The 57,671-nt window shown below is 70.3% G+C and carries 43 protein-coding genes, 2 tRNA genes, 7 pseudogenes and 1 other annotated feature (2 of these 53 only partly in view); of the genes and pseudogenes, 16 read left to right on the top strand and 36 right to left on the bottom strand.

The window, feature by feature from the left end; translation table 11 throughout:
* Together arsB and Z164_RS0106610 are read left to right on the top strand one after the other, a co-directional pair.
* Positions 1-640 carry the 3' portion of an ACR3 family arsenite efflux transporter gene (gene arsB, locus Z164_RS0106615; RefSeq protein ID WP_024889930.1) on the top strand. 395 nt of this gene lie to the left of the window's left edge, so 640 of the gene's 1,035 nt are visible here — the last part of the coding sequence; the start codon falls outside the window, past its left edge; its stop codon occupies positions 638-640.
* A 157-nt stretch (positions 641-797) separates the two neighbouring features.
* The gene (locus tag Z164_RS0106610; RefSeq protein WP_236621760.1) at positions 798-1,415 is read left to right on the top strand and encodes an SEC-C domain-containing protein; all 618 of its coding nucleotides are present in this window, start codon (positions 798-800) and stop codon (positions 1,413-1,415) included.
* Between the two features lie 263 nt (positions 1,416-1,678).
* Here Z164_RS0106610 and Z164_RS0106605 read toward each other — a convergent pair.
* From Z164_RS0106605 to Z164_RS0106580, 7 genes and pseudogenes are all read right to left on the bottom strand, one after another.
* Positions 1,679-2,835 (bottom strand): IS3-like element ISStma5 family transposase gene (locus Z164_RS0106605; RefSeq protein WP_152540874.1). Its coding sequence is split into 2 segments (ribosomal slippage): positions 1,679-2,595 and positions 2,595-2,835, totalling 1,158 coding nucleotides; the frame shifts between segments, so codons are not numbered across the junction.
* Positions 2,836-2,839: 4 nt separating this feature from the next.
* Positions 2,840-3,058: pseudogene (locus Z164_RS22760) on the bottom strand (cation efflux transmembrane domain-containing protein); the annotation flags it as partial.
* Between the two features lie 42 nt (positions 3,059-3,100).
* A complete protein-coding gene (locus Z164_RS0106595) occupies positions 3,101-6,283 on the bottom strand; it encodes an efflux RND transporter permease subunit (protein ID WP_024889926.1) in 3,183 nt (1,060 codons plus the stop codon).
* Between the two features lie 10 nt (positions 6,284-6,293).
* Positions 6,294-7,259, bottom strand: a complete 966-nt coding sequence (locus Z164_RS20150; protein WP_081770103.1) for an efflux RND transporter periplasmic adaptor subunit — start codon at positions 7,257-7,259, stop codon at positions 6,294-6,296.
* Positions 7,256-8,533 (bottom strand): TolC family protein, encoded by a 1,278-nt coding sequence (locus tag Z164_RS20145; protein ID WP_043689475.1) that lies wholly within the window; start codon positions 8,531-8,533, stop codon positions 7,256-7,258. Before Z164_RS20145 ends, Z164_RS20150 begins: the two co-directional genes overlap by 4 nt.
* Before the next feature lie 53 nt (positions 8,534-8,586).
* On the bottom strand, positions 8,587-8,946 hold the full coding sequence (locus Z164_RS20140) for a DUF2946 family protein (RefSeq protein WP_028917135.1): 360 nt from the start codon (positions 8,944-8,946) through the stop codon (positions 8,587-8,589).
* The gene (locus Z164_RS0106580) at positions 8,943-9,560 is read right to left on the bottom strand and encodes a cation efflux transmembrane domain-containing protein (RefSeq protein WP_024867892.1); all 618 of its coding nucleotides are present in this window, start codon (positions 9,558-9,560) and stop codon (positions 8,943-8,945) included. Before Z164_RS0106580 ends, Z164_RS20140 begins: the two co-directional genes overlap by 4 nt.
* 90 nt (positions 9,561-9,650) lie before the next feature.
* Between Z164_RS0106580 and Z164_RS0106575 the strand changes: the two genes are divergently transcribed.
* Positions 9,651-10,082, top strand: a complete 432-nt coding sequence (locus Z164_RS0106575; protein WP_024867893.1) for a MerR family transcriptional regulator — start codon at positions 9,651-9,653, stop codon at positions 10,080-10,082.
* A 97-nt stretch (positions 10,083-10,179) separates the two neighbouring features.
* Here the strand turns inward: Z164_RS0106575 and Z164_RS21800 are convergent, their stop codons facing one another.
* From Z164_RS21800 to Z164_RS0106515, 13 genes and pseudogenes are all read right to left on the bottom strand, one after another.
* Positions 10,180-10,635, bottom strand: coding sequence for an H-NS histone family protein (locus tag Z164_RS21800; protein WP_081770102.1), 456 nt, complete (start codon positions 10,633-10,635; stop codon positions 10,180-10,182).
* A gap of 39 nt (positions 10,636-10,674) precedes the next feature.
* Positions 10,675-10,791, bottom strand: a pseudogene (locus tag Z164_RS23685) (SOS response-associated peptidase family protein); the annotation flags it as partial.
* A 6-nt stretch (positions 10,792-10,797) separates the two neighbouring features.
* A pseudogene (locus Z164_RS23535) lies at positions 10,798-11,070 on the bottom strand (type I restriction-modification system subunit M N-terminal domain-containing protein); the annotation flags it as partial.
* A gap of 376 nt (positions 11,071-11,446) precedes the next feature.
* A tRNA-Arg gene (locus tag Z164_RS0106560) sits at positions 11,447-11,523 on the bottom strand.
* 223 nt (positions 11,524-11,746) lie between these two features.
* A tRNA-Ser gene (locus Z164_RS0106555) sits at positions 11,747-11,839 on the bottom strand.
* Positions 11,840-11,912: 73 nt separating this feature from the next.
* The gene (gene csrA / locus Z164_RS0106550; RefSeq protein ID WP_024889923.1) at positions 11,913-12,107 is read right to left on the bottom strand and encodes a carbon storage regulator CsrA; all 195 of its coding nucleotides are present in this window, start codon (positions 12,105-12,107) and stop codon (positions 11,913-11,915) included.
* A gap of 136 nt (positions 12,108-12,243) precedes the next feature.
* Positions 12,244-14,886, bottom strand: coding sequence for an alanine--tRNA ligase (gene alaS, locus Z164_RS0106545; RefSeq protein ID WP_024889922.1), 2,643 nt, complete (start codon positions 14,884-14,886; stop codon positions 12,244-12,246).
* Positions 14,887-15,356: 470 nt separating this feature from the next.
* Positions 15,357-15,677, bottom strand: a complete 321-nt coding sequence (locus tag Z164_RS0106540; RefSeq protein ID WP_024889921.1) for a regulatory protein RecX — start codon at positions 15,675-15,677, stop codon at positions 15,357-15,359.
* Positions 15,678-15,773: 96 nt separating this feature from the next.
* Entirely contained in the window at positions 15,774-16,808 is a 1,035-nt protein-coding gene (gene recA / locus Z164_RS0106535; protein WP_024889920.1) for a recombinase RecA, read from the bottom strand.
* Positions 16,809-16,993: 185 nt separating this feature from the next.
* Positions 16,994-17,647, bottom strand: coding sequence for a transcriptional repressor LexA (gene lexA, locus Z164_RS0106530; protein ID WP_024889919.1), 654 nt, complete (start codon positions 17,645-17,647; stop codon positions 16,994-16,996).
* 33 nt (positions 17,648-17,680) lie between these two features.
* The gene (gene ubiB / locus Z164_RS0106525; RefSeq protein WP_024889918.1) at positions 17,681-19,363 is read right to left on the bottom strand and encodes a 2-polyprenylphenol 6-hydroxylase; all 1,683 of its coding nucleotides are present in this window, start codon (positions 19,361-19,363) and stop codon (positions 17,681-17,683) included.
* A gap of 37 nt (positions 19,364-19,400) precedes the next feature.
* Positions 19,401-19,892: a CinA family protein gene (locus tag Z164_RS0106520; protein ID WP_024889917.1), complete on the bottom strand. Its 492-nt coding sequence runs from the start codon at positions 19,890-19,892 to the stop codon at positions 19,401-19,403.
* 124 nt (positions 19,893-20,016) lie between these two features.
* Complete coding sequence (locus tag Z164_RS0106515) at positions 20,017-22,620, bottom strand: TonB-dependent receptor (RefSeq protein ID WP_024889916.1); 2,604 nt, start codon at positions 22,618-22,620, stop codon at positions 20,017-20,019.
* Between the two features lie 417 nt (positions 22,621-23,037).
* Between Z164_RS0106515 and Z164_RS20135 the strand changes: the two genes are divergently transcribed.
* From Z164_RS20135 to Z164_RS23255, 3 genes and pseudogenes are all read left to right on the top strand, one after another.
* Positions 23,038-27,510 carry an RHS repeat-associated core domain-containing protein gene (locus Z164_RS20135; protein ID WP_081770101.1) on the top strand — a complete coding sequence of 1,491 codons (4,473 nt, stop codon included), beginning with the start codon at positions 23,038-23,040 and terminating at the stop codon, positions 27,508-27,510.
* A gap of 5 nt (positions 27,511-27,515) precedes the next feature.
* Positions 27,516-27,809, top strand: a complete 294-nt coding sequence (locus tag Z164_RS22355; protein ID WP_152540873.1) for a DUF6968 family protein — start codon at positions 27,516-27,518, stop codon at positions 27,807-27,809.
* Positions 27,810-27,918: 109 nt separating this feature from the next.
* Positions 27,919-28,541: pseudogene (locus Z164_RS23255) on the top strand (DDE-type integrase/transposase/recombinase); the annotation flags it as partial.
* A gap of 70 nt (positions 28,542-28,611) precedes the next feature.
* Here Z164_RS23255 and Z164_RS23250 read toward each other — a convergent pair.
* Together Z164_RS23250 and Z164_RS20125 are read right to left on the bottom strand one after the other, a co-directional pair.
* The gene (locus tag Z164_RS23250; protein WP_081770099.1) at positions 28,612-30,807 is read right to left on the bottom strand and encodes an AAA family ATPase; all 2,196 of its coding nucleotides are present in this window, start codon (positions 30,805-30,807) and stop codon (positions 28,612-28,614) included.
* A gap of 89 nt (positions 30,808-30,896) precedes the next feature.
* Positions 30,897-32,112, bottom strand: a pseudogene (locus Z164_RS20125) (IS3 family transposase).
* Positions 31,718-31,834, bottom strand: a sequence feature (AL1L pseudoknot). Its footprint overlaps the pseudogene before it by 117 nt.
* Before the next feature lie 290 nt (positions 32,113-32,402).
* Here Z164_RS20125 and mutS point away from each other — a divergent pair.
* Positions 32,403-34,943, top strand: coding sequence for a DNA mismatch repair protein MutS (gene mutS / locus Z164_RS0106490; RefSeq protein WP_024889912.1), 2,541 nt, complete (start codon positions 32,403-32,405; stop codon positions 34,941-34,943).
* A gap of 15 nt (positions 34,944-34,958) precedes the next feature.
* Here the strand turns inward: mutS and Z164_RS0106485 are convergent, their stop codons facing one another.
* Complete coding sequence (locus Z164_RS0106485; protein ID WP_024889911.1) at positions 34,959-35,396, bottom strand: hypothetical protein; 438 nt, start codon at positions 35,394-35,396, stop codon at positions 34,959-34,961.
* A 366-nt stretch (positions 35,397-35,762) separates the two neighbouring features.
* Here Z164_RS0106485 and katG point away from each other — a divergent pair, with 366 nt between their 5' ends.
* Positions 35,763-38,054, top strand: coding sequence for a catalase/peroxidase HPI (gene katG / locus Z164_RS0106480; protein WP_024889910.1), 2,292 nt, complete (start codon positions 35,763-35,765; stop codon positions 38,052-38,054).
* 32 nt (positions 38,055-38,086) lie between these two features.
* Here the strand turns inward: katG and Z164_RS23530 are convergent.
* The 3 genes and pseudogenes from Z164_RS23530 to Z164_RS0106465 form a co-directional block, all read right to left on the bottom strand.
* Positions 38,087-38,488 (bottom strand): annotated as a pseudogene (locus Z164_RS23530) (ATP-binding protein); the annotation flags it as partial.
* A gap of 839 nt (positions 38,489-39,327) precedes the next feature.
* The gene (locus Z164_RS0106470; protein WP_024889908.1) at positions 39,328-39,990 is read right to left on the bottom strand and encodes a response regulator transcription factor; all 663 of its coding nucleotides are present in this window, start codon (positions 39,988-39,990) and stop codon (positions 39,328-39,330) included.
* Entirely contained in the window at positions 39,990-40,310 is a 321-nt protein-coding gene (locus tag Z164_RS0106465) for a PepSY domain-containing protein (RefSeq protein WP_043689470.1), read from the bottom strand. Before Z164_RS0106465 ends, Z164_RS0106470 begins: the two co-directional genes overlap by 1 nt.
* 128 nt (positions 40,311-40,438) lie before the next feature.
* On the opposite strand from Z164_RS0106465, the gene Z164_RS21315 reads away from it, so the two are divergent.
* Positions 40,439-40,762 (top strand): PepSY domain-containing protein, encoded by a 324-nt coding sequence (locus tag Z164_RS21315; RefSeq protein ID WP_024889906.1) that lies wholly within the window; start codon positions 40,439-40,441, stop codon positions 40,760-40,762.
* A gap of 207 nt (positions 40,763-40,969) precedes the next feature.
* Here Z164_RS21315 and rplS read toward each other — a convergent pair whose 3' ends face one another.
* Entirely contained in the window at positions 40,970-41,416 is a 447-nt protein-coding gene (rplS, locus tag Z164_RS0106455; protein ID WP_024889905.1) for a 50S ribosomal protein L19, read from the bottom strand.
* 348 nt (positions 41,417-41,764) lie between these two features.
* On the opposite strand from rplS, the gene Z164_RS20115 reads away from it, so the two are divergent.
* The gene (locus Z164_RS20115; RefSeq protein WP_043689468.1) at positions 41,765-42,553 is read left to right on the top strand and encodes a YggS family pyridoxal phosphate-dependent enzyme; all 789 of its coding nucleotides are present in this window, start codon (positions 41,765-41,767) and stop codon (positions 42,551-42,553) included.
* A gap of 45 nt (positions 42,554-42,598) precedes the next feature.
* Here the strand turns inward: Z164_RS20115 and trmD are convergent, their stop codons facing one another.
* From trmD to ffh, 8 genes are all read right to left on the bottom strand, one after another.
* On the bottom strand, positions 42,599-43,381 hold the full coding sequence (gene trmD / locus Z164_RS0106445; RefSeq protein ID WP_024889904.1) for a tRNA (guanosine(37)-N1)-methyltransferase TrmD: 783 nt from the start codon (positions 43,379-43,381) through the stop codon (positions 42,599-42,601).
* 77 nt (positions 43,382-43,458) lie between these two features.
* A complete protein-coding gene (gene rimM / locus Z164_RS0106440; protein ID WP_024889903.1) occupies positions 43,459-43,974 on the bottom strand; it encodes a ribosome maturation factor RimM in 516 nt (171 codons plus the stop codon).
* Positions 43,975-44,015: 41 nt separating this feature from the next.
* A complete protein-coding gene (rpsP, locus tag Z164_RS0106435) occupies positions 44,016-44,273 on the bottom strand; it encodes a 30S ribosomal protein S16 (protein ID WP_024889902.1) in 258 nt (85 codons plus the stop codon).
* 97 nt (positions 44,274-44,370) lie between these two features.
* Entirely contained in the window at positions 44,371-45,420 is a 1,050-nt protein-coding gene (locus Z164_RS0106430) for a M48 family metallopeptidase (RefSeq protein WP_152540872.1), read from the bottom strand.
* Positions 45,417-46,532: a YjgN family protein gene (locus Z164_RS0106425; protein WP_024889900.1), complete on the bottom strand. Its 1,116-nt coding sequence runs from the start codon at positions 46,530-46,532 to the stop codon at positions 45,417-45,419. Before Z164_RS0106425 ends, Z164_RS0106430 begins: the two co-directional genes overlap by 4 nt.
* Before the next feature lie 232 nt (positions 46,533-46,764).
* A complete protein-coding gene (locus Z164_RS0106420; RefSeq protein WP_024889899.1) occupies positions 46,765-47,586 on the bottom strand; it encodes an aminotransferase class IV in 822 nt (273 codons plus the stop codon).
* A complete protein-coding gene (locus Z164_RS0106415; RefSeq protein ID WP_024889898.1) occupies positions 47,583-48,680 on the bottom strand; it encodes an NAD(P)H-dependent flavin oxidoreductase in 1,098 nt (365 codons plus the stop codon). The genes Z164_RS0106420 and Z164_RS0106415 overlap by 4 nt, the downstream gene beginning before the upstream one ends.
* 14 nt (positions 48,681-48,694) lie before the next feature.
* Complete coding sequence (gene ffh / locus Z164_RS0106410; RefSeq protein ID WP_024889897.1) at positions 48,695-50,065, bottom strand: signal recognition particle protein; 1,371 nt, start codon at positions 50,063-50,065, stop codon at positions 48,695-48,697.
* A gap of 93 nt (positions 50,066-50,158) precedes the next feature.
* On the opposite strand from ffh, the gene Z164_RS0106405 reads away from it, so the two are divergent.
* The 6 genes and pseudogenes from Z164_RS0106405 (at position 50,159) to Z164_RS0106380 (ending at position 57,034) form a co-directional block, all read left to right on the top strand.
* Positions 50,159-50,950 (top strand): cytochrome C assembly family protein, encoded by a 792-nt coding sequence (locus Z164_RS0106405; protein WP_024889896.1) that lies wholly within the window; start codon positions 50,159-50,161, stop codon positions 50,948-50,950.
* Between the two features lie 125 nt (positions 50,951-51,075).
* Positions 51,076-51,531, top strand: a complete 456-nt coding sequence (locus Z164_RS0106400; RefSeq protein WP_024889895.1) for a MarR family winged helix-turn-helix transcriptional regulator — start codon at positions 51,076-51,078, stop codon at positions 51,529-51,531.
* Positions 51,528-53,023 (top strand): annotated as a pseudogene (locus Z164_RS20110) (efflux transporter outer membrane subunit). Before Z164_RS0106400 ends, Z164_RS20110 begins: the two are co-directional and overlap by 4 nt.
* On the top strand, positions 53,020-54,219 hold the full coding sequence (locus Z164_RS0106390) for an HlyD/EmrA/EmrK family protein (protein ID WP_024889894.1): 1,200 nt from the start codon (positions 53,020-53,022) through the stop codon (positions 54,217-54,219). Before Z164_RS20110 ends, Z164_RS0106390 begins: the two are co-directional and overlap by 4 nt.
* Before the next feature lie 25 nt (positions 54,220-54,244).
* Complete coding sequence (locus tag Z164_RS0106385; RefSeq protein ID WP_024889893.1) at positions 54,245-55,810, top strand: DHA2 family efflux MFS transporter permease subunit; 1,566 nt, start codon at positions 54,245-54,247, stop codon at positions 55,808-55,810.
* 72 nt (positions 55,811-55,882) lie between these two features.
* Positions 55,883-57,034 (top strand): PLP-dependent cysteine synthase family protein, encoded by a 1,152-nt coding sequence (locus Z164_RS0106380; RefSeq protein WP_024889892.1) that lies wholly within the window; start codon positions 55,883-55,885, stop codon positions 57,032-57,034.
* 24 nt (positions 57,035-57,058) lie between these two features.
* Here the strand turns inward: Z164_RS0106380 and radA are convergent, their stop codons facing one another.
* Positions 57,059-57,671 carry the 3' end of a DNA repair protein RadA gene (gene radA, locus Z164_RS0106375; RefSeq protein ID WP_024889891.1) on the bottom strand. The gene runs 800 nt beyond the window's last position, so 613 of the gene's 1,413 nt are visible here — the last part of the coding sequence; its start codon lies off the right edge, out of view; its stop codon occupies positions 57,059-57,061.

Raw genomic sequence — 57,671 nt, 5'->3', positions numbered from 1 at the left:
GTGGAGCAACCTGTGTCGCGGCGACGCGAACTTCACGCTCAGCCAGGTCGCGCTCAACGACGCCATCATGGTGGTGGCGTTCGCACCGCTGGTCGCCCTGCTGTTGGGACTGTCGTCGATCACCGTGCCCTGGGACACGCTGGCGCTGTCGGTGGGCCTCTACATCCTGTTGCCGGTGGCGGTGGCTATCGTCTTGCGTCGCTGGCTGCTTGTACGCGGCGGCGAGGCCAGGCTGGAACGGGTGCTCGCTCGTTTGGGACCTGTCTCGCTGGTTGCACTGCTGGCGACGCTGGTGCTGCTGTTCGGCTTCCAGGGAAGGCAGATCGTCGAGCAGCCCCTGATCATCGCGATCCTGGCGGTGCCGATCCTGATCCAGGTCTACTTCAACTCCGGGCTAGCCTACCTGCTCAACCGCAGGCTGGGTGTCGCCCATTGCGTGGCCGGACCGTCGGCGCTGATCGGGGCCAGCAATTTCTTCGAGCTGGCGGTCGCTACGGCGGTGGCCCTGTTTGGCGTGCACTCCGGCGCGGCGCTGGCTACCGTGGTCGGCGTGCTGATCGAGGTCCCCGTGATGCTATCAGTGGTCAGGATCGTCAACGGCACACGCCCGTGGTACGAGCGGCAGGTCAAAGCGTCGTAGAGCATGGACTGGACTTCCGTGTCGTTGACCTGATCACGATCAATTGGTTTGAGAGTTCAGAACCCATCGGTTTCGTGATGCCGACCTCTCGGCGCCATCAGAGTACTTCATCATCAGGCCGACCGGTCTCTCTCCGGTGCCATTCGAGGGTCGACGCTTGCACACCACCACCCCGCCGCAGATAACCCGACATATTCGCCAGCTGGTCCAGAGAGTGGTTCCTGGCGGCGTGGCGACCTACATGGTTGTCGAGCCCGAACCTGATGCGCTTGAAAAAGAGTGCTTCCCTAACGTCGAGGCGAAGATCGCGCGGGACGGCGGACGCATGCTCTGCGGTTGGCAGCTATGGGAATGGCCGCATGTGATGGTCGAAGCGGAGTTTCACGCGATCTGGCTGTCCCCTGACGGCCAGATGGTCGATGTCACGCCCAAGCTCCACCATGAAACCAAGGTCCTCTTCGTGTCTGACCCGCGACGCCGCTACACCGGCGCGACGGTCGACAACGTGCGCCTGCCGGTTCGCGATGACCAGTTGATCCGGCACGCCATCGGGGTGTCCGAAGCGATCACGCACGTGCTGAGTCGGGGCGTACCGACGGCCGACGGCCATGTCAGTGTCCCGGCGAACGAGATCGAACCGCTGCAGCAGGCGCAACAGTTCCTGGGACACGCGCTGCTGACCGGGCTGCGCGATCATCAGCCGTGTCTGTGCGGTGGTGGCCGCAAGTACAAGCGCTGCCATGGCCCCGAGCTGGAGCGCGCCTTCGCCCTGTAGCCCTCGCGGCATTCAGCGAAATTGTATACCCCCTCGCCCGCAGGTACCCTGCGTGGTCATGGTCCGCTTGCCCCGCCACCGCTGGTTCCCGCTCCTGCGCGTTTTCGCGCTGGGGCTGGTTGCGCTGGGATTGGTGCTGCAACCGGTCATGACAGCCGCCGGCGAGATGCACGAGCTCGCACACGACCCGTCGGGCATGCACAGCCACGGCCCGCATGCCAACGATATGGGCGCGGAGCTCACCGCGACAGGTGCGCAGGGTTCTACCCCGAAATCACGGACGGTTGTAAAAGGGCTGAGAACTTCTGGTCTTGCCTGGCGACCCTTCGTCGCATCCTCGGGTTGTGGAACCGCTCGATGTATTCGAACACATCCGCCCTCGCGGCATCGAGCGTTGGGTAGGTCATGCGGTAGACCCGCTCGCGCTTGAGCAGGCCGAAGAAGCCTTCGCACGCGGCGTTGTCACCGCAGTGGCCCACCGCGCTCATCGAGCACACCAAGCCGTTGGCCGCCAGGTAACGCTGGTAGTCGCCGCTTCGGAACTGGCTGCCACGGTCGGAGTGCAGGATCAGCGGATGGCTGCCTTGGCGCTGCCAGACCGCCATCTGCACGGCCCTGATCACCATCTGACGATCCTGACGATGATGCATTGACCACCCCACCACCCGCTGGTCAAACAGGTCCAGCACGATGCACAGATACAGCTTGCCTTGCCGGGTCTTGAGCTCGGTGATGTCGGTGACCCACCTGGTCTCCGGCTCCAACGCGGTGAAGTCCCGCTCCAGCAGGTTGCGCACACCCGGCGGCGTCAGCGCCGGCTTGCCGCGCTGGCCTCGCCGCTTCGGTCGCGGCCAACCCTGCAGGCCATCGGTCGCCATCAGACGCGCCACCCGGTTCAGGCTCGCCGTCTCGCCTTCCTCGGCAAGGTCTTCATGCATCCGGCCGGCGCCCAATGTGCCCCGGCTGTCCTCATGCAACTCACGGATCCGGCCGAGCAAGCGCTGGTTGTCGCGCTCCCGGGCACTGGGCAAGCGCTTACTCCAGTCGTAGTAACCGCTGGCCGAGACCCGCAGGCAACGACACATCAGTCGCACTGGAAACTCATCGCGGCAACGTTCGATCACCTGATACCTCAGGATGATCCCTTGGCAAAGAACGTCGCCGCTTCTCGCAAAAAATCCCGCTCCTTCTTCACCCGGGCCAGCTCGCGCTTGAGCCGCGCCAGTTCCTCGTCCCGGGGCGTCCCGGTGCCACCGAAGGCCACCTGGCCCCGGCTCTGGGCCTCCCGCTTCCAGCGGGTCAGCAGCGTGTCCCGGATCCCCAGCTCCCGTGCCACCTGAGCGCAGCTGACGCCCGGCTGGCTCGCCTGCTCAACCGCGCCACGCTTGAACTCTGCACTGAACTTCCTTCGCTTCGACATGAACACTCCTCATGGCCTCGATCGGCCTTCTCGTAAGTGTCCGTGAAAACGGGGGTGAACCCTCGGTGGCCATGTGAGCCGCGTCGGACAGCAGCGCCAAGCTGTTGGTGACGAGGCCACCCACCACCTCGGCGACCAGGAAGGCGGCGGTGAGTCCGAAGGCCCACCACAACGGTTTCTCATGCTGGACTTCGCCCAGCCCGTGATCGTGTCCTGCACCCATGTCTTGTGCTCCTAAGTGGCCGCAGCCTGCATGAAGTTTCGATCAAGCGTTCGCAGCCCGCGGTGAACCCTCCGCCTGCCGATGCAGCCAGCGATACAACGCCGGCAGCACGAGCAGCGTCAGCAATGTCGAGGACACGATGCCGCCGATCACGACCGTCGCCAGCGGGCGCTGCACTTCCGAACCTGCGCCTACGTTGAGCGCCATCGGCAGGAAACCGAGCGAGGCCACCAGCGCCGTCATCAGCACCGGGCGCAAGCGACCCAGCGCCCCATCCACGATCGCATTGTCGAGAGAATCGCCTTGCTCACGGAGCTTTCGGATGAACGCGATCATCACCAGGCCGTTCAGCACGGCAACGCCCGACAACGCGATGAAGCCGACGCCAGCGGAGATCGACAGCGGAATGCCGCGCAATGCCAGTGCGATTACGCCGCCGGTCAACGCCAGCGGCACGCCACTGAACACGATGGCCGCATCCTTCGCCGAACCGAAGGCCATGAACAACAGGCCGAAGATGATCACCAGCGTCACCGGGACCACGATCGCCAGGCGCCGGCTCGCGGAGATCAGTTGCTCGAACGTGCCGCCGTATTCGATCCAGTAGCCAGTGGGTACCCGGACCTTCGCTTCGATCGCCGATTGCAGTTCGTTGACGAAGCCGCCGAGGTCGCGGTCGCGCACATTGGCCGTGACGACCACGCGGCGCTTGCCGTTCTCGCGGTTGATCTGGTTGGGGCCAAGCGTGGACTCGATGCGCGCCACTTCCCGCAACGGCACCGTGCGTGGCGCATCGCCCACCCAGCTTGCCGGCCGGCTCGATTCGTCGGCCTCGCCGTTGCTGCCCAGCGGGATCGGCAGATCGGCGAGTGCGGCCGGGTCCTGGCGCACACCTTCGGGCAGGCGTACGACCAGATCGAAGCGCCGATCGCCGTCGAACAACTGGCCGGCCACCTCGCCGCCTACGGCCGTGGCCACCGTGTCCTGCACGTCGCCTGGGTTGAGCCCGTAACGCACGAGCGCCTGGCGATCCGGCACCACGGTCAGCAGCGGCAAGCCGGCGACTTGTTCGGTCTTGACGTCGGCCGCACCGGGCACGGCCGCCATCACTCGCTGCACCTGCGCCGCCGTGCGGACCAGCTGGTCGAGGTCGTCGCCATAGATCTTGACCGCCACGTCCGCACGCACGCCGGAAATCAGCTCGTTGGTGCGCATCTGGATGGGCTGGGTCAGCTCGTAGTTGTTGCCGGGCAGCCTGGTGATCGCCGCTTCCATCTCCTCCAGCAACTCGTCCTTCGGCTTGCGTGGGTCGGGCCAGTCCTCACGCGGCTTGAGCATCACGAAGGTGTCTGAAATCGACGGCGGCATGGGGTCGCTGGCCACTTCGGCAGTGCCGATCTTGGCGAACACGCGTTCCACTTCCGGGAAGCCTGCCAGCGTCTTCTCCAGTGTTCCCTGCATGGCTACCGACTGGGTCAGGCTGGTGCCGGGAATGCGCAGCGCCTGCACCGTGATGTCGCCTTCGTCCAGGTTCGGAATGAACTCGGTGCCCAGACGGGTAGCAAGCAAGCTGCACAGCACTACCAAGGCGGCAGCGCCAGTTAGCACCCAGCCCCGACGCTTCAACGACCAGGCCAGCATCGGTGCATAGCGGCGTTTGGTCCATGCCATCAGACGGTTTTCCTTCTCCTCGACGCGGCCGCCCAGGAAGGTGGCGACGGCCGCCGGCACGAAGGTGAGCGAGAGCAGCATCGCACCGGTCAGCGCAAGCACCACGGTGATCGCCATCGGGTGGAACATCTTTCCTTCGATGCCGCTCAGCGCAAAGATGGGCAGGTACACGGCGGTGATGATGCCGACGCCGAACAGGCTGGGACGGATGACTTCGGCCGTCGCGACCGCGGTCAGGTCGAAGCGTTCCTCCCGCGTCATGGTGCGGCCGAGGGCGTGCTGCGCCTCGCCGAAGCGGCGCAGGCAGTTCTCGATGATGATCACGGCGCCGTCGACGATGAGTCCGAAATCGAGCGCGCCCAGGCTCATCAGGTTGCCCGACACGCCGCCGCGCACCATGCCGATAACGGTGAACAGCATCGCCAGCGGAATCACCGCCGCCGTGACCAATGAAGCGCGGACGTTCCCCAGCAGCAGGAACAGCACGACGACGACGAGGATCGCGCCCTCGATGAGGTTCTTGGCGACGGTGTGGATCGTGCGGTCGACCAGTGCGGTGCGGTCGTAGACTGGACGGGCCGTGACGCCCTCAGGCAGGCTCGCGTTTGCCGTTTCGAGCTTCGCCGCGGAGGCCTGCGATACCTCCCGGCTGTTGGCGCCCACCAGCATCACAACGGTGCCGATGACCACCTCGCGGCCGTTCTGTGTCGCGGCACCCGTACGCAGTTCCGGTCCTTCGCCCACGAGCGCCACGTCGCGTACCCGGATCGGCACGCCTTCGCGCCGGTCCAGCACGATCTCACGGATGGCATCGAGATCGGCAACCTGGCCCGGTACGCGAACGAGGAACTGCTGGCCGTTGCGCTCGATGTAGCCGGCGCCGACGTTCTGGTTGTTGGCCGCGATCGCCGTGACCACGTCATGCAGGGTGAAGCCCAGCGCCACCAGTTTGGCCGGATCCGGCGTGATGTGGATCTGCCGTTCGAAGCCACCGATGGTGTTGACCTCGGTAACGCCCGGCGTATTGCGCATCTGCGGACGCACCACCCAATCCTGCAGGGTGCGCAGGTCGGTGGCCGTATACGGTGTGCCGTCCCGCTTGCGCGCCGTCGGATCGGCGTCGACGGTGTACATGAAGATCTCGCCCATGCCGGTGGCGATGGGCCCCATGTCCGGGTCCAATCCTTCCGGCAGCTGCGACTTCACCTGCTGCAGGCGTTCGGATACCTGTTGGCGGGCGAAGTAGATGTCGGTGCCGTCCTCGAAGATGACGGTCACCTGCGACAGGCCATAGCGGGACAGCGATCGGGTGTAGTCCAGGCGCGGCAGGCCGGCCAGCGCCGTCTCGATGGGGAAAGTGACGCGCTGCTCGGCCTCCAGCGGCGAGTAGCCCGGCGTCTCGGTATTGATCTGCACCTGGACATTGGTGATGTCCGGCGTGGCATCGATCGGCAGCTTCGTGAAGCTCCACACGCCCAGCCCGACCAGGGCGAGCGTGAGCAGCAACATCAGCCACCGATGCGCGATGGCGAATCGGATGATTTTTTCGAGCATGGCGGCGACCTCAGTGCTCGTGCTCGGCGGTCGATTTCTCGATGTCCGCCTTGACGAGGAAGCTCTGCTCGACCACGACCTGCTCGCCGGCCTTCAGGCCGGACACGATCTCGACGCGCTGTGCGTCGCGGCGCCCGCCCCGCACCGGGCGCGTGACGTAGGTGTCGCCCCGGCGCACGTACACCACATCGTCCTCGCCGGCGGTCTGCAGCGCGCCGAGCGGGACCACGAGGTTAACGGGCTGGTGATCGACCGTCACCCGCGCCTTTACCGCGGAACCCGGCCGCCACAGGCCGTCGAGGTTGCGGATCGTGGCACGCGCCACGGTGCTCTGGCTCGCGGTGGCGGTTCCCGGCAGCACGCGTTCGAGCGTGGTTTCGGCGGTGACGCCATCGCTCATGCGGGTAACCAACACCGGTACGCCGGCGGTGATGTGCTGTGCGTCCGCGCCGAAGATGTGCAGGTCCACCCACAGCTCCGACAGGTCCGCGATCTCGTACAGCGCCGCGCCCTCGCCGGCGACCGTGCCGATCGACGCGTTGCGCGCGAGGACCACGCCGGAAATCGGCGCAGGCACGGTGTAGGTGGTGAGGCTCAGGTTGCTCTCGATCGTGGCCAGCGGCTGCCCGGCCCGCACGCGGTCGCCCACGTTGGCGCGCAGCGTACGGATCGGGCCGGGAAAGCGCGCCATGACCTTGGCGACGCGGCCTTCGACGGGCGTGAGCAATCCCTGGACTTCGTGCTCGTCGGCGATCACCCCGGCGGCAGCCGGTGCAACGCGAATGCCGGCGTCCTGCGCCACCTTCGCGGCGATGGTGGTGCGATCCATCGCCTCTTCGTGACCTTCCTCTTCGTGGCCGCCCGCTTCGGCCTGCGATTCGTCTTCATGGCCGGGCTCACCCGCGGGCTTGGCGCCGCCACAAGCGCCCAACAGGACAGCCAGCGTCAGCGCGCTGATCCGGTGCATCCACTTCATGGGGTGTCTCCTTGCGTCGCCCGTGTCGGTGCCGCCACGAAAGGCGCTCCGGTCAGGCGTTGGATTTCGATAAGGGCGCGCTGGGCTTCAAACGCGGCGTCGAGTTGTTGTTTGCGCGCGGCGGTGCGTTCGGACTGCAACTGCGCCCATTCCAGGTAGCTGATGGCCCCGGCGCGGTAGGCGCGCTCGGCCGCCGCTTCGGCCCTGGCGAGCTTGGGCATCACGTCGGTGCGCAGCCGATCCAGCTCCACCTGCGCCGTGAGGTAGCGCCCGTGCGCTTCGGCCAGTGTCGAATACAGCGACAGCCCCTTGGACTCGCGTTCGATCTCCAGCGCGGTGAGTTCGGCCTCGGCCACGCGGATCTCCGGCTGCGCGCGGCGACTCGCGCCCAGCGGCATCGACACACTGCCCACGAGGGCCAAGTCGTCTGTTGACTGCAACCTGCGGATGCCGACTTCCCAATCCAGATCCGCCTTGGCATCGGCACGCGCGAGTTGCAGGCGCGCCTCACGGATACGGCGCTCACCGACGAACTGCGCAAGCTCGGGCGTCTGTTCCAGCAAGCTCGCCAGGGTGGCAAACGCAGGCACCTCGGGCAGGACCGTCGGGTCGCCAGCCACCGCGTCGAAGGTGGGTGATCGCTCGCCCCACAGGGCGGCCAGGTGCTGCCGCGCCGCCGCATGGCGTTGCTCGGCACGGGCACGATCCAACTCCGCTCGGGCCAGGGCCGCCTGCGCGGTCAGCACGACCGACTCGGGCGAAGCGCCGGCCTGCAGCCGTTGCCGCGCTCCGGCGACGGTACGTTGCCGCTGGGCAATGTCGAGCTCGGCGATCTCGCGCTGGCGTTGCGCGGCGACCATCGCCAAGTAGCGACGCGCGACTTCCGCCAGCAGGTCGAGGCGCCGGGCCTCGCGCTCGACCGCCAGGGCATCGATGCGACTTTGCGCCAGCGTGCGACGCGCATCGAGCTTGCCGCCACGCTCCAGCACCGACGCCAGGGTCAGGGTCAGCTCCGCGCCGCTCAGGCCACTCGCCTCGCCGGTGCCGAAAGCGTTCTCGACGCTGGCGCCGGCGACCAGTGGGGGGCGCAGGGTTGCGCGGCCCAGTTCGGCGGCGAGCACGTTGTGTCGCGCCCCGAGCAGGCGCAGATCGGGATGGGATTCGGCGACGCGCGCAAATGCGTCGTCCAGGGAGAGTCGATCAGCCGCGTTCGCCGGCCATGCAATGGCGGACACGGCGACCAGTGCGGCGAACGCCGCAAGTCGCACAGACATGGAAACACTCCAATCGGAAAGGGCCAGAAGCCGGCATCAGCGCCGGTGGGGCGTCAGGCCGAGATCGGAGGTCGGAAGGGGGCGAGCCATCGCCCGCTAGGCACAAGGCGCGAGTCCGTCAGGTTCGTGGGTTCGCTGTGACTGATCCGGGGCAGCACCAGCGGTGCAGCGGGTGTAGGCACCACATGCCCGCAGCAGTGAGCCAAGTGGTGCATGACGTGCAGCGTGCCGGCGGCATTGCCCTCTTCATCGGGCGCTCCGGTTTCGCTGATGTCGTGCACGCTCGCGGCGCCGTGCGACAGCTCGTGCAATTCGCTCACCGAGCCCAGCACCGGCTGCAGGACCACGCTCAACGCCAATGCCGCCAGCATCAGCCAGCGACAGAGGGACAGCGGGGGACGGCGCGAGGTCATGCAGAGGGCGATTTCGATTCGGCGCGGGCACGGCGGGCATCGCCGAGGATCTCGATGGCTTCCTTGATCACGTACAGGCCGATCAGGGTGCCGATGACGTAATCCGGGTACGGGGTGGCGAGCCAGAGTACCAATACACCGGCCAGGATGACGCCGATGTTGGCCACCACGTCGGCGCGGGTGAACAGCCAGGTGGCACGCAGGTGGACCTCGCCCGCCTTCAGCGGGGCAAGCAGGCGCAGGACGGTGACGTTGACCGCAAGCGACAGCAGCGCGGTGCCGATCATCCAGCCGCTGAGCGGCTCGGCGCCATAGACGACGCGCCGGCCCACCTCCACCAGCACGCCGATACCGAGCACGAGCAGCACGCTGCCACTGAGCCAGGCCGCGTTCGCCTTGAAGCGGGCGGTGCGCCCAATGGCCACCAGGCCGATCGCGTAGGCGGTGGCGTCGGACAGCATGTCCAGGGCGTCGGCCAGCAGGCCGGTCGACTGGGCGATCCAGCCGGCAAGGCCGCCGATCACCGCCATGGCGGCGTTGAGCACCAGGGCGATGCGCAGTACGCGCCGCTCCTGTGCGTTCTTTGCCTCATGGTGGCAGCCGCAATCGCTCATCGGGGTCCTCGTCGAACAGATGCCACCCGGCCAGGGTGGCGGCGGAATACGGCGAAGGATAAAGTCTGTAGTAGCTACGGAGTCAAGCACGTGAAGATCAGCGAAGCGGCCGCCGCCAGTGGCTGCCACCTGGAGACCATCCGCTACTACGAGCGCTCGGGCCTGGTGTCGCCGCCCAAGCGCACGCACAGCGGCTATCGCTCCTACACCCCCGCCGATGTCGACCGGCTGCGCTTCATCAGCCGAGGGCGCGAGCTGGGCTTCAGCCTGGAGGAGATCCGCAGCCTGCTGCGCCTGGACGACGACCCCACCATGTCGTGCCGCGACGTCGACGCCATGGCCCGCACCCATCTGGCCGATATCCAGGGGCGCATCGCAGAGTTGCAGCGTATGGCGTCGGAACTGGAACGGGTCATTGCCGACTGCGCCGGCGGCGAGCGCGGAACGTGCACCATCCTGGGGGCACTGCGCCGGCCGGGCAGCGCCCAGGTTTCATGTCCGGAACCGGGGTGCCGCTCATGAGCCTCGAACGGTATCTGGAGGCCGCCGGACGCAAAAACACGCAGCGCAGGCGAACTTGTCGGCTGCTAGCCACGATAACGATCCCTAATCCCAGCACTCACCTGCCCTTGATTGGGTCGGACGAGGACCTTCCCGAGTGCACTTCTGCCTTGTAGACCGTTCGCCGACCGATCGATCTGACATCCTTCACAGTGGGTCGAGCAAGGCCGGGGATGAGGTAATCGGCAACTCGCGCGCCCCGTCGTACCTTGTCGGCAAGCCACCGCGGCATCTGGCCGCGGCCAGACCAAGTATTTCTCTTGTTCTCTGGATCCCGGTACTTTGCGGAAACCTTCCCCTGCTTCTGCGTCCGAATGCGCCTTGCAGCTACACGAGGTACGTCAGAGACGTCAAAAATCTCATGGATCGCATAGCCATAGGATTGGGCCAGCGCAATGAGCTCATTCCGAACCACAGAAGGCGGACGTCGACGGGATATGAGTGCTTTCCTCTTCTCCGCCGCGAGTAAGAGCGATTCAAGCTCTGACAGGCTCAGCTTCTCGATACTCTTCATGTTCCAAGCGTCGAGTGGGGAACGGCGCCATGCGGACGATTATGCCGCCTCTCGATGCTCATAGTACGGGTGCCGCTTGTCATCGAAGATGGCCTGCATCGCCGCCAGGTCTCCGCTGGGATTGAGCCAGGCATCGACGTGCTCGGGGCGTATGTGGTCCTGGTCGCCCAACAGTCTGGGCAGGTCCATCGGCGAGGTGTTGTAGAAGCGCGCCTCGCCGACGAGGCGGCGCAAGAACGGGTCTGGGTTGATGCCGGCGTCGGTCTTCTTCTTGAGCTCGGCCAGCATCTTGTCCTTGGTGGGCGCCAAGACGCAGTCCAGCCGGCGCAGGACGGTGAAGGGCAGGATGAAGCGGCCGTACTCGTGCGGTTTGTAGTTGCCGCGAAGAAGATCGGCGACCGACCAGATGAAAGACGACAACGCGGCTTGGTTCATGTAACGAAGGCTCCCCGGGCCTCTGGTGACGCCCGATGATAAGCCAGCCGGTCCCACTGCTTGAGATCCCCGTACGGCCGCTCGCCGCTTCGGAGAGCGGTTCGAGGACCGCATGGAGGTTGTGGGCGCTCGCCCAGTTCGATGGCATCCAGACGATGAGCGCGTGCGCGCGTGGCCGCCGAAGCCCGAGCGCGAACCTGCCAAGACCACCTTCTGCCGCCCACGCTACCAGCGGCACCTGTAACGGGCGCATTGAGGCTTTGGTCACCTCCCAACCCCATTCCCCTACTCAAGATTCGTAGGGGGGTATTTAGGGGGGTTGGCAGGGTCCGCAGAACAAAAAAGCCGCTGAAATCAGCGGCTTAGTTGCTACATATGGCGCGCCCGGAAGGATTCGAACCTCCGACCCCCAAGTTCGTAGCCTGGTGCTCTATCCAACTGAGCTACGGGCGCGAAGGCGCGGAATTATGACGGTCGATTTCCACCTCGTCAATGCATGCAGCGCATCTTTTCGGTGGAACGCGACGCCGCGTTTTCCGCGCGTCGGAAAACGTCGCATGCGACGCCTTCCTGCCGACGCCGCCTGGACGGCGCCGGGTGGAACGATGGAACCAGTGCCGGCATGCCTGCCGGTCGCATCCCGCAACGAACGCCTGGCGGGACGAGCCGGAAGGAATGGCGGAGAGTGAGGGATTCGAACCCTCGATGGAGCTTTTGACCCCATACTCCCTTAGCAGGGGAGCCCCTTCGGCCTCTCGGGCAACTCTCCGCGGACCGGGCCGCGCACACGATGCGAAACCCGGTTGCGAAGGATAACGGTTCGGCTACGAGGCGGCAAACCCTCAGGGCTGTTCGTCGCCGCCGTCGTGGCCTTCGCCGCGATGAATGCGCTGGTAGATCTCTTCGCGATGGACGGCCACGTCCTTCGGTGCGGTGATGCCGATGCGCACCTGGTTGCCCTTGACGCCGAGAACGGTCACGGTGACGTTGTCGCCGATCATGAGGGTCTCGCCGACGCGTCGAGTCAGAATCAACATGAGAACTTCTCCATGGACTGGCGGGGCTCCCGCCAGCGGCGGTCCGGGCAATCCCGCCCGACCCCGCCATTGCGATTTTGGATGCAGCAAACGGCCATCATAGCCGGCGCTGGCTGAAGGCGAACTAGGCAGGAAGTCACGGTCCGGCGGCGCCCACCCGTCCGGACACCCATTCGGGAACCGCTTCGAGCGCGGCCGCCAGCTCCGGGCCGTCGGGGCCGCCGCCCTGGGCCAGGTCCGGACGCCCGCCGCCCTTGCCGCCGATGCGACCGGCGACCGCGGACAGGAGTTCCCCGGCCTTGACCGCGCCGAGCGCGCCGCCGCTGACGCCGGCGACCAGCGCGGCCTTGCCGTCGGCGGCGCCGGCCAGCAGCACCACCGCATCGCCGAGCTGCTGCTTGAGCCGGTCGACCGCCTCGCGCAGGGCCTTGGCGTCGAAGCCCTCGACGCGCGCGGCGAGCACCTTGATGCCGCCGACCTCGACCGCGGAGGCGGCGAGATCGGCGGTGGCGCCGCTCGCGGCCTTGGCCTTGAGGGCGTCGAGTTCGCGCTCGAGCTTCTTCTGCCGCTCGAGCAGCGCGCGCAGCTTGTCGGCCGCCTCGCCGGGCGTGGCGCCCAGCAGGCCGGCGACCTGCCGCAGCTGACGCGCCTCCGCGGCCACGTAGTCCAGCGCCGCCTGCCCGGTCAGCGCTTCCACGCGACGCACGCCGGCCGACACGCCGCCCTCGGACACCAGCTTGAACAGGCCGATCTCGCCGGTGCGCCCGACGTGGGTGCCGCCGCACAGCTCGACCGAATCGCCCATCGTCACCACGCGCACGCGCTCGCCGTACTTCTCGCCGAACAGCGCGATCGCGCCGGCGTCGAGCGCCGCCTGCATGTCCATCTCGCGGATGGCCACCGGATGGTCCTGGCGCACCTCCTCGTTGACCCGGCGCTCGATCTCGGCGAGCGCGGCGGCATCGACCGGCTCGAAATGGGAAAAATCGAAACGCAGCCGGTCCGGCGCGACCAGCGAGCCCTTCTGCGCCACGTGGGTGCCCAGCAGCCCGCGCAAGGCGCCGTGCAGCAGGTGGGTGGCGCTGTGGTTGAGCACGATGGCGCCGCGGCGCGCGGCCTCGACCCGGCCGCCGAGGCGGTCGCCGCGCGCGAGCGCGCCGGCGGCCACGCGGCCGATATGGCCGTGGAACTGGCCGGCGAACTTGCGCGTGTCGGCGACCTCGAAGCGCACGCCGTCGCCCTCGAGCGTGCCGGTATCGCCGACCTGGCCGCCGGATTCGGCATAGAACGGCGTGCGGTCCAGGATCACCACCGCCTCCTCGCCCTGCTCCACCCGCTCCACCGGCCGGCCGTCGCGCAGCAGCGCCACCACTTCCAGGCCCTCGGCCTGCAGTTGGTCGTAGCCGAGGAAGGCGGTGGCGGGGATCTGCGCGACCAGGTCGGCCGGCAGGCCGGTGCCCGAGGCGAACTTGCCCGCCGCCCGCGCGGTCTCGCGCTGACGCGCCATCGCCGCGTCGAAGCCGGCGGTATCCACCTGCAGGCCGCGCTCGCGGGCGATGTCGGCGGTCAGGTCGAGCGGGAAACCGTAGGTGTCGTAGAGGCGGAAGGCGTCCTCGCCGGGGATGACGCCGGCGCTGCGCGCGGCCACCTCGTCGAAGATGCGCATGCCCGCGTCGAGGGTCTCGGCGAAGCGTTCCTCCTCCGCGCGCAGGCTGCGCTCCACCAGCTCGCGAGCAGCGCGCAGTTCCGGGTAGACCTCGCCCATCAGCGCGTCGAGGGTGCCCACCATCCGGTGGAAGAACGGCTCGCGCACGCCGAGCATCCAGCCGTGGCGCAGCGCGCGGCGGACGATCCGGCGCAGCACGTAGCCGCGGCCCTCGTTGGAAGGCAGCACGCCATCGACGATCAGGAAGGCGCAGGCGCGGATGTGGTCGGCGATCACCCGCAGCGACTTGTTTTCCAGGTCGGCGGTCGCGGTCAGCTCGGCGGCCTTGCGGATCAGCGCCTGGAACAGGTCGATCTCGTAGTTGCTGTGGACGTGCTGCAGGACCGCGGTCAGCCGCTCCAGGCCCATGCCGGTGTCCACGCAGGGCGCCGGCAACGGCAGCAGCGTGCCGTCGGGCTGGCGGTCGAACTGCATGAACACCAGGTTCCAGATCTCGATGTAGCGGTCGCCGTCCTCGTCGGGCGAGCCGGGGGGACCGCCGGCGATGTGCGGGCCGTGGTCGTAGAAGATCTCCGTGCAGGGGCCGCACGGGCCGGTGTCGGCCATCTGCCAGAAGTTGTCGGAGGCGTAGGGCGCGCCCTTGTTGTCGCCGATGCGGACGATGCGGTCCTCGGGCAGGCCGACCATGTCGCGCCACAGCGCGTAGGCCTCGTCGTCGGTGTGGTAGACGGTGACCAGCAGGCGCTCGCGCGGCAGCTTCCACACCTCGGTCAGCAGCTCCCAGGCCCAGGCGATCGCGTCCTTCTTGAAGTAGTCGCCGAACGACCAGTTGCCCAGCATCTCGAAGAAGGTGTGGTGGCGCGCGGTGTAGCCGACGGAATCGAGATCGTTGTGCTTGCCGCCGGCGCGCAGGCAGCGCTGGACGTCGGCCGCGCGCACGTAGCTGCGCTTCTCCGCGCCCAGGAACACGTCCTTGAACTGGACCATGCCGGAGTTGGTGAACAGCAGGGTCGGATCGTTGCCGGGCACCAGCGACGCCGAGGGCACGATGGTGTGGCCCTTGCCGCGGAAGAAGTCGAGGAACTCGGAGCGGATGTCGGCGGTGGTCTTCATGCGTGGCGGCGATTGCGACGTGGAGGGGCACCGATCCGGCGCCGACCACAGATGCGGCCACGACGAGGAACAGACAACCCGGTAACCGGCAAGATTAGCAGGGCCGGCGCGCGCGTGCAGACCGGCGGGGGGCGCCCGGCCGCGCGGGGAGTCGGGGCTGCCGCGCCCGGTTGTCGGCGAGGGGCGGCCCGGCCCGAAGGGCGCCCTGCCCGGGCGCGGCCTCGCGCCTGCCGGCGGCGCCCGCCGGGAAGCGGCCGTCCCCGCGCACCGGCGGGCGCTGCCGGGCACGGGACGTCGCGACGCGACGGACGCCGGGCGGACTGCTTGCCGGGCATGGAGGGCATGGAGGCGCACCCATGCGCGAAGGCGCTTGCCGATCGCCGCGAACAGGGTGCCGGTCGCGGCGCGTCGCTCGCGCAGGGACGCGTCCGTCTTCCGTCGCGAATCCAGGGGCCCGCGCCGGTCGCGGGCTATCCGTCGTCGTCGAGGCCGCTGGCGGCGCGTGCGGTCTCGACGTCGAAGCCGCGCCGCAGCAGGAAGTCGGCCGCCTTGCGCCGGCGGCTCCGCGACGCTTCGGCCTCTTCGTCCTCCGCGGCGGGAAAGCGCCGCGCGACCAGGTCGCGCGCCACGCCGGCCCAGTCGTCCTCGCCGCTCTCGGCCAGCGCGGCGAACGCGGAATGCTCCCGCCGCACCAGCAAACCGAGCGCGCGTTGCGCCGGGCTCGGCTCGGCCCGCGGCCGGCGCCGGCGCGCACCGGTACCGGGATCCTCCGGGCCGCCGGCGGTACTCATCGCTTCGCCCGCCCGGCCTTACGCCGGGCGGGCGCCTGCGCGGCGGGCGCCGCAGCGGACGGATCGCGCTCGGAATTCATGGCGACGGAAACGTCGTCAGTCGTCCTCCGCGGTGGCGTCCTCGTCGCGCTTCGCCTCGGCCGGCACGAACTGCGCGCGCAGCGCGGCCTCGAGGCGGGAGGCGACCTCCGGGTTCTCCTTGAGGTACTGGCGGGCGTTCTCCTTGCCCTGGCCGATGCGCTCGCCGTCGTAGCCGTACCAGGCGCCGGCCTTGTCCACGAGCTTCAGCTCCACGCCCATGTCGATCAGTTCGCCCTCGCGGCTGATGCCCTCGCCGTAGAGGATCTCGGTGATGACCTGCTTGAAAGGGGGCGCCATCTTGTTCTTGACGACCTTGATCCGGGTCTGGTTGCCGATGATCTCGTCGCCCTTCTTGATCGCGCCGATGCGGCGGATGTCCAGGCGCACGGAGGCGTAGAACTTCAGCGCGTTGCCGCCGGTGGTGGTCTCCGGGCTCTGGCCGGGCATCATCACGCCGATCTTCATGCGCAGCTGGTTGATGAAGATCACCAGGCAGTTGGAGCGCTTGATGTTGCCGGTGAGCTTGCGCAGGGCCTGGCTCATCAGGCGCGCCTGCAGGCCGGGCAGCTGGTCGCCCATCTCGCCCTCGATCTCGGCCTTGGGCGTCAGCGCGGCCACCGAGTCCACGACCACCATGTCCACGGCGTTGGAGCGCACGAGCATGTCGGCGATCTCCAGCGCCTGCTCGCCGGTGTCGGGCTGCGAGACCAGCAGGTCGTCGATGTTCACGCCGAGCTTGGTGGCGTAGTTCGGGTCCAGCGCGTGCTCGGCGTCGATGAAGGCGGCGGTGCCGCCGGCCTTCTGGCATTGCGCGATCGCCTGCAGCGTGAGGGTGGTCTTGCCGGACGACTCCGGCCCGTAGATCTCGACCACGCGGCCCTTGGGCAGGCCGCCGATGCCCAGCGCCAGGTCGAGCTGCAGCGAGCCGGTGGGAATGACCTCCGCGGCCTCGACCGGGTTGTCGCCCATGCGCATCACCGAGCCCTTGCCGAACTGCTTCTCGATCTGGCTCAGGGCGGCCGACAGCGCGCGCTTCTTGTTCTCGTCCATCTGGTGGTCTCCGGGGTAGGTGATTCGACTGAAGGCAGGTTAGGCGGCGGCGGTCGCACGGGCTGCGACCCCGTGAGGGCCATGCTGGCGCCGGCGCGCCGGGGGCGGGATCGGCGGGCGCCGCCGGCGACCGTGGGAAAACGCCGCGCGCGGGCCGGGCGTTTCGCGCGAGCGCTGCGGCGCCCTCACCGGTTCGGCCGCACCAGGCCGCAGTACAGGCCCTCGATGGCGAAGTCCTGGCCGGGTTGCACCTCGATCGGCGCGTAATCCGGGTTGCGCGGCATCAGGCGGATGCGGTCCTTGCCCACGCGCAGCAGCTTGACGGTGATCTCCTCGTCGATGCGCGCGACCACGATCTGCCCGGAGCGCGCCTGCGCGGTGCGATGCACGCCGATCAGGTCGCCGTCGAAGATGCCCTCGTCGCGCATGGAATCGCCCTTGACCTTGAGCAGGTAGTCCGGCGAGGGCGAGAACAGCACCCGGTCGAGCACGACGTAGTCGTCCGCATCGCCCAGGCTGCCGGGCGCGCCGGCGCCGATCGGCAGGCCGGCGGCGACCTGCCCCAGCACCGGCAGCCGCAGCGCGTCGTCCGCGGCCGGCAGCGGCAGCGCCTCCTGCCGCCGCGGCGGCGCGGCGAGCAGGCGGATGCCGCGCGCGCGCCCGGGCACCCGTTCGATGGCGCCGGCGGCCTCCAGGGCCTCCAGGTGGTACTGCGCCGCGCGCACCCCGCTGAAGCCGAAGGCGCGGGCGATCTCCGCCTGCGAGGGCGGCACGCCCTCGGCCTCCACGCGCTCGGCGATGAGGGCCAGGATGGCCTGCTGGGTGTCGGTGAGCTGCATGGTTAGTAGTATTACTACTAACCCGCAGGCGGGTCAATGCTTCCGGCTGCGCCAGATCGACAGCACGATCCAGATCCCGGTCAGCGCGGCGCCGACGAAGCCGAGCACGCCCATCGCCATCAGCCAGCGGTTGGCGATGCCGCCGCCGACGCTGTTCATCACGATCGATGAGCCGATGATCAGCGCGGCGGTGACGACGCCGATGGTGAGGCGGTTGGCGGCGCTGTTGAGCTGGTCGCCGAAGGCCTTGAGCGAGGTAACCTCGATCTGCCCGCGCAGCCGCCCGTGGCGGGCGGCCTGCAGCAGGCGGCGCAGGTCGCGCGGCAGGTCGCCCAGCAGGTCGATCGTCCCCGACACGGTGCGCCGGGTGCGCCGGGCCAGCAGCAGCGGCGAATAGCGCTGCAGCATCGCGCGCTGCACGAAGGGCCGCGCCTCGGTGGCCATGTCGAAATCCGGATCGAGCTGGCGGCCCAGCCCCTCCAGGGTCAGGAAGGCCTTGATCATGAGCGCCAGATCGGGCGGCAGGGTCAGGCCGTGCCGGCGCAGCAGCGCGGCGACGTCGGCCAGCATCGCGCCCATGCGCAATTGCTTCAGCGGCACGCCGCGGTACTGATCGGTGAACGCGCCCACGTCGGCCTGCAGGCGGCCCTCGTCCACGTCGGCCCCGCCCTCGGTCCACTCCAGCAGGATGTCGGTCACCGCCTCGGCGTCCTGGTCGACCAGGCCGTGCAGCAGTTGCGCCACCTGCAGCCGGCGCTGCTCGGAGATGCGCCCGACCATGCCGAAATCGATGACGCCGATGCGGCCGTCCGGCAGGTAGAAGATGTTGCCGGGGTGCGGATCGGCGTGGAAGAAACCGTCCTCGAGCACCATCTTCAGCACGATGCCGGCGCCTGTTCGCGCCAGCTCGTGGCGGTCCAGCCCGGCCTCGTCGAGCGCGGCGAAGTCGCGCCCGGCAATGCCATCCATGAACGCCTGCACGTTGAGGCGCTCGGAGGTCCACTGCCAGTACACCTCCGGGATCGCGATGCCCGGGTGGCCGGCGAAGTTGGCGGCGATGCGCTGGGCGTTGCGGCACTCGCCGGCGAAGTCGAGTTCGGCGCGCAGCGAGGCGGCGAACTGCTGCACGATGCCGGTGGGCCGGTAGCGCCGCAGGTCGGGCGCCTGCGCCTCGACGATCTCGGCCAGCCGCGCCAGCAGCCGCAGGTCGGCCTCGACCACCTCGCGGATGCCCGGCCGCCGCACCTTCAGCACCACCGGGCTGCCGTCGGCGAGCCAGGCGCGATGGGCCTGCGCCAGCGAGGCGGCGGCGAGCGGGCGTCGCTCCAGGCGCGCGAACACCACCTCCGGGTCCGCGCCGAGATCGGCGGCGAGCTGGTCGCGGATCGCCTCGAACGGCAGCGCCGGCACCGCGTTCTGCAGCTCGCCCAGCTCGCGGATCCACTCCGCCGGCAGCAGGTCGATGCGCGTGGCCAGCACCTGCCCGAGCTTGACGAAGGTCGGCCCGAGGTCCTGCAGCGCGTGGCGCAGGCGCGCCGGCGGCGTCATGCGCAGCAGTTCCTCGGCGTGCTGCCAGTGCAGCAGGCGCCCGGCGCGTTCCAGCGCGCCGGACAGGCCGATGCGCCGGACCAGGTCGCCGAAGCCGTAGCGGATCAGGACCGAGGCGATTTCCTGCAACCGGCCGAGGTCGCGGACGGTGCCCAGGGTCTCCCACATCACCCGGCGCCCCCGGTCGCGCGCGCGCCAGGGCGCATCACAGGTCCTCCAGGCCGCGCAACGCCGCCTCGACGGTCTGCCGCCGCACCGCGTCGCGGTCGCCCTCGAAGCGGAACAGTTCCGCGCGCGGATAGCCGCCGCGGCGCTTCCAGGCGATCCAGACCGTGCCGACCGGCTTGCCGGGCGTGCCGCCGCCGGGCCCGGCGATGCCGGTGACCGCCACCGCCACGCTCGCGCCCGAGCGCACCAGCGCGCCGGAGACCATCTCCAGCGCGGTCTCGCGGCTCACCGCGCCCTCCGCCTCCAGGGTCAGCGGGCTCACGCCCAGCAGGGCCTGCTTGGCCTCGTAGCTGTAGACCGCCATGCCGCAGTCGAACCAGGCCGAGGAGCCGGCAATGTCGGTCATGACCTTGGCGATCCAGCCGCCGGTGCAGCTCTCGGCGGTCACCAGGGTGTCGCGCGCGGCCAGCAGCCGGCGGCCGGTGGCCTCGGCGAGCCGTTCGAGCGCGGCGTCGTCGGGAAGGGACATGACGGTGCGGTGCCTGTGGGGAACCGGCACAGTGTCGCCGATCGGCCGCCGCAAGTCGTCCCCGGGCGCGGCGAGGCGCCCCGGCGGCGCGCATGGGCGACGCGCGCCGCCGGGACGGCCGGCGCTAGTAGCGCAGCCGCAGGGTCATGCCGTAGGTGCGCGGCGCGCCGAGGAACGCGTTCCACGAGCCGGCCTGGATCGGCGCGTCGATGCCGACCTGCTTGTAGGTCTCGTCGGTCAGGTTCTGGCCCCAGAACTCCAGCATCCAGCGCTGGTCCTGGCGGCCGATGCCGATGCGCGCGTTGAGCAGGGTGTAGGCCTCCTGCAGCTTCTGCGGGTCGAGATCGGAGCCGGTGTTGTACTCGGACATGTACTTGGCGCCGATGTTGAAGCGGCCCATCAGGTTCGAGCCGATGTCCCAGTCGTAGGTCACCGAGGCGTTGCCAGACCACTTCGGCGCGAAGCTCATCTGGTTGCCGGGCAGCAGCACCAGCTCCGGGTCGGGCAGCGGATCGTCGCCGTACTCGGTCTCGGCGTAGGTCAGCCCGCCCTGCACCATCAGCCCGCGGATGCCCGGCTGCCACAGCACCTCGGCGTCGATGCCCCTGGAGGTCACCTTGGGGATCGAGCGGACCACGAAGGCGGTGCCGAGGAAGCTGTTGAGCTGGAAGTCCTCGTAGTCCTGGTAGAACAGCGCGGCGTTGAACAGCAGGTTGCCCTCGGCCCAGGTGGTCTTCAGGCCGAGTTCGTAGCTGTCGACGAACTCGCCTGGGAACGAGGTGTCGTCCACCGGCACGATCCCGCCGACGCCGCTGGACAGGCCGTTGGAGGACTGCACGCGATCGAGGTTGAAGCCGCCGGCCTTGTAGCCGCGCGCGGCGGAGACGTAGGTCATCACGTCGTCGGACCAGTCGTAGGCGAGCTTCAGCGTGCCCGACCACTCGCGCTCGGTGCGCTCCTGGCGGGTGTTGCGGCCGTCGTGGGCGACGTTGGCCCAGGGCAGGCACATGAAGCCGGCCACCTGCGGCGCGATCGCCGGCACCAGTTGGCCCAGCAGTTGCTGCTGCAGCGCCGGCGGCAGGCCGGCGAAGCCGTTGATGCGCTGCGCGAGCGCGCCGCCCACGCGCGCGGCCGGATCGGCCAGGGTCGCCGCGCAGGCCAGGCTGCCGTTGGGATTGGAGAAGTCGGAATCGAGCGTCTTCTTCTCGCGGGTGTAGCGCAGGCCCAGGGTGATGTCGAACGCGTCGGTGACGTGGAAGGTGTTGTTGGTGAAGATCGCCGCGCTGCGCGCGCTCTGGCCGTAGCGGTCGAGCGCGCCTACGCCGGTGTAGTTGCTGCCGAACGGCCGCCCGCTGACCTGCGACAGGAACGTCGCCGGGTTGGCGGTGTTCACCGTCAGGCCCAGCGGCGCGAGCTGCGCGGCCATCGCGCCCAGCACCTGGCTGCCGACCAGGCTCGACAGGTACGGCTCGTAGGCCGCGCCCATGTAGTAGGCATCGTGGCGGCGCAGGTCCTCGTCGGAATAGAACAGGCCGACCATCCAGTCGAGCCGGTCGGTGGCCCCGGTCAGCCGGAACTCCTGGCTGAAGGTCTCGAACGCGGCCAGCGAGGCGTCCTCGTCCGGCGGGCGGTACATGATGTCCGCGCCGCTGTAGTCGAAGTCGATGCTGGTGATCGCCTGCCAGTCGCGGAAGGCGGTGATCGAGGTCAGCACCGCGTCGTTGGCCCAGGGCGTGGTCCAGTTGACCTCCGCCGAGATGCCCTTGTCCTTCAGGTCCTGCTCGGTGGTGCGGTTGGCGTAGGCCAGGCGCCGGTCGAGGTCCGGCACCGGGATGATGCCCTGCCCGCCCGGCGTCAGCGCGTCGATGATCGCCGCGGTCGGGCCGCGGTGGGTGGTGACCGAGACGCAGCAGTGCTCCTCGCGGCTGCTGTAGTCGGCGATGAAATTGACGCTCAGGGTCTCGCTCGGCTCCAGCAGCAGCTGGCCGCGCAGCGCGTGGTAGTTCTGGTCGCCGTCGTCGTCCTCGCGGCGCGGGCCGCCCGCGGTGACCACGTCGTCCACGCCGTCGCGCTTGCGCTTGGTGGCGTAGATGCGGAAGGCCGCGTTCTCGCCCAGCGCGTCGTTGTACGCACCGGACACGCCCACCAGCCCGTAGTTGCCCACCGTCACCTCGCCCTCCACCGCCTGCGTGTAGCTGGGCCGGCGGGTGACGACGTTGATGACGCCGGCCGACGTGTTCTTGCCGAACACGGTGCCCTGCGGCCCCTTCAGCACCTCGATCCGCTCCAGTTCGCCGAGATCGCCGAAGCCGACGCTGTTGCGCGCCCGGTACACCCCGTCGATCACCACGCCGACCGACGACTCCAGGCCCGGGTTGTCGCCGACGGTGCCGATGCCGCGGATGCGCGCCACCGTCTGCGCCGCCGACTGCGTGCTGGTCACGGTCAGGCCCGGCACCAGCACCTGCAGGTCCTTGATGTCGCGCACGCCGGTGTCCTGCAGCAGTTGCTCGGGCAGCACGTTGATGACGATCGGCACGTCCTGCAGCGCCTCCTCGCGCTTCTGCGCGGTCACCACCAGCGTCGACAGCGTGGCCGGCTCGTCGCGCCGGGCCTGCTCGGCCGGCGGAGCCTCCTGCGCCCGCACGGGCGCGACGTGGATCGACGAAACCAGCGCGGCCACCACGGCGGCGGCCAACAACCTGCGTTGCGGAAAATCGGAATGCATGGCGTCCCCCGAACCATTAGGAAATGGACCGGCGCATCGACCCCGCCGGCCGCGACGGGCCGCGAATGCGCGCCCCGGGGAAACCCCTCCCCTGGCGGCGGCCGGATCGGCGTGGGGGACACGATCCGGCGCGCTTCGCATGCCTCGAACGGAAAACTAACACCGATTCCGGCGAGGGCCTGCTGCGGCGCACCACCCCGCCGCTCCCCGCCCCGTCACTGTCTGATAAAAGCGCCTAAATCGCATGGGGCGCCGACCGTTCGTCGCAAACCGATTGAATTTCGCACCGGCCAGGAGTAACAGCCATATCGGGGATCGCATCTCGCGCGGCCTCGATGATGAAGGCGAAATCGACTTGCATGGCAGCATGGTCGTTCCTTCTGGCCGCGCCTGCCTACTTCAGGGAGGAGAACGGCAATGCGGTACTTTCTGGAACGTCTTCTATGGGCGGCCCGCTGGGGCGCCTGTGCGCTGCTGATGGCCGCTGCGCCGGCCTACGCAGAAACCTATTGGCTCGACTCACGCCTCGACCATAGCCAGACGCACTATCCCAACGGCGAAGAAGCCTGCATCGCTGGAGAGTTGCAGCGCCGCCTCGATGGCTACAGAGCGACCAGTACTTTTCCCCATCGCATCTCTTCCCCCTATGTGGGACCCGACCTGGGCGGCGAGCGCATCTGCCGCGGCCAGTTGCAGCGGCAGCAATTCGGCCTTTGGCTGCCGGTGGAAATCGTGGATACGCCGGTCTATGGGCCGTTCGGGCCCACGCCGCCGTGCGCGCTCGCCGGTCTGGCCGATCCCGAAACCGCGCAGTGCGGCATCCCCAAGTGCGACGGCGACGGCAGTTGCCCTGCGGACGGCGGCAACCAATCCAACCCCATCGCCAGCGCCACCGGCAACAAGGTTCAACGCGAGCAGGACTATCGCGGCGCGGGCGTGTTTCCGCTGGAATTCGTCCGCACCTACAACAGCCATCGCGTGCCCGACAACCAGGCCCAGCCCATCGGCGTCGGCTGGACGCACAGCTACGCGGCGAGACTGGTGCCATTGCTCAATGGCAGCGCCGTCACCCGCATCCGCGCCTACCGACCCAACGGTGCCATCCAGACCTTCACCCTCGTCGGCAGCACCTGGGTCGGCGATGCCGACGTCCCGGAAACGCTCACCGCCACAGTCTCCGGCGGCGCGCTCGTGTCTGCGACCTACCGGCGCGCAGACGATACGGTCGAGAGCTACGACTCGCTCGGCCGGCTGACCGCCATCACCACGCCCCAGGGATATGCGCAGACGCTGAGCTACGCGGTCGGCTCCGGCATCTCGCCTCACGTCCAGCGCGTGACCGACCCGCAGGGCCGATGGCTGGCGTTCGGCTACACCGGCGGCTTCCTGACCTCGCTGACCGACAGCGCCGGCACCGTCATCACCTTCGCCTACAGCGACGGCGATCTGGTGGGCGTGAGCTATCCCAATGCGCTTTCGGGCACCGACACGCGCATCTACCACTACAACGAGTCCGGCCAGACCGGCGGCGTCTCGCAGCCGCACGTCTTGACCGGCGTCACCGACGAAAGCGGCAACCGCATCGCCAGTTGGGCCTACGACGCCAACCGGCGCGCCGTGGTCAGCGTGCGCGGCCCCTATGCCACCGGCACCGTCGCCCGCGTCGAGCTGCAATTCAACGGGGACGGCAGCGCCACCATCACCGACGCCCTCGGCGCGGTCAGGAACTACGGCTTCATCGTCAGCCAGCGCGTGGCGCGTCTGGCCTCGCTGGACGAGCCGTGCGACAGCTGCGCCAATGCCGCCGCCGCCCGCACCTACGACGCCAACGGCTACCCGGCCAGCGCAACGGATTTCGAGGGCAACGTCACCGAGTACACCTACAACGCGCGCGGCCTGGAAACCGAGCGCGTGGACGCGGCCACCGACACCGCCGGCGCCAAGCGCACCGTGCAGACCGATTGGCATGGCACCTTCCGGGAGCCGACCGAGCGCCGCGTCTACGACGCCGCCAACACGTTGATCGCGCGAGAAACGTCCACCTATAACGCGCGCGGTCAAGTCCTCACCCGCACCACGACCGACCCCGTGGCCTCGGTAAGCCGTACCGTCACCACCGCCTACTGCGAATCCGCCGGCGTCGGCGCGGGCGCATGCCCGATCATCGGCTTGCCGATCAGCACGGATGGCCCACGCACCGACGTGAGCGACGTCACCACCTACACCTACTACCAGACCCACCACGCCGGCTGCGCGGCTTCGCCGGCGACGTGCCAGTACCGCAGGGGCGATCTGTGGAAGGTCACCGACGCGCTCGGGCGGGTCACCGAGTTCTTGCGCTACGACGCCGCCGGGCGGCTGCTTTCGTCAGTAGACCCCAACGGCGTCGTCACCGACTACGAGTACCATCCGCGCGGCTGGTTGACGGCGGTCAAGGTCCGCGGCCCCAACGACGGCGCCGAGACGGACGACCGCATCACCCTGACGGAGTATTGGCCGAACGGGCTGGCGAAGCGCATCACCCAGCCCGACGGCGCCCACGTCGAATTCACCTACGACCCCGCGCAGCGGCTGGTACGCATCACCGACGACGACGGCGGCTACATCGCCTATACCCTGGACGATGCCGGTAACCACGTCGCCGAGGAGACGCGCGACGCGACCGGCACGCTGCGGCGCTCGCTCTCCCGCGTCTACGACCTGCTCGGACGGCTGATCACCGATGCAGACGCAGCCAGCAACCCGACCGACTACGTAAGGGACGACAACGGGAACATCACCGCTGTCACCGATCCATTGAGCCGGACCACCGCTCACGAGTACGACGCGCTGAATCGCCTCAAGCGCACCGTGCAGGATCTCGGCGGCATCGCCGCGGAAACGTTGGTGGCCTATGACCCGCTCGACCGTATCGTGCAGGTGACCGACCCGAAGGGCCTGCCGACCGGGTACGTCTACAACGCCCTGGGCGACCTCCTGGAGCTAGCCAGCCCGGACACGGGCACGACAGCCTACAGCTACGACAGCGGCGGCAACCGCAGTGGCCACACCGACGCGCGCGGCCAGGCAGCAACCTACAGCTACGACGCGCTCAACCGCTTGACCGCGATCGTCTACGCCGGCGCGCCCGCGCTGAACGTCGCCTACCAGTACGACACGGTGCCGGTCGCCTGCGACGTGGACGAAACCTTCGCCCTCGGCCGCCTGGCCGCGGTGCTGGACGACAGCGGCAGCACCGAATACTGCTACGACCGTTTCGGCCAGGTGGCGCGCAAGGTGCAGGTGACCAACGGGCAGACGTTCGTGGTGCGCTACGCCTACACGCTGAGCGGCAACGCACAGGCGACCGCCTACCCGGACGGCACCGTGGCCGACTACGTCCGCGATGCCCAGGGCCGGGTCACCGAGATCGGCGTGACCGCCCCGGGCGGCACCCGCGAGGTGCTGCTGACCGGCACCACCTACGCCCCCTTCGGCCCGGCCACCGGCTGGACCTACGGCAACGGCCGCACGCTGCTGCGCCAGCACGACCTCGACTACCGGCCGCAGGCCATCCACGACCCCGCCAGCGGCGGCCTCGACCTGGGCTACGGCTACGACCCGGTCGGCCAACTGCAGACCCTGCACACCGCCGACCTCGCCCAGCCGCCGCGGGCCCGCTTCGACCACGATGCCCTGGGCCGGCTGACCGCCTTCCGCGACGGCGCCGCCAACACCGCCATCGAAAGCTACAGCTACGACGCCACCGGCAACCGCACCAGCTTCGCCAACGCCGCCGGCACCCAGCCCTACGCCTACCCCGCCGACAGCCACCGGCTCGCCGCCGTGGCGACCCAGACAAGAACCTACGACGCGGTGGGCAACACCCTCACCGACGGCAGCGGCCGCAGCTACGCCTACAGCGCCGCCAACCGGCTCGCCCGGGTAGACCAGGGCGGCACCACCCGCCGGCACTACGTCTACAACGGCAAGGGCGAGCGGGTGCGCAGCCACCTCGGCGCGGACGACATCATCACCCTGTACGACGAAGCCGGCCGCTGGCTGGGCGACTACGCCCCGGACGGCACGCCCCGGCAGCAGGCCATCTGGCTGGACGACCTGCCGGTCGGCCTGCTGGCGCAGGACGCCACCAACCGCCTGCACTACGTCCAGCCCGACCACCTCGGCACGCCACGAGCCGTGATCGACCCGGTGCGCAACGTCGCCGTGTGGACCTGGGACCTCGCCAGCGAAGCCTTCGGCAACAGCCCGCCGAATCCCGACCCGGACGGCGACGGCACCGCGTTCGTTTTCGACCTGCGCTTCCCCGGGCAACGCTACGACGCCGCCAGCGGGCTCAACTACAACTACCTAAGAGATGGCTATGATGCCGGGAGTGGCCGCTACACTCAATCCGATCCAATTGGCCTGAGTGGCGGCATTAACACCTACGCGTACGCTGAATCCAATCCGCTTCTACTCACTGACTCTCTTGGGTTACGTAAAGACCAAGGATGCGTGGCCGCTTATACCGCCGGAGGCGCAGCTTGCGGCGGCGCCATCGGCTACTACGGCGGTGGTGCGCTTGGTGGTGTCGGCGGAGGGTTTGTTTGTTCTCCGACGGGGCCGGGAGCACTAGCCTGCGCCGGAGGAGGTGCAGTCGCGGGGAGTAGCGGCGGGGGACTGCTTGGCTCCGCGATCGGCGGGGCTCTGGGAAACCTTGCCGGGCAAGCGATGTGTCCGGATGAGGATGAGGACAAGTGCGAAGAACAAGCTCAAAAAGATGAGCAGATGTGCAGAATGACGACTATTCCTGGCACGGGCCCTAGAGCCAGATGCTGGGCAAGTGTTCAAGAACGTTATGGCGCATGTAAAGCCGGACGCCCCCTTCCCCCTCTCGTCATTTGGTGATTTAAATGCATGAAATAAAAGAACCCATTGCACAGAGAACACTCAAATCGGGCGACTTTATTATTACAGTAAATATCGATAAGCCGGAAGCAGATGAATTAGATTACCGCTGCTGGTATTCCATAAACATTGGACAGAGAAAAAAGATAAGCTATGCGATTGGAATAGATTCTGTGCAGGCATTGCAATTGGCAATGAAAAAAATCAATGCCGATCTTCTCGCTATAGGCAAAGAAACGGGAGCACCTATTACTTGGCTAGATGAAGCCCCAGGCGAAAATGGCTTTACTTTCCGATGAAATGGATAAAGCCCTCAAAAGCGTGCTATGAACTCCGGACGTACGCGGCTATCGTATCCGGTTGAAGCCGCCACACCCGTATCCGACCGACTTTTCCGATGAAGAAGGGGCGCTCGCTGCGCCATACCTGAGCCGTTACCGCGTTGGGGTGCGCCGTGCCTGCGAGGTGGTCAGGCAGAGCCGCTCGGCGTGGTACTACCAACCCCGGGAGAACGATGATGCGCCACTGCTCCGGCGAATCGAGGAGATCGCCGCCGCTCGCGTTCGCTATGGGTTTCGGCGGATCTTCGTGCTGCTGCGCCGGGAAGGCTGGAAGGCCAACCACAAACGCGTGTACCGGCTCTACTATCAGGCCGGCCTCAACCTGCGGCGCAAGCGGCCGCGCCGCCGCAAGGCCGCAGCGCATCGCCTGGAGCGCACGGTGCTGACGGCGCCCAACCAGGTCTGGAGCATGGACTTCGTGGCCGATGCCCTGTTCGATGGTCGTCGCCTCCGGGCCCTGACGGTCGTGGATAACTTCACTAAGGAGAGCCTGGCGATCGAGGTCGGCCAGCAGCTCAAGGGCGAGGACGTCGTGACGGTGATGGAGCGGCTACGCCACCGGCGTGACCTGCCGAAACGTATCCAGACCGACAACGGCAGCGAGTTCATCTCGATCGCATTGGATCGTGGGCCTACGAAGCGCAATCACGCCTACTATGTGGCCCAGGGAATGAGCCGTGCTCACATGCGGCCTGAGGAGCTTCTTTCGGAGCTACCCAGTGAGCTTCGGCACCAGTCCGGCGGACTAGGAGTTTGGCAGCTAGCCAGTCTGCTCCATCAGGACGGCGTAGTGATCAGGATCAACCCGTTCCATAGCACGCAGTACGCGCTCTACCATGTCCTTGGACATCGCAGGGAAATCGGAGAACTCCAGCAGGTGGAGCGTCGACGCACTATGTGAGCCCTCATCAACGTACCTGGCTACGGCGCCACGCTCGACTTCGTCATCGAATAGTATGTCGAGCTTCGCTTGGTACGGTTTGGATGTCGGCTTTCTGAAGCCTAGATACATCTCAAGCAGGCGTCTAAGTAGGTTCGGACAATGGAGGTACTCATCGACCTCATCGCTGGTGCTGTCCAACACCCTTCTCAAGCAATAGAAGACGTGGTGGTAGTCGGACCGAAACCGAACTAAGTGCCGCGGAAGATCTCTTAGCTGACTCGGGCCGCCTCCATCACGACAGACCAGATAGCCAGCGTGCCCTGGCTTGAACCCACCTCGCTCTGTCCAGTCCTGCTTGATCGTGTTGAAGAACTCTGAGTTGTGTGTTGACACGAATAGCTGCCGGCATGCCCTAAGTCTGGAAAGGATCAGGTGAGCTACCTCGTAGATGTGATTCGTATCCAGGCTGCAGATCGGGTCGTCCACAAATACAACGAGGTCTTCGATACGCTGCCCGTTCTGTGCCAGGCTTACTAGGAAGTAGGCGAGCGAGATCGCGGTCCGCTCACCATCGCTCATGTTCGTTGCTGCGCGTCCTTCTCGAAGGAACTGAATGCGCTTGTCTTGGGTCTGCTCGACGCAGATGCATGGCCCTAAGAGCCGCTGCAGGAGTTCGTTGATCTGACTTACGGCCGCCGAGCTTCGCTGAAGCTCCTCATTGGCCTGCGAGGTTTGGGTCGCAATCTTCTGCCCCACCCCCTTTACGTGCTCCAGCTTGCCGGCAGCGCTGCGTAGAGTCTCTATGGCCTCAGATGCCCCGGGATCAAGTAGGTATCGTGCGGCGAAGTGCTCTTTCACTTTGGTCGCGGCTGCTCGCCGCCTAGCGCTCAGTTCATCACAGGCGCGGTTGTGCTCTTCCTTCGCCTCGTTGAGCTGGGCCAGGCTAGCGGCTAGGTCGCCTTTATGATCCGAGGTCGGCTCCAGAACGATGACTGCTTCCATGTCTGCGAGCTTCGCGCGCAACTTCTCCGCCATGCTCGCACGCGCCCGATTTTCCTCAGCTACCCACGATTCGAGCTGCTCCTTAGCTGCCTGAACCTTCGCCCGTACCTCCGGAACCCACTGGAGTTCATGTGGGTAGGTCGGCACAGTCTTGGGCTGCTCCATGCTCGACAAGGCTGCCGTGATATCCGCATGCTGCCGGCGGTACTCGTCGGAGAAATGTTTCGAGTAATCCTCCAGGGCTTTCGCCGCGTCGTTGCCGCAGAATGCGCATGTCGAACTGTGCTCGTGAAAACGCAGGCCGGAGCGAACCCAATCGCTCAGCGCCGGGTTTTCCGCGAGTCGCTTCAGCGTGGATCGCTTCGGCGTCTGGACCAGAAGCCGGGCAAGGTCGTCTCCCAGAGGCGGGGAGCCGACTACGACTGGCAGGGTGTCAATGCGAGAGAACTGGCTTTGATCCCTGGCCTGCGCCACAGCTTCTTGCAGCGCAGCTTCGGCCAAGAGGCTCTCCGCTGGCGTAGCGAGTGAGCCTGCGAGGGTCTTGAGATTGGGAGACCGAAAGTCGCGAACTCCCAACATGGTCGCGCACTCTCGCGCCAAATCGGTAGCTGCCCTCTCCCTAGCACTACTGGCATCGCGTTCCGCCTTCTGAACTGCACGGTACATCGTGGCGACACGGTCTCGTCGTCGGGTCAACGATGCGATGCGGTTGCTTAATCGAATGTTCTCCTGGCCAACGATGAAAAGCGCGGGCGCCTGCGTACAGTCAGCCTGCAGGCTCGAGTCAATGAAGTCGCGATTGAATACACATATGCGAACGCGGTCTTGGTCTTGGTCTTTTCCGCTGTCCAGGACCTCTCCCCCTATTCGGAGGCGAACTCGCGCGCCGGCCGGCAGCTTGCTCGTCGACGATCGCTGGAAAAGCCCAAAGACGCGGGACAGCGTTGTCTTGCCTGACGCGTTCCAGCCGTATAACAAGTTGTACCGTTTGAAGTTCGGCGCGCCGCTGGTTTGCCCGTCATAGCCGTGCCAGACGGCCGCGTCTGTGATGGACTCAATGCGATCGAACATTTGCTCCCCCTGGTCGAACCTCGACTTCCCTACGGCCAGTTTTGCATGTGTGAACCGCCCCGACTTTCTTGGAGGCCATTGGGTTTGAGTCAGGCCGCCCTGGCCTGACCGGTGTGTTGCCGATAGTAAGCCGCTTCGGCTTCCGCTGGCGGGACATGCCCGATCGGCCCCAGCAATCGCTTGTGGTTGTACCAGTGCACCCAGTCCAGCGTGGCCAGTTCCACCTGCTCGCGGTTGCGCCATGACCGGCGATGGATCACTTCGGCCTTGTACAGCCCGTTGATCGTCTCGGCCAGCGCGTTGTCGTAGCTGTCGCCCACGCTGCCCACCGACGGTTCGACCCGGCCTCGGCCAGTCGTTCGCTGTAGCGGATGCTCACGTATTGCGACCCCCTGTCGGAGTGGTGGATCAGTTCGCCCTCCCGCTGCCGGGCATGCAGCGCCTGTTCCAGGGCATCGAGCACGAAGTCCGTGGTCATCGAACTGGACGCCTTCCAGCCGACGATCCGGCGCGCGTACACGTCGACCACGAACGCCACGTACACCATCCCCTGCCAGGTCGAGACGTAGGTGAAGTCGCTCACCCACAGCGCGTTCGGTCGCTCGGCATGGAACTGCCGGTTCACCCGGTCCAGCGGACACGGCTGCGCCTTGTCGCTGATCGTGGTCTTGACCGGCTTGCCACGGATCACGCCACGCAGTCCCAGCCGGCGCATCAATCGTTCCACCGTGCAACGCGCCACCGGCCAGCCTTCCCGTAGCAACTGCTTCCAGACCTTCTTGGCCCCGTACACCTGCTTGTTCTCGTCCCACACCGGGCGAACCTCCTCTTCAAGCGCACGATCCCGCCACCAGCGGTTCGGGCGGGCCTCGGGATCGGCCTCCCGGGCCGCATGGCTGTAGTAGGTCGACGGAGCGATCCCCAGCACCCGGCAGATCGGCTCGACTCCGTAGGCGTGGCGCTGCCCGGCCACGAACCCGGTCATGGCTTGAAGCGGCGGTCGAGCTCCGCCTGGGCGAAATACGCCGATGCCTTGCGCAGGATCTCGTTGGCCTGCCGCAGCTCCCGCACCTCGCGCTCCAGCGCCGTCATCCGCGACCGCTCGTCCGTCGTCAGCCCAGGCCGCAGCCCCTGGTCACGCTCGGCTCGCCGCACCCAGTTGCGCAGCGTCTCGGCCGTGCAACCGATCTTCCCGGCGATCGACTCGATCGCCGCCCACTGCGAACTGTGCGTGTCCTGGTGCTCCAGCACCATCCGCACCGCGCACTCCCGTACTTCCGGGGAATACTTCACTGGCTTGCTCATGATTCCATCCTCCCAAGAGTTGGAGCCTCCAGGAATCCCGGGGCGGTTCAATACTTGATAGCCAGCTTTGCCATGGTCCACATGTCTCCGCGCGACAGTGGATGGTCCATGCGAGACAATCCACACTGCCTTTGCTTGGGCCCTGGTCCCTCTATGGACCGCTCGCACCCTTGAAATCCGATCTTATATCGCCGTCTGAGAGCTACATGACAGTCCGCAACAACTCGCAAGCCATTGAAAAAAATAGCAAAATAGCTGCGGTGGCGGGGAGCTCAGAGCATACGCCGCTGATGAAGCAATTCTTCGCCGCCAAGGCGGAGCACCCCGACGTCCTGCTGTTCTTCCGCATGGGCGACTTCTACGAGCTGTTCTACGACGACGCGCGCAAGGCGGCGCGGCTGCTCGACATCACCCTCACCCAGCGCGGCAGCTCGGGCGGCGCGCCGATCCCGATGGCAGGCGTGCCGCACCATTCCGCCGAGAGCTACCTGGCGCGGCTGGTGGCGCTGGGCGAGTCGGTGGCGATCTGCGAGCAGATCGGCGACCCGGCGCAGGCCAAGGGCCTGGTCGAGCGCAAGGTGGTGCGCATCGTCACGCCGGGCACGGTCACCGACGAGGCGCTGCTCGACGAGCGCCGCGACACCCTGCTGCTGGCGCTCTCGCGCGGCAAGCAAGGCTATGGCCTGGCCTGGGCGGACCTGGCGGGCGGCCGCTTCCTGGTCAACGAGGTCGACAACGACGACCAGCTGGAGGCCGAGCTGGCGCGACTGGATCCGGCCGAGCTGCTGGTGCCCGACGAGGATGGCTGGCCGGCCTTCCTCGCCGAGCGGCGCGGGCTGCGCCGCCGCGCGCCCTGGCTGTTCGATGCCGACAGCGGCCGCCGCCACCTGCTGCGCTTCTTCGGCCTGCACGACCTGGAAGGCTTCGGGCTGGAAGGCCGGCCGCGGGCGATCGCCGCGGCGGGCGCGCTGCTGGGCTACGTCGAGGAGACGCAGAAGCAGCGGCTGCCGCACCTGACTTCGATCGCGGTGGAGACCAGCGACGGCGCGATCGCGATGAACGCCGCCACCCGCCGCCACCTGGAGCTCGACACCCGCATCGACGGCGACCAGCGCCACACCCTGCTCGGCGTGCTCGACACCACGGTGACGCCGATGGGCGGGCGCCTGCTGCGGCGCTGGCTGCACCGGCCGCTGCGCGATCGCGGCGTGCTCGGCGAACGCCTGCACGCGGTGCAGACCCTGATCGATCGCGGCGCCGATGCCGACGTGCGCGAGCGCTTCCGCGCGCTGGGCGACCTGGAGCGCATCCTGTCGCGCATCGCGCTGCGTTCGGCGCGTCCGCGCGACCTGTCCACCCTGCGCGACGGCCTCGGCCTGCTGCCCGACCTGCGCGCGCTGCTGGCGCCCTTGGACTCCCCGCGGCTGCAGGCGCTGGCGCAGGGGCTGGGCGAGCACGGTGCCGAAGCGCACCTGCTCGCCAGCGCCCTGGTCGAGCAGCCGCCGGTGCTGGCGCGCGACGGCGGCGTGTTCGCCGACGGATTCGATGCCGAGCTCGACGAGCTGCGCGCGCTGTCGGCCAACGCCGACGGCTTCCTGGTCGATCTGGAAGCGCGCGAGCGCGAAGCCAGCGGCATTCCCACCCTGAAGCTCGGCTACAACCGGGTCCACGGCTACTACATCGAGATCAGCAAGGCGCAGGCGGCCAAGGCGCCCACCCACTACACCCGCCGGCAGACCCTGACCAACGCCGAGCGCTACATCACCGAGGAACTCAAGGCCTTCGAGGACAAGGTGCTGTCGGCGCGGGAGCGCGCGCTGGCGCGCGAGCGGCTGCTGTACGAGCAACTCCTCGACGCCCTGAACGCGCAGCTGGAGCCGCTCAAGCGCTGCGCCGCGGCCCTGGCCGAACTCGACGTGCTGGCCTGCTTCGCCGAGCGTGCGCAGGCGCTGGACTGGACGCGCCCGGAGCTGGAGACCGCGCCCTGCCTGCGCATCGAGCGCGGCCGCCACCCGGTGGTGGAGGCGGTGCGCGAGGACCCGTTCGAGCCCAACGACCTGATGCTCGACCCGCAGCGGCGCATGCTGATCATCACCGGCCCCAACATGGGCGGCAAGAGCACCTACATGCGCCAGAACGCGCTGATCGTGCTGCTGGCGCACATCGGCAGCTTCGTGCCCGCATCGCGGGCGACGATCGGCCCGATCGACCGCATCCTCACCCGCATCGGCGCCGGCGACGACCTGGCCCGCGGGCAGTCCACCTTCATGGTGGAAATGGCCGAGACCAGCTACATCCTGCACCACGCCACCGAGCACTCGCTGGTGCTGATGGACGAGATCGGCCGCGGCACCTCGACCTACGACGGCCTGGCGCTGGCCGATGCCGTCGCGCGGCACCTGGCCGCGCACAACCGCAGCTACACCCTGTTCGCCACCCACTACTTCGAGCTGACCGCCCTGGCCGAGCCGGGCAGCGGCATCGCCAACGTGCACCTGGACGCGGTGGAGCACGGCGACGCGCTGGTGTTCATGCACGCGGTGCGCGAGGGTGCGGCCAACCGCAGCTTCGGCCTGCAGGTCGCCGCGCTGGCGGGCCTGCCCAGGGCGACGCTGCAGCAGGCGCGCCGGCGGCTGGCCGAGCTGGAACGGCGCGGCGGCGAAAGCCACGCCGCGGAGATGGCGCCGACGGCGCTGGACGCGCCGCAGCAGTTCGGCCTGTTCGCGGCCGCGTCGTCGGCGGTGCAGGACGCGCTGGCGGCGATCGATCCCGACCAGCTCACGCCCCGGCAGGCGCTCGAGGCGCTCTACCGGCTCAAGGCGATGGCGTAGCCGTCGGCGCGGGCGTCAGCGCGCCGGCGGGAGCGGCCGCGCCTGCCGCTGCGCCTCGCGCACGCGGGCGTCCTGCTGGGCGGCATCGCGCTCGCGCTGCAGCGCCTGCATCCGGCGCTGCGCGGCCTGTTGCTCGCGCTGGACCGAGAGCGTGTCCTGCGTCGAGGGCGTCGCGGCGGCAGGCAGCGCGCGCAGGCGATCGGCATGCCGCCGCTGCGCTTCCACCGCATTGCGTTGGGCCTCCACGCGCTGCTGCGCCTGGCGCACCTGCGGATCCTGGGCGACCGCGGGGCGCACCGCCGGCGCCACCGTGGGCGGAGCGCGCCATTGCGCCTGTTCGGCCTGGCGCGGGGTGGGTTCGGGCGCTCGCACCTGGGCCAGCACCGGCGTGGACGCGCTGGCGGCCAGCAGCATCCAGGCCGCGCGACGCAGACGAGCGGGATCGCGGCGCATGGGGACCTCCGATGGGCGATGCGAAGGACTCCGGTATACGCGCCCGCCACTGAACGTCGCGGGATGGCGGCCGACCCCATAGCGCGGACCTATGGATCCGTTCCCAACAATCGATTTCATTTCTCGCCCACCGCTCCCTAGGCTGAACCGACCTGCCAGCCGGATCGCCCGCCATGCGCAAGCCCTTCCCCGCCCTGCCCTGCATCGGTGCAGGCAAGCCCATGGCCCGACGCGCTGGCCGGACGCGGCGATCCCCGCCGCGGTAGCCGCGGCGCGCGCCGTCCGTCGCCCCCTGCCACCCGACGCCGCCCGGCTTCGGTCCGTTCCGGACCGGACGCGCGGGCGCGCACCCAGCCGAGGTCCGCCATGTCCACGCCCATCGAATCGAAATGCCCCTTCCACCAGGACGTCCACCAGGCCGCCGGGGGCGGTACCGGCAATCGCGACTGGTGGCCGCAGCAGTTGCGGCTCGACCTGCTGAGCCAGCATTCGGCCAAGTCCGATCCCCTGGACGCCGGCTTCGACTACGCCGAGGCGTTCGGCCGCCTCGACCTGGCGGCGGTGAAGCGCGACCTGGCCGCGCTGATGACCGACTCGCAGGACTGGTGGCCGGCCGACTTCGGCCACTACGGCCCGCTCTTCATCCGCATGGCCTGGCACAGCGCCGGCACCTATCGCATCGGCGACGGACGCGGCGGCGGCGGGCGCGGCCAGCAGCGCTTCGCCCCGCTCAACAGCTGGCCCGACAACGTCAACCTCGACAAGGCACGGCGGCTGCTGTGGCCGATCAAGCGCAAATACGGGCAGCGCATCTCCTGGGCCGACCTGATGATCCTCGCCGGCAACGTCGCGCTGGAGACGATGGGCTTCAAGACCTTCGGCTTCGCCGGCGGCCGTGCCGATACCTGGGAGCCCGACCAGGACGTGTACTGGGGCCGCGAGACCACCTGGCTCGGCGGCGACGTGCGCTACGCCCACGGCTCGCAGGGCGTGGAGAAGCCGGCCGACGAGGGCGTGCTGGTCGCCGACGACGACGCCGATGGCGACGTGCACTCGCGCAAGCTGGAGAACCCGCTGGCCGCGGTGCAGATGGGCCTGATCTACGTGAACCCCGAGGGCCCGGACGGCAACCCCGACCCGCTGCTGGCCGCCAGGGACATCCGCGACACCTTCGCGCGCATGGCGATGAACGACGAGGAGACCGTCGCGCTGATCGTCGGCGGCCACAGCTTCGGCAAGACCCACGGCGCCGGCCCGGCCGACAACGTCGGCGTCGAGCCCGAGGCGGCCGAACTCGAGCAACAGGGCCTGGGCTGGGCGAACGCGTTCGGCACCGGCAAGGGCCCGCACGCCATCACCAGCGGCCTGGAGGTGACCTGGACGCAGACGCCCACCCGCTGGAGCCATTTCTTCCTGCAGAACCTGTTCGGCCACGAATGGGAACTGACCAGGAGCCCGGCCGGCGCCCACCAGTGGGTGGCCAAGGACGCGGACGCGACGATTCCCGACGCGCACGACCGGACCAAGCGCTGGCTGCCGACGATGCTCACCACCGACCTGGCGCTGCGCGTCGACCCCGCCTACGAGAAGATCGCGCGGCGCTTCCTGGAACACCCCGAGCAGCTCGCCGACGCCTTCGCCCGCGCCTGGTTCAAGCTGACCCACCGCGACATGGGCCCGCGCGCGCGCTACCTGGGCCCCGAGGTCCCCGACGACATCCTGATCTGGCAGGACCCGGTGCCCGAGGTCGATCACCCGCTGGTGGACGCCGCCGACGTGGCCGCGCTCAAGCGCGAGATCCTGGCCTCCGGGCTGACGGTGGCGGAACTGGTCGCCACCGCCTGGGCGTCGGCCTCGACCTTCCGCGGCTCCGACAAGCGCGGCGGCGCCAACGGCGCGCGCATCCGGCTGGCGCCGCAGAAGGACTGGGCGGTCAACCAGCCCGAGCAACTGGCGCGGGTGCTGCGGACGCTGGACGGCATCAAGGCCGGTTTCGACGGCGCGCAGGCCGGCGGCAAGCGCATCTCGCTCGCCGACCTGATCGTGCTGGCCGGCGCCGCCGGCATCGAGCAGGCCGCGCGCGAGGCCGGCCACGCGATCGAGGTGCCGTTCGCGCCGGGCCGCACCGACGCCTCGCAGGATCAGACCGACGTGGAATCGTTCGCGCCGCTGGAGCCGGTCGCCGACGGCTTCTGCAACTACCTCAAGCGTCGCTACGCCGTGCCGGCCGAGCACCTGCTGGTGGACCGCGCGCAGTTGCTAACCCTGACCGCGCCGGAGATGACCGTGCTGGTCGGCGGCCTGCGGGTGCTGGGCGCCAACCACGACGGTGTCGCGCACGGCGTGTTCACCGACCGCCCGGGCGTGCTCGGCAACGACTTCTTCGTCAACCTGCTCGACATGGGCATCGAGTGGACCCCGCGCTCGGACGCGCGCGAGGTCTTCGACGGGCGCGACCGCCGCACCGGCGCGCCGAAGTGGACCGCGACCCGCGTCGACCTGGTCTTCGGCGCCAACGCGGTGCTGCGCGCGCTCGCCGAGGTGTACGCCAGCGACGATGCGCAGGAGAAGTTCGTGCGCGACTTCGTCGCCGCCTGGGCCAAGGTGATGGACCTGGACCGCTTCGACCTGCGGCGGCCCTCGGCGGCGCCGGCCTGAGCGCGGGACGCGCCCCTGCGGGCATCGGCGGCGCGCGCCGCCGAGATCGCCAGCCCCAGCCCGCTGCCCGGCACGCGCTCGTCCAGGCGCACGCCACGCTGCAGCGCCGCGGCCAGGGTCTGCTCGGGAATTCCCGGCCCGTCGTCGATCACCCGCAGGCGCAGCCGGTCGGCCTCGCGCGCGGCCACGATCCGCACCCGCTCGCGCGCCCACTTGGCGGCGTTGTCGATCAGGTTGCCGAGCATCTCCTCCAGGTCCTCGCGCGCGCCGGCGAAGACCAGCCCGGGCTCGATCTCCTGCGCCAGTTCCACGCGCGCGTGCGGGGCCGCCGAAAACAGCCGGCACAACGCCTCGACCACCGGCGCGACCGCAGTGCGCTGGCGCGCGTCGGCGGCGAAGCCGCCGGCCAGCCGGCGCTCCACCGCGACCCGCATCCGCGCGACCTGCTCGGCCACCGTCGCCGCGATCGCCGGCCCCGGCCGCTCGCTCTCCGCCGCCAGTACCGCCAGCGGCGTCTTCAGCTCGTGGGCGAGGTCCTGCGCGGCGGTGCGCGCGCGCGCCACCCGCCGCGCATGCTCGTCGAGCAGGTCGTCGATCTGCTGCGCCAGCGGCGCCGCCTCGGCCGGCCAGCGGTCCTGGCCGAAGCGCACGTCGTCGCCGTTGCGCACGCGCTCCAGGATGCCGCGCATGCGCCGCAGCGGCCGCAGCCCCCACTCCACCTGCCAGGCCAGCAGCGCCAGCAGCGCGGCGGCGGCGGCGGCGAAGACCAGCATCGCGATGCGGCGGAACTCGCGCGTCTCGGCGATCACGTCGCCGCGGTCGGCGGCGACCAGCACCGGCACCGCCGACGCCGCGCCCGGCAGCCGCAGCAACTGCGCGCGCACCCGCAGTTGCTGCCCGCGCGGGCCCGGCGCGTCCAGCCAGCGCGCGGGCCCGGCCGGCGGGGACGCGCCGGGGGCGAGCTCGCCGTCCCACAGCGAGCGCGACTGCACGCTGTCGGCGCCCTCGCCCACCCGCCAGTACCAGCCCGAGAACACCCGCGCATAGCGTTCGTCGGCGGGCTCGCGCGCCAGCGTCCAGCCGCCGTCCGGGCGCGCCTCGATCAGCCCGGCAAGGGTGGCGAAGTCGTCGTCCAGCCGGCGGTCGAGCGCGCGCTGGCCGGAACGTTCGAACAGCGCGCCCAGCAGGCCGCCGGCGACCAGCGCCACAGCCGCCACGCCCGCCACGCCGGCCAGCCACAGCCGCCAGCGCAGCGACAGCGCGCGGGCCGCGCTCACGGCATCTCCGCGAGCCTGAAGCCCTGCCCGCGCACGGTGTGCAGCAGCGGCACTCCCAGCTTGCGGCGGATGCGCCCGACCAGCACGTCGAGCGCGTTGGAATCGGGGTCGTAGCCGTTGTCGTAGACGTGCTCGCCGAGTTCCGCCCGGCTGACCACGCGCCCGGCGTGGTGCATCAGGTAGGCGAGGATGCGGTACTCCTGCGCGGTCAGCGCCAGCGGGTCGCCGTCGAGGGCGAAGCGGCCGGCGTGGACGTCGAGCTCCAGCGCGCCGCAGCGCAGCCGCGGCGAGGCGTGGCCGGCACTGCGGCGGATCAGCGCGTGCAGGCGCAGCACCAGCTCCTCCAGCTGGAACGGCTTGGTGAGATAGTCGTCGGCGCCGGCATCGAAGCCCGCCAGCTTGTCGTGCCAGCGGCCGCGCGCGGTCAGCACCAGCACCGGCAGCGACTGCCCGGCCTCGCGCCAGCGGTGCAGCACCGAGATCCCGTCCAGCCCCGGCAGCCCGAGGTCGAGCACCGCCGCGTCGTAGGCCTCGGTCTGGCCGCGGAACTCGGCCTCGGCGCCGTCGCCGACGCGATCGACCGCGAAGCCCGCCGCATCCAGCGCCGCGGCGATCTTCGCCGCCAGCGCGGCGTCGTCCTCGGCCAGCAGGATGCGCATCAGTCGTCGATCTCGACCTCGAGCAGGCGCCCGGAGCGCGCATCGTACTTCAGCTCCGCCACGCGCCCGTCGCCCATCAGGATCTCGATCTCGTACTCGTCGTCGTCCTGGTCGAGTTCCACTTCGATCACGCGCCCGGGATAGCGCCGCTCGGCATCGGCCAGCAGGCGCTCCAGGCGCACGAACTCGCCGCTGCGCACGCCGTCGCGGGCATAGTCGGCGCCGCCGCGCGGCCCCTGCGGGTCGGCGCGCAACGGCATGGCGAGCGGCGCGGCGAACAGCAGCGCGGCCAACGCGAGCGGGAAGTGGGCAAGACGCATGGCGCCAGTGTCGGCGGACCGATTAACGGTTTCGTGAACGGCTCGATCAGAACCCCGTTAGGCGCGCTGCGGAGACTGGTCGCCAGCCGGTGATCGACCCGGCCCACTCCGAAAACAGAGGACATGCCATGAACCGTACCGCCATCGCCAGCCTGATCGCCGCCGCCGGCCTCGCCGCCGCCCTGCCCGCCGCCTTCGCCCAGGACGCCGCCGCCGGCGACGACCGCCACCATGCCGCCGCGGCCGCGCAGGCCGATCCGCGCTTCCGCGCCAACCGTGCCTCGCTCGATGCGATCCTCGCCGACGCGCAGCGCCGCCATCCCGGGCGCGTCATCGACGTGTCCTACGACGACGGCGAATACGACATCGACATCCGCGGCGACGACGGCCGCATCGTCGAGTTCGAATACTCGGCACGGACCGGCAGGCTGCTGGAGGTCGATTACGACTGACGGTCCGCGCCGCCCGAACGTACGCGGGGCGCCGGATCCGATCCGGCGCCCTTTTTCGTGGCGCTTCCGGCTCGCCGCCCATCTCCGGCGCTACGTTGCCGGCGACGGACGATGCCGCGACCGCGAGGCGACGCGGTCGACGGGCGCCCGCAACGACGACGGCCGCCTTGCGGCGGCCGTCGTGCGATCACCGGGGAGCGCGCCGGATTACTCGGCGGCGGCTGCCGCGGCGGCCTCGGCGGCGGCCGCCTTGTCGGCGCGCGCCTTCTCGTTCTTGGCCTTGGCCGACATCGACAGGTCTTCCTTGATGCGCGCCTTCTTGCCTTCCAGGCCGCGCAGGTAGTACAGCTTGCCGGCGCGGACCTTGCCGCGGCGCTTCACCTCGATCGACTCGATCGAGGCGCTGTGGGACTGGAACACGCGCTCCACGCCGTAGCCGTGGGAGATCTTGCGCACGGTGAACGCGGAGTTCAGGCCGGCGTTCTTGATGCCGATGACCACGCCTTCGTAGGCCTGGACGCGCTCGCGGTTGCCTTCCTTGACCTTGACGTTGACGACGACGGTGTCGCCGGGGCCGAATTCGGGCAGCGTGCGCTGGACCTGTTCTTTCTCGAAGTCCTGCAGGAGGGTGTTCAGGGTGGGCTTGGTGGTCATGGCGATGGCCTGTTGGTGTCGTTGTCGGCGTGGTGCACGTGGACGCACGCTCGTGGCGGATGAAACGGTAAGCCGCGCAGTATAGCCCGGTTCGGACCGCCGTTGCCAGCGCAGGCTCCCCCGCCGGGGCGTGCGCCGGCGACCACGGGCCGGGGGTCGCGTCCTCCCCCGCCACGGCGCCGCCGATCGGCGCCGCACCGCGACGTTGCCGGGCATCTCGCGATTTCCCCGGCGATCCCGGCGAAGCCCCGAGACCGGGCGCTTTCGCCGTGGGGGAATACCATGCCGCTTCACGATCCCCGCTCCGTGCGAGCGGACCCGCCGCCTGGCGATACCGGAATTCGAGCCATGACCACCCCGCTGGAGACCCCGACCCGTCACGATCGGCACGGCCGCTGGCCGCAGGCGACATCGCTGGAGGATTTCCGCCGCAACCTGGCGACCGTGCGCGCGCGCATCGCCGCGGCCTGCGCGCGGGTCGGCCGCGACGCGGCCGGCGTGAGGCTGTTGCCGGTGAGCAAGACCAAGCCCGAGGCCGGCATCCGGCTGGCCTATGCCGCGGGCTGCCGCGAGTTCGGCGAGAACAAGCCGCAGGAGGCGTACCGGAAGTGGGAGGCGACCGCCGATCTGACCGATCTGCGCTGGTCGGTCATCGGCCACCTGCAGACCAACAAGGCCAAGCTGGTCGCGCGCTTCGCGAGCGAGTTCCAGGCCCTGGACAGCCTGCGCGTGGCCGAGGCGCTGGAGCGGCGCCTGCAGGCGGAGGGCCGCGCGCTCGACGTGCTGGTGCAGGTCAATACCTCCGGGGAGGCCAGCAAGTACGGCCTGCCGCCCGATGAAGTCGCCGCGCTCCTGCGCCGGCTGCCCGCCTTTCCGGCGCTGCGCGTGCGCGGCCTGATGACGCTGGCGCTGCTGTCGGCCGAGCCTGAGCGGGTTCGCCGCTGCTTCGTGCGGCTGCGCGAGTTGCGCGACCGGTTGCGCCAGGAGGTTGCGCAGTGCATCGGGCTGGACGAGCTGTCGATGGGCATGTCCGGCGACTACGAGATCGCCATCGAGGAAGGCGCGACCGTCGTGCGCGTGGGCCAGGCGATCTTCGGCGCGCGCGCCACGCCCGACGCCGAGTACTGGCCCTCGTAGGGCGCCGGCGGCGGGCCGCCCCACCCGCGGCGCCTGCGATGGGCGCTACGGCTCGGGATCGCCCGCGTCCGCGGACAGGGCGGCGCGGTAGGCCTCCAGCAGGCGGCGATCCTCCGCCGGCAGGGCCGCCTCGTCCAGCAGTTCCGGGCGGCGCTGCCAGGTGCGGCCCAGCGCCTGCATGCGCCGCCAGCGCGCGATCTCGGCATGGTTGCCGCCCAGCAGCACGGCGGGCACGTCGCCCAGCGGGTGCTGCGGCGGCCGGGTGTAGTGCGGGCAGTCGAGCAGCCGGCCCGGCCCCAGGGCCGGGTCGTCCTCGAAGCTGTCCTGGACCGCGGACTCGGCGTCGTTCAGCACGCCTTCGCGCAGGCGCGCGACCGCGTCGATCACCACCGCCGCCGGCAGCTCGCCGCCCGAGAGCACGTAGTCGCCGATCGAGATTTCCTCGTCGACTTCGGCGGCGAGCAGGCGCTCGTCCACGCCCTCGTAGCGCCCGCACAGCAGCAACAGGCGCGGGCGCGCGGCCAGTTCGCGGACCCGCGCCTGGGTCAGCGGCCGTCCCTGCGGGCTGAGATAGACCACGTGCGCGGGCCGCGGATCGGCGCCGCGCGCCGCGGCGATGGCCGCGCGCAGCGGCTCGATCATCATCACCATGCCGGGGCCGCCACCGAAGGGACGGTCGTCGACCCGGCGATAGTTGCCCTCGGCGTAGTCGCGCGGATTCCACCCGTGCACCGACAGCAGCCCGCGCTCCTGCGCGCGCCCGACCACGCCGAAGCCCGCGCAGGCGGCGACGAACTCGGGGAACAGGGTGACGACGTCGAAGCGCATCGGGAGCGGGGAGCCGGGATTGGGGATCGGGATCGGAACCGGGCCAGCGGCCCTGCGGCGCCGCCTGGGGGCGGCCTTCAGAACTCGGGGTCCCAGTCCACCAGGATCGTGCCGGCGTCCAGGTCGACCTCGCGCACGTAATCGGGCCGCGCCCAGGGGATCATGCGCTCGCGGGCGTCGTCGCGCACCACCAGCACGTCGTTGGCGCCGGTGGAGAACACGTGGGAGACGCGGCCGAAATCCACGCCTTCCAGGTTGGACACCCGCAGGCCCTCCAGGTCCACCCAGTAGAACTCGCCCGGCCGCGGCGGCGGCAGTGCGCTGCGCGCCACCCAGATCTCGACCCCGCGCAGCGCGTCGGCAGCGTCGCGGTCCTCGACGCCCGGCAGCGTGGCCACGATCCCCTTCGGGGTGGGCCGGCCGCGGGCGCCCAGCAGCTCGCGCTCCCGGCCCTGCGCATCGCGCAGGGTCCAGGGCTGGTAACGGAAGATTTCGGTGTCCGGCTCGGTGAACGATTCCAGGCGCGCTTCGCCGCGCACGCCGAAGGCGCCGTGGAACCTGCCCAGCAGGACGCGACGGACGGGCTCGTTCATCGTTCCGGAGCATGGGCCGCGCGAGGCGCGGCCGGTGCGGCTCAGGCGGCCGGCTGCGCCTTCAGCGCTTCCTTGTACAGGGCGCGGACCTTCTCGGTCAGCTGGGCGCCCTGCCCGACCCAGTGATCGACGCGGGCGGTGTCGAGCACCACGCGCTGCTCGTTGCCGGTGGCGACGGGGTTGTAGTAGCCCACGCGCTCGATGTTGCGGCCGTCGCGCGCGCTGCGCGAATCGGTGACGATGATGTGGTAGAACGGGCGCTTCTTGGCGCCGCCACGCGTCAGGCGGATCTTGACCATCTTTACGGTTTCCTGTGTTGCCCGGTCGCCATTGCGGCGAGGTAAGCCGGCGATTGTAGCCGATCGGCGCGCGCGCGGGGAAGCGCCCGCACGCCGTTCATTCCCGCGCGGCGCGCTCGGCGGCCTCGATCCGCTCCGGGGTGGGCGGATGGGTGGACAGGTAGCCCAGCGGCCCGGCGTCGGAGGCGGGGGCGCGCTCCGAGAGCCTGCGCATGATCCGCGCGAACGCCTGCGGAGGCAGTCCGCGCGCGCGCAGCAGCGCCATCGCGTAGGCATCGGCCTCGCGCTCGTGGCCCCTCGAGTAGCCGCGGCTCAGCAGCACCGAGGGCAGCGCCACCGCCACCGAGGACCCGGACACGTCGCCGAAGGCCAGGCCGGCGATCAGCAGCACCGAGGAACTCTCGATCGCCTGCCGCATGCCGTGGCGGTGGACGTGGTGCCCGGCCTCGTGGGCGAGCACCGCCAGCACCTCGTCGTCGTCCCCGGCCAGCCGGACCAGCGCATCGGTGACGTAGATCCGGCCGTCGGGCAGCACGAAGGCGTTGGCGCCCAGGCCCCTGGCCCCCACGAAATGCAGGCGCATGCGCTGGTGCCGCGGCTGTCCCGCCACCAGCGCCGCGAAGCGGGCCCGCAGCGCGTCCTGGCGGGCCTGCGGCAGGCCGCTCGCGCGCAGGTACCCGGCGCGCTCGAGCACGGCGGCGGTCTGACGGCTCACCTCGTCCTCGACCGCTTCGGGCAGGCGCGCGGCGATCTCCGCCGCCGCCCACGGCACGCCGATGCGCAGAAAGGCGAAGACGAGCAGCCCGGCGCCCAGCGCCGCGACCAGGATCGCGGTGCGACGGCGTTCCAGCCAGTCGGCCAGGGCTTCGATGCGGCTGGGCGGGCTCGGGAACCACTGCGCCAGCTCCGGCGCGTCGGCGCACTCGATCTGGCCGTGGCCGGCGCGCCGCAGCACCCGCGGCGTCGCCCCCAGGCGTGCGCTGGGCACCACCTCGGCCAGCGGCCAGAAGGCCTGCGAGCCGTCGGCCGCGTCGACGATCCGCAGCGCGTCGCCCGCCCTGTCCAGCCGCACGGCCCGCGCGCGGCTGGAACGGCCGTCGTGCCATTGGCCCTCGATCGCCCCCATGCTCAGAGACCGCTCGCTCAAAGGCCGATGTCCACGCCCAGGTCGAGCGCGTCCACCAGCTCGGCGCCGGCCGCGCCGCGCTCGGCGTCGACGTCGGCGACGAAGTCCTCGATGCCGCCCTGCACCAGCACCGCGAAGCGCGAGGCGCGGTAGCGCGCCAGCCGCACCATCGCCCACGGCGTGGCCAGCCCCAGGGTGAGCAGCACCACCACCAGGTTGCCGGCGTACAGCCACAGCACGTCGCGCACGCGCAGGGTCGATTCGAAGCGGTGCGGGCCCAGCCGCGCGTTGTTCCACATCAGGTTGAGGTAGCGCGTGCGCAACCACACGCCGAGGACGAACACGCCGCCGTAGAACAGCAGCAGTCCGCCCACCGTCAGCCAGTGGAAGGCGGCCGAACCGCCGCCGGTCTCGCCGCCGGCGACGAGCACGCTCCACGCGATGCCGCCGATCAGCGTCGCCATCAGCGCGAACAGGGCCAGCGCCATCGCCAGGGCGATCGCGTAGGGCACGAAGTAGTCGGCGGTCCTCGCCTCGAAGCCGAAGGCGGTGCGGCCGAAGCGGTGGCCCGAGACCAGGTACGCGTGCTGCCGCTTGCGCATCAGCGGATACCCCAGGCTCAGCGTGAGCGCCGACAGGATCGGCCAGCCGAGGAACGGCCCGTAGGCGCCGCCGGCGGTGCCGACGAAGCGGAACCGCAGACCGCGCCAGGCGGAATAGCGGGCGCGGAAGCGCGTGGACAGGAACACCAGCAACGGCATGCTGGCGAACACGCCCAGCATCAGCGCGAAGTACAGCAGCGGCAGGAACTGGAAGCTCAGCGCGATCGCGATCACCACCGCGTAGGCGATCAGGCGCCCCTTGAGGATGCGGATCGGATCGGCGAGGTATTCGAAGGCCGAACCGGCCAGGCGCGTGTTGCCGTAGAAGTAGCGCTCGGTGCGCACCTTGGCCCAGGCCGAGTACAGGCCGAGGGTGAGCACCGTCAGCAGCACGTTGACGATCCAGATGCCGAAGAACTCGGCGGCGCGGCCGTCGAACTGCGGCGTGTGGCGCACCGTGTCGGGCACGGGCGCGGGCACGGGCGCGTCGCCGCCCCCGTCGTGCGGCGTCGCGGACTGCGGGTCGAGCATGCGATGTCTCCCTGTGCGGCCGCACGCTGGCGGCCGATGCTCTCCTGCCGCGCCGGCGGCGCGGACTCCCCTGCCGGCGGGCGCCGGCGCACGCCAGGGTAGCTGATCGCCGCAGGCGCGTGGTCGCCGGAAACGTTCGACGCCGACGCTCGCCGAGCGGGGCCGGTCTCGCGCCGCTTCGCCGGCCTGCGGCGGGCCTGCGCGGCAACGGATCGTGCGCCCCGGACCGCTTCTACCGCCCATGCTCCCCGGCCGCCGCGTCCGCCGCGGCGATCGGCTGCCAGGGCTGCGCGTCCAGCGCGCGCGCGACCGCGTCCAGCGAGGCGTCGTCGCGCGCGTAGCGCACCGCGTCGATCGCCGCCACCGGCTGCAGGCCGCGCGCGTTGCAGGCAAAGGCGCCGCGGAACGCCCCGACCTCGGCCAGCCTCACCGGCCGCGCCGCCTGCGGCACCCCGGCCGCGTCCAGGCCGGCCTGCAACAGCCGCTCGGTGACGCCGCGCAGCGCCGGGCCTTGCGGCCAGGTCACGCCGTCGTCGCCGAAGAAGCCCAGGTTCCAGACCGTCGCCTCGCAGATGTGGCCGCCCGGGGCGACGAACAGCGCGTCGTCGAAGCCGGCGCGCTCGGCGAGGCGCCGGTGGTGGAACAGCGGAAAGGTACCGACGTGCTTGATCCCGGGCAGGGCGCGCACGTAGCCGAAGGACTTCAACCGCAGCGGCAGCGGCGGCGGCTCGGCCGGCGGCGCGATGGAGACCAGCAGCGACGGCGCATCGGTGCCGGGCCGGCGGAACACGGTGGCGCGCAGGGTCGCATCGCGCACGCCGGCCGCGGCCAGCGCCGCCGCGCAGTCGCGGCGCACGCGCGCGGGCGCCAGCTCGGCGTCGAACAGCTGGCGGGTCGCGTCGCACAGCCGCTGCAGGTGCAGGTCGAATCCGCGCGCGGCGCCGTCGCGCACCTGCAGGGTGCTGAAGTGGCCGTCGTTGAGCAGCGCCGGCACGGCGAGATCCTGCGCGGTGGCGGGCGCGCCGTCGCACAGCAGCGCGAGCCAGCCGCTCACGCGAGCAGCCGCTCGGCGTCGCGCCACCAGGTCTCGACCAGCGTCGCGGCCGGCGCCGGGCGCGCCAGCCAGGCGGACTGGCCGGCCCAGGCCTGCATCGCCTCCAGCCGCCCTTCGGCCGCCGCCTGCCGGCGCATCGGCGCGGTCAGTCCGCGCTGCACCGGGTACGGCCGCGGCGGCGGCGCGTCGGCCGCCGCCGCCGCGCGCACGTAGGCGGTCGCCAGCGCGCGGCCGAGCCGGCCGCTGAAGGCGCGCGTGGGCCAGCAGTCCTCCGGCTCCGCATCGGCCAGGGCGTCGGCCCAGGCCGGCGCGATCGCCGCTTCGGGCGCGCGCAGGAAGGCGGTGCCGATCTGCACCGCGCTGGTGCCGAGCAGCAGCGCGGCGGCGATGCCGCGTCCATCGGCGATGCCGCCGGCGGCGATCACCGGGATCTCGAGCCGGTCGGCCAGCCGCGGCAGCAGCGCAAACAGCCCGACCAGCTGGCGGTCCGCGGCGTCGGCGTCGAAGGCGCCGCGGTGGCCGCCGGCCTCGGCGCCCTGCGCCACCACCGCGTCCGCCCCGGCGGCCTGCGCGCGCAGCGCCTCGTCCAGCGTGGTCGCGCAGGCGAACCAGGCGATGCCGGCCGCCTTCAGCCGCCGCACCTGCGCCTCGCCGAACAGCCCCATGATGCTCGAGGCCGCCGCCGGCCGCGCGGCGAGCAGCGCCTCGAACTGGGCGTCGAAGTCGGCCGGGCCGGCGTCGCCGGCGGTGGCCGGTACCGGCGGTCCCCAGCGCTCGAGAAAGGCGCGGGTGGCAGCCTCGGCCTGCGCATCGCGCTGCGGCGGCGGGTCCGGCACCCACAGGTTGATCTGCGCGGGGCCGCCGGAGCGGGCGCGGAACGCGGCCATCCAGTCGCCGATGTCGCCCGGCTGCGAGAGCACCGCCCCCATCGCGCCCATGCCGCCGGCCTCGGCGACGGCCGCGGCGAGCGCCGGCGGGCAGGCGCCGGCCATCGGCCCCATCAGGATCGGCCGACGCAGGCCGAAGCGTTCGCAGAAGCGCCCGGCGCGGGCGGATGCTGCGCCCGGGGCGGCGCCGGTCGATCGCGCGGACATGGGAGCGCCGGCTCTCAGCGCAACGGCGGCATCCCGCCGCGCCCGCCCATCATCCCCTGCAGGCCGCGCATCATGCCCTTCATGCCGCCGCGGGCCATCTTGCCCATCATCTTCTCCATCTGCTGGTACTGCTTCATCAGCCGGTTGACGTCGGCCGGCGTGGTGCCGGAGCCGGCGGCGATGCGCGCGCGGCGCGAGCCGTTAAGCAGCGCCGGATTGCGGCGCTCCTTCTTGGTCATGGAGTTGATGATGGCGATCATCCGCGGCACTTCCTTGCCGGTGACCTGCTGCTTGAGATGCTCCGGCACCTGGCCGATGCCGGGCAGCTTGTCCATCAGCCCGGACAGCCCGCCCATGTTCTGCATCTGCTCGAGCTGGTCGCGCATGTCGTTGAGGTCGAACTTCTTGCCCTTGGCGACCTTGCGGGCGAGCTTCTCGGCCTTGTCGCGATCGACCTGCTGCTCGACCTGCTCCACCAGCGACAGCACGTCGCCCATGTCGAGGATGCGGCTGGCGACGCGATCGGGATGGAACACGTCCAGGCCGTCGGTCTTCTCGCCGGTGCCGATGAACTTGATCGGCCGGCCGGTGACGTAGCGCACGCTCAGCGCGGCGCCGCCGCGGGCGTCGCCGTCGGTCTTGGTCAGCACCACGCCGGTCAGCGGCAGCGCCTCGGAAAACGCCTTGGCGGTGGCGGCGGCGTCCTGGCCGGTCATCGCATCGACCACGAACAGCGTCTCGACCGGATCGATCGCGGCGTGCAGCGCCTGGATCTCGGCCATCATCGCCTCGTCCACGGCGAGGCGGCCGGCGGTATCGACCAGCAGCACGTCGACGAAGGACTTGCGCGCATCGGCGATCGCCGCGCGCGCGATGTCCACCGGCCGCTGCGAGGCCTCGGAGGGGAAGAACGCCACCCCGACCTGCTCGGCCAGGGTCTTGAGCTGCTCGATCGCGGCCGGCCGGTAGACGTCGGCGCTGACCACCATCACCTTCTTCTTGCGCTTCTCCTTGAGGTGCCGGGCGAGCTTGCCCACGGTGGTGGTCTTGCCTGCGCCCTGCAGGCCGGCCATCAGCACCACCGCCGGCGCCGGCACGTTGAGGTTGAGCTCCGCCGCCTGCGCGCCCATCACCGCGGTGAGCTCGTCGCGCACCACCTTGATCAGCGCCTGGCCGGGGGTCAGCGACTTCAACACCTCCTGGCCGACCGCGCGCACCTTGATGCGCTCGATCAGCGCCTGCACCACCGGCAGCGCGACGTCGGCCTCGAGCAGCGCGATGCGCACCTCGCGGGTGGCCTCGCGGATGTTTTCCTCGGTCAACCGGCCGCGCCCGCGCAGGCGCTCCATGGTGCCGGACAGGCGCTGGGTCAGGGATTCGAACATGCGGTTCACGGGCTGGCGGGCGGGACGCGGAAGTATACCGTCGCGCCCCGCGCCGCCCCCGCCGGCGGCGGCAAAGCATGCGACACTGGTGCAATGCCGATCGTGTTCATCGCCACCGTGCTCTATCTCGCGGCGGCCAGCCTGCTGGTGCGGACGGTGGCCCGCGACACGCCGGCCGGCACTGCCGCCTGGGCGCTGCCGGCGCTGGCCGCCGCGCTCGGCCACGGCGCCTACCACGTGCTGGCCTGGCGCGAGGTCGGCGGTGCCGACCTGCACTTCTTCGCCGCGCTGTCGCTGGTCGGGCTGGGCATGTCGCTGCTGACGCTGCTGTTCGGCATCCGCGGCCGCATGCCGGCGCTGGGGGTGACCGTGTTCCCGCTGGCGGCGGCCTCGCTGGCGACCTATGCCGGCGCCGGCCACCACGTGCCCGAGGGGCTGGACTGGCGGCTGCAGCTGCACGCGTGGTTCGCCCTGCTCGCCTACGCCACGCTGGCAGTGGCCGCGCTGGTGGCGATCCTGCTGTGGGCCCAGGACCGCGCCCTGCGCCGGCGCGAGTTCCACCGCTGGTCGCGCGCGCTGCCGCCGCTGACCGAGCTGGAGGCGCTGCTGTTCCGCACCATCGTGGTGGGCTTCGCGCTGCTGACCGCCACCCTGCTCACCGGCATCCTGTTCGTGCACGACCTGCTCGCCCAGCACCTGATCCACAAGACCGTGCTGAGCGTGCTGTCCTGGCTGGTGTTCGGCGCGCTGCTGTTCGGGCGCTGGCGCTACGGCTGGCGCGGCGCCACCGCGGTGGGCTGGACGCTGACCGCGATGACCCTGCTGGTGCTGGCCTTCTTCGGCAGCAAGTTCGTGCTGGAACTGGTGCTGGGCCGCACCGCCTGACGCCGCGGCCGACACGCCGCCCCTCACTCCCGCCCCCGCTCACCGCCCGCCCGGACCGCTCCATCCCATTGCCGGGACAATGGTTGCATTGACAACTATTGCCCAGGCCAGCATCATTCGCCGCCATGTCGTCCCGCCCCTGCGCCACCTCCAGCGGCTCCAGCCTCGGCCTGCTCTTCCGCCAGGTCCGCGATGCGATGTGGGCGCGCATGGCCGATGAACTGGCGCGCGCCGGCCACGTGCTGAGCTTCAGCCAGTACGTGGTGCTGAAGACGCTGGCGCTGGGCCCGATCTGCGCCGGCGACCTCGCCCGCGCCGCCGAACTCAACCCCGGCGCGATGACCCGCCTGCTCGACAAGCTGGTGGCGCGGGGCCTGGTGGACCGGGTGCCCGATCCGGCCGATCGCCGCGTCCTGCGCATCCGCCTCACCGAGGCGGGCGAAGCGATCTGGCGCGACATCGAACAGTGCGGCCAGCGGGTGCGGGAGCGCGCGCTGGCCGGCCTCGACGACGCCGAACGCGCCCGCCTGATCCGCCTGCTGGAGCAGGTCCGGGACAACCTGAAGGCCCCTGCCGAATGAACACGCCGTTCCTGTCCGCCGGCACACCGCTGCGGGTGCTGGCCGCCGCCCTGTTGCCGACGCTGCTGGCCGCCTGCGCCAGCCCCGGCGGCCTCGCGCCACAGTCCTCGCCGCGCGATCCCGACGGCCTGCAGGCCGCGCACAGCCTGGCCGGCGCGACCGCGCTCAGTGCGGCCGCGTTTCCCGCCGCGGACTGGTGGACCCGGTTGGGCGACCCCCAGCTCGATGCCCTGGTCGCCGAGGCCCTGCGCGACGGCCCGACCCTGGCCGCCGCCGATGCGCGCCTGCGCATCGCCGCGGCGCAGGCCGGCCTGGCCGACGCCGCACGGCGCCCGACGCTGTCGGCCAGCGCGCGCCAGTCGGGCGTGCGGCTGCCGGAAACGCTGGCGCCGGAGTCCGTGGCCGGCGACTTCAACACCAGCACCGTGCTGCTGCTCGACTTCTCCTGGTCCCCCGACCTCTGGGGCGGCCGCCGCGCCGAGTTCGAGGCCGCCGTCGGCGAAGCGCGGGCACGCGAGATCGATGCCCAGGCCGCGCGGGTGACGCTCGCCGCCAACGTGGTCCGCGGCTACGTCGCCCTGGCCGAGGCCTTCGACGCGCGCGACGTGGCCGATCGCGAGTCCCGGCGCGCCGACGCGCTGGTGCGGCTGGCCCGGCAGCGTACCGAGGCCGGGCTCGATACCCGCCTGCAGCTGCGCAACGCCGAGACCGCGCTGGGCATCGCGCAGCAGCAGGCGCAGGCCGCGCAGCAGCGGATCGACGCGCTGCGCAACGCGCTCGCCGCGCTGCTCGGCAAGGGCCCGGACCGCGGGCTGGACATCGCCCCGCCGCGCCTGCTGCGCGCGCCCGCGCCGACGCTGCCGGACGTGCTGCCGAGCGAGCTGCTGGGCCATCGCGCCGACGTGGTCGCCGCGCGCTGGCGGGTGGAAGCCGCCGCCCGCGGCGTGCAGGCCGCGCAGGCCGCGTTCCGGCCCAGCGTGAACCTCGCCGCGCTGGCCGGCCTGGCCTCGGGCGGGCTGTCGGACCTGTTCGGCTCCGAGGCCGTGCTCGGCTTCGGCGGCCCGGCGATCAGCCTGCCGATCTTCGACGGCGGCCGCCTGCGCGCGGGACTGGCGCAGCGCGATGCCGAATACGACCTGGCGGTGGCCGCCTACGACGACACCCTGGTCGCGGCGCTGCGCGAAGTCGCCGACGCCGTGCAGGGCAGGCCGCGCGCGCGCTCGACGCCCAGCTGGAGACCCTCGACACCGCCCTGGCCGCGGCCCGCGAAGCGTTCGACCTGGCCGCCTCGCGCTACCGCGCCGGCATCGGCACCCAGCTCGACGTGCTCGCCGCGCAACGCCCCCTCTTCGAGCTCGAGCAGCGCCAGGCCGGCCTGCGCGCGCAGCGCCTGGCCGCCGCCGCCGACCTGGACCGCGCGCTGGGCGGCGGACTGGAACTGGCCGCCGCCCCCCACACCCCGCCCCCGCACATCGAAACCGCCGCGCCATGACCGCTCAGACCTCCCCCTCCTCCGACAACGCCCGCACGCCGGGCCGGCGCCGTCGCGCGCTGCTCCTGCTGGCGGCCGTCGCCGTCGCCGCCGGCCTCGCCTGGACCGCCTGGTACCTGTTGATCGCCCGCTGGCACGATGACACCGACGACGCCTACGTCCAGGGCAACGTGGTCAGCGTGGTCCCGCAGGCGGCGGGCACCGTGGTCTCGATCGATGCCGACGAAGGCATGCGGGTGGAGGCCGGCCAGGCGCTGGTGCACCTGGACCCCAACGACGCGCAGGTGGCCTACGACCGCGCGGTGGCCCACCTCGCCGCGACCGTGCGCGAGGTGCGCGGGCTGTACAGCAGCGTCGAGGCCGGGCAGGCCGACCTGGCCGCGCGACGCGTCGCCGTGCGCCAGGCGCGCGAGGACGTGCGCCGCCGCGAGGGCCTGGTCGCCAGCGGCGCGGTCTCGCGCGAGGAACTGGCCCACGCCCGCGACGTGCTGGCCGCGGCCGAGGCCGCGCTGTCGGCGGCGCAGGGCGAGCTGGCGCGCAGCCGGGCGCTGGTCGACGCCACCGAGGTCGCCAGCCAGCCGCAGGTGCAGGCCGCCGCCGCGCAGGTGCGGCAGGCCTGGCTCGACCTGCAGCGCATGGCGATCGTGGCGCCGGTCTCCGGGCACGTCGCCCGGCGCGAGGTGCAGCTCGGCCAGCGCGTGCAGCCGGGCACGCCGCTGATGACGGTGGTGCCGCTGGAGCAGGTCTGGGTGGAGGCGAACTTCAAGGAGACCCAGCTCGCCGGCATGCGCCTGGGCCAGCCGGTGGAGGTGCGCGCCGACCTCTACGGCGGCGACGTCCGCTACGCGGGCCGGGTGGCCAGCCTCGGCATGGGCACCGGCAGCGCGTTCTCGCTGCTGCCGCCGCAGAACGCCAGCGGCAACTGGATCAAGATCGTGCAGCGGGTACCGGTGCGCATCGAGCTCGATCCCGCGCAGCTGGCGGAACACCCGCTGCGGCTGGGCCTGAGCATGCACGTGGACGTCTCGATCCGCGACCAGGACGGCCCGGTGCTGGCCGCCGCGCCCGTGGCCCGCGACGCGCCGCTGCTGGCGACCGCCGCCTACGCGGACACGCTCGCCGAAGCCGACGCCGTGATCGCGCGGACGATCGCGCAGAACCTGCCCGGCGCGCCGGCCGCCGCCGGCGGCCGTTGACCGCAGCCGCCCGGGAGGCCCCCCGATGTCCAGCAGCGCCCCCGCCGCCGCGGCCCCGGCCGCGCCCACCGCATTCCGCCCGCCGCGCCTGGCGCTGACGACCTTCGGCCTGGCGCTGGCGTCGTTCATGCAGGTGCTGGACATCACCATCGCCAACGTGTCGTTGCCGACCATCGCCGGCAACCTCGGCGCCAGCGCCAACCAGGCCACCTGGGTCATCACCTCGTTCGCGGTCAGCAACGCCATCGCGCTGCCGCTGACCGGCTTCCTGACCCGCCGCTTCGGCGAGCGCCGGCTGTTTGTGTGGGCGACCTTCGCCTTCGTGGTCGCCTCGCTGCTGTGCGGGCTGGCCGCGAGCATGGGCCTGCTGGTGGCCGCGCGCGCGCTGCAGGGCTTCGTCGCCGGGCCGATGTACCCGGTCACCCAGGCGCTGCTGATCTCGATCTACCCGCCGCACAAGCGCGGCCAGGCCATCGCGCTGCTGGCGATGGTGACCGTGGTGGCGCCGATCTGCGGGCCGATCCTCGGCGGCTGGATCACCGACAACTACAGCTGGGAATGGATCTTCTTCATCAACGTGCCGCTGGGCCTGTTCGCCTGCGCGGTGGTCGCCAGCCAGCTGCGCGGCCGGCCGGAGACGCTGCAGCGGCCGAAGATGGATTACGTGGGCCTGATCACCCTGGTGATCGGCGTGGGCGCGCTGCAGACGCTGCTCGACCTCGGCAACGACGAGGACTGGTTCGCCAGCACCAAGATCGTGGTGCTGGCGATCGTCGCCGCGCTCGGCCTGGCGGTGTTCCTGATCTGGGAGCTGACCGAGCAGGACCCGATCGTCGACCTGCGGCTGTTCCGCCACCGCAACTTCGCCTTCGGCACCGCGGCGATGGTGCTCGGCTACTCGGCGTTCTTCGCCGTGGGCCTGCTGGTGCCGCTGTGGCTGCAGCGCAACCTGGGCTACACGCCGATCTGGGCCGGCTTCGCCACCGCGCCGATCGGGATCCTGCCGGTGCTGCTCACGCCGCTGGTGGGCAAGTACGCGGCGCGCTTCGACCTGCGCATCCTAGCCAGCTTCGCCTTCATGGTGATGGCGTTCACCAGCTTCGTGCGCTCCGGGTTCAACCTCGAGGTCGATTTCGCCCACGTGGCCACGGTGCAGCTCTGGCAGGGCCTGGGCGTGGCGCTGTTCTTCATGCCGGTGCTGACCATCCTGCTGTCCGACCTGGAACCGCACGAGATCGCCGCCGGCTCCGGCCTGGCCACCTTCGTGCGCACGCTCGGCGGCAGCTTCGCCGCCTCGCTGACCACCTGGGCGTGGAACACGCGCAGCACCGTGCACCACGCGCAGCTGACCGAGCACATCGCCGCGCACGATCCGGCGATCCGCCAGACCGTCGCGGCGCTGGGCGGCGGCGACCTGCAGCGCGGCGCGGCCGTGCTCGAACAGACGATCGCGCAGCAGGCCACCCAGGTCGGCTTCAACGAGATCTTCCACCTGCTGGGCATCCTGTTCCTGCTGGTCATCGCGATCGTCTGGATGGCCAGGCCGCCGTTCTCGGCCAAGGCCGGCGGCGCCGCGGCGGGCGGGCACTGAGGCGGTCGCCGCACGCACGCCGATGAGCGAAGATAGGCGCCCCGCGGCCCGCACGCCGCGCGAGGCCCTGCCATGCCGTTCTCCGACGAGGCCAGCCGCCTGGCCTGCCAAGACCATCTGCGCTGGACCGCCGCGGCGATCCGCCGCATCGAGGCCGACTTCAACCGCTCGGCCGACACCCATCTGATCCCGCTGTCGCTGCCCGGCTTCCCCGGCATCGACGTCTACTTCAAGGACGAATCCAGCCACCCGACCGGCAGCCTCAAGCACCGGCTGGCGCGCTCGCTGTTCCTGTACGCGCTGGCCAACGGCTGGCTGCACGCCGGCAGCACCGTGGTCGAGGCTTCCAGCGGCTCCACCGCGGTGTCCGAGGCCTATTTCGCGCGCCTGCTCGGGCTGCCGTTCGTGGCGGTGATGCCGGCCTCGACCTCGCCGGAGAAGATCGCCGCGATCGAGTTCCACGGCGGCCGCTGCCACCTGGTCCGCGACGCCTGCGGCATCGCCGCGGCCTCCGCCGAGGTCGCGCGCGACTGCGGCGGCCATTTCATGGACCAGTTCACCTACGCCGAGCGCGCCACCGACTGGCGCGCCAACAACAACATCGCCGAATCGATCTTCCGGCAGATGGAGCAGGAACCGCACCCGGTCCCGACGTGGCTGGTGTGCAGCGCCGGCACCGGCGGCACCAGCGCGACCATCGGCCGCTACGCGCGCTACCGCGGCCTGGCGACCTGCGTGCTGTGCGCCGACCCGGAACACTCGGCCTTCCACGGCCACTACGCCGCCCTCGCCCGCGGCGAGCCGGCGCCGACCGCGCCGGCGCCGGCCTCGCGCATCGAGGGCATCGGCCGCCCGACCGCCGAGCCCAGCTTCGTGCCGGCCTGCGTGGACGCGATGGTCAAGGTGCCAGACGCGCTCGCGCTGGCCGCGATGCGCTACGTCAACCGCCGCCTCGGCCGCCGCGTGGGCGGCTCCACCGGCACCAACTTCGTCGGCGTGCTGCACGCGGCCCAGGCCATGCGCGCGCGCGGCGAGACCGGCTCGATCGTCACCATCCTGTGCGACGGCGGCGAACGCTACGCGCACAGCTACTACAACGACGACTGGTACGCGGCCGAGGGCATCGACATCGCCCGCGCCGACGCCTGCATCGCCGCCGCCGCGGACGCCGACGGCGCCCTGCCCGACCTGCGGCCGGTCTCGCGCCACGGCGCCGCGCGCTGAGGGCGGCCCTGGGGCGCCGCGCCGCTACACCGCCGCCAACGCGTCGGCCAGGCGCTCCACCGCGATCACCTCCAGGCCCTTCAGCGCACCGGCCTTGGGTGCGTTGGCCCTCGGCACGATGGCGCGCTTGAAGCCGTGCGTGGCGGCTTCGCGCAGGCGCTCCTCGCCGTTGGGCACCGGGCGGATCTCGCCGGACAGGCCGACCTCGCCGAAGGCGATGGTCTTCTCCGGCAACGGCGCGTCGCGCAGGCTCGACAGCACCGCCAGCAACACCGGCAGGTCGGCCGCGGTCTCCTGCACGCGGATGCCGCCGACCACGTTGACGAACACGTCCTGGTCGCCGACCACCACCCCGCCGTGCCGGTGCAGCACCGCCAGCAGCATCGCCAGCCGGTTCTGCTCCAGCCCCACCGCGACCCGCCGCGGATTGGACAGCGGCGAGCTGTCCACCAGCGCCTGCACCTCCACCAGCAGCGGCCGGGTGCCCTCGCGGGTGACCATGACGCAGCTGCCCGGCTGCCGGGTGCTGCCGCCGGAAAGGAAGATCGCCGACGGGTTGGGCACTTCCTTCAGGCCCTTGTCGCCCATCGCGAACACGCCCAGCTCGTTGACCGCGCCGAAGCGGTTCTTGAACGCG

This window comes from Luteimonas huabeiensis HB2 (assembly GCF_000559025.1).
GTDB lineage: Bacteria > Pseudomonadota > Gammaproteobacteria > Xanthomonadales > Xanthomonadaceae > Luteimonas > Luteimonas huabeiensis.
The sequence above is the reverse complement of the archived record's forward strand: the minus strand, read 5'-3'. Positions and strand labels throughout refer to the sequence as shown.

Bases quoted from the DNA above. Each gene is read 5' to 3' on its own strand.
- Z164_RS0106390 (WP_024889894.1), top strand. From the start codon at position 53,020: ATGACCGCTCAGACCTCCCCCTCCTCCGACAACGCCCGCACGCCGGGC.
- Z164_RS20115 (WP_043689468.1), top strand. From the start codon at position 41,765: ATGACCACCCCGCTGGAGACCCCGACCCGTCACGATCGGCACGGCCGC.
- alaS (WP_024889922.1), bottom strand. From the start codon at position 14,886: ATGAAGACCACCGCCGACATCCGCTCCGAGTTCCTCGACTTCTTCCGC.
- Z164_RS20150 (WP_081770103.1), bottom strand. From the start codon at position 7,259: ATGAAGTGGATGCACCGGATCAGCGCGCTGACGCTGGCTGTCCTGTTG.
- Z164_RS0106400 (WP_024889895.1), top strand. From the start codon at position 51,076: ATGTCGTCCCGCCCCTGCGCCACCTCCAGCGGCTCCAGCCTCGGCCTG.
- rimM (WP_024889903.1), bottom strand. From the start codon at position 43,974: ATGAACGAGCCCGTCCGTCGCGTCCTGCTGGGCAGGTTCCACGGCGCC.
- mutS (WP_024889912.1), top strand. From the start codon at position 32,403: ATGAAGCAATTCTTCGCCGCCAAGGCGGAGCACCCCGACGTCCTGCTG.
- Z164_RS0106580 (WP_024867892.1), bottom strand. From the start codon at position 9,560: ATGAGCGATTGCGGCTGCCACCATGAGGCAAAGAACGCACAGGAGCGG.
- csrA (WP_024889923.1), bottom strand. From the start codon at position 12,107: ATGTTGATTCTGACTCGACGCGTCGGCGAGACCCTCATGATCGGCGAC.
- Z164_RS20135 (WP_081770101.1), top strand. From the start codon at position 23,038: ATGCGGTACTTTCTGGAACGTCTTCTATGGGCGGCCCGCTGGGGCGCC.
- Z164_RS0106380 (WP_024889892.1), top strand. From the start codon at position 55,883: ATGCCGTTCTCCGACGAGGCCAGCCGCCTGGCCTGCCAAGACCATCTG.
- katG (WP_024889910.1), top strand. From the start codon at position 35,763: ATGTCCACGCCCATCGAATCGAAATGCCCCTTCCACCAGGACGTCCAC.
- Z164_RS22355 (WP_152540873.1), top strand. From the start codon at position 27,516: ATGCATGAAATAAAAGAACCCATTGCACAGAGAACACTCAAATCGGGC.
- Z164_RS0106465 (WP_043689470.1), bottom strand. From the start codon at position 40,310: ATGCGTCTTGCCCACTTCCCGCTCGCGTTGGCCGCGCTGCTGTTCGCC.
- trmD (WP_024889904.1), bottom strand. From the start codon at position 43,381: ATGCGCTTCGACGTCGTCACCCTGTTCCCCGAGTTCGTCGCCGCCTGC.
- Z164_RS0106485 (WP_024889911.1), bottom strand. From the start codon at position 35,396: ATGCGCCGCGATCCCGCTCGTCTGCGTCGCGCGGCCTGGATGCTGCTG.
- recA (WP_024889920.1), bottom strand. From the start codon at position 16,808: ATGGACGAGAACAAGAAGCGCGCGCTGTCGGCCGCCCTGAGCCAGATC.
- Z164_RS0106470 (WP_024889908.1), bottom strand. From the start codon at position 39,990: ATGCGCATCCTGCTGGCCGAGGACGACGCCGCGCTGGCGGCGAAGATC.
- Z164_RS0106515 (WP_024889916.1), bottom strand. From the start codon at position 22,620: ATGCATTCCGATTTTCCGCAACGCAGGTTGTTGGCCGCCGCCGTGGTG.
- Z164_RS20145 (WP_043689475.1), bottom strand. From the start codon at position 8,533: ATGTCTGTGCGACTTGCGGCGTTCGCCGCACTGGTCGCCGTGTCCGCC.
- Z164_RS0106385 (WP_024889893.1), top strand. From the start codon at position 54,245: ATGTCCAGCAGCGCCCCCGCCGCCGCGGCCCCGGCCGCGCCCACCGCA.
- Z164_RS0106405 (WP_024889896.1), top strand. From the start codon at position 50,159: ATGCCGATCGTGTTCATCGCCACCGTGCTCTATCTCGCGGCGGCCAGC.
- Z164_RS0106425 (WP_024889900.1), bottom strand. From the start codon at position 46,532: ATGCTCGACCCGCAGTCCGCGACGCCGCACGACGGGGGCGGCGACGCG.
- ubiB (WP_024889918.1), bottom strand. From the start codon at position 19,363: ATGTGGGAGACCCTGGGCACCGTCCGCGACCTCGGCCGGTTGCAGGAA.
- ffh (WP_024889897.1), bottom strand. From the start codon at position 50,065: ATGTTCGAATCCCTGACCCAGCGCCTGTCCGGCACCATGGAGCGCCTG.
- Z164_RS0106595 (WP_024889926.1), bottom strand. From the start codon at position 6,283: ATGCTCGAAAAAATCATCCGATTCGCCATCGCGCATCGGTGGCTGATG.
- Z164_RS23250 (WP_081770099.1), bottom strand. From the start codon at position 30,807: ATGTTCGATCGCATTGAGTCCATCACAGACGCGGCCGTCTGGCACGGC.
- Z164_RS0106520 (WP_024889917.1), bottom strand. From the start codon at position 19,892: ATGTCCCTTCCCGACGACGCCGCGCTCGAACGGCTCGCCGAGGCCACC.
- Z164_RS21800 (WP_081770102.1), bottom strand. From the start codon at position 10,635: ATGAAGAGTATCGAGAAGCTGAGCCTGTCAGAGCTTGAATCGCTCTTA.
- Z164_RS0106415 (WP_024889898.1), bottom strand. From the start codon at position 48,680: ATGTCCGCGCGATCGACCGGCGCCGCCCCGGGCGCAGCATCCGCCCGC.
- Z164_RS20140 (WP_028917135.1), bottom strand. From the start codon at position 8,946: ATGACCTCGCGCCGTCCCCCGCTGTCCCTCTGTCGCTGGCTGATGCTG.
- lexA (WP_024889919.1), bottom strand. From the start codon at position 17,647: ATGCAGCTCACCGACACCCAGCAGGCCATCCTGGCCCTCATCGCCGAG.
- Z164_RS21315 (WP_024889906.1), top strand. From the start codon at position 40,439: ATGAACCGTACCGCCATCGCCAGCCTGATCGCCGCCGCCGGCCTCGCC.
- Z164_RS0106540 (WP_024889921.1), bottom strand. From the start codon at position 15,677: ATGAGTACCGCCGGCGGCCCGGAGGATCCCGGTACCGGTGCGCGCCGG.
- rplS (WP_024889905.1), bottom strand. From the start codon at position 41,416: ATGACCACCAAGCCCACCCTGAACACCCTCCTGCAGGACTTCGAGAAA.
- rpsP (WP_024889902.1), bottom strand. From the start codon at position 44,273: ATGGTCAAGATCCGCCTGACGCGTGGCGGCGCCAAGAAGCGCCCGTTC.